Source organism: Pseudoxanthomonas sp. 22568, assembly GCF_052044485.1.
GTDB classification, from domain to species: domain Bacteria; phylum Pseudomonadota; class Gammaproteobacteria; order Xanthomonadales; family Xanthomonadaceae; genus Pseudoxanthomonas_A; species Pseudoxanthomonas_A beigongshangi.
Genome location: NZ_JBQENC010000011.1, coordinates 55431 through 111918 on the forward strand (window position 1 = coordinate 55431; position 56488 = coordinate 111918).

The window sequence follows — 56488 nt, forward strand, 5'->3', positions numbered from 1 at the left end:
TGCGAGTGCTTCATGAGGCGCTCCATTGCAGGACACAGGGACGCCTGCGCCCACCGGATCGCGACGGCCCGGGTGCAAGGACGCAGGGGCGGACGACGCCGGGCAATGCAGCGGGGGGAACCCGGCCGGCGCAGTCTGCGCCGCGCGGCCGGGGGGTTCAATCAACGGCGATTACGTTTTGGACGGCCCGGCTCAGACGATGCCGCCGCCCAGCATCAGGCGGCCGATGGCGACCACGATGACGATGCCGTTGAGGACCAGGCCGGTCTTGGCGCGGCCGCGGTTGCCGGCGGAGGTGAACAGGACGCCGATGGCGGCGATGATCGCGCCCACCGCGGCGAACGGAATCAGGAACCAGTTGCCCCATCCCAGCAGCGGGATCAGGGCGAGCACCATCCAGACCATCGCGACGATGCCCCACAGCAGACTGATCAGACCCATCGATGTCATCTCCGCGCCGGAAAGGGCCGGCGATGCCCCGAGTATGGGTGCGGCGCGACGGCGATCAAGCCGCCAGGCCGTGCATGCCTTCGATTTCGACCCGCAGCTCGCGTCGGCACACGTCGCCCAGCAGCATCAGGTAGGGCACCTCGCCGCCCAGGCGCGCCGCCAGCTGCGCCGCGACCTCTTCGGCGTCTTCGGCATCGCGCACGTAGACCTTCAGCCGCGCCGAGGCATCCAGGTGGGCGGGCAACTGCGGACGCAGTGCGCGCGCCGCGCCGATCAGGCTGTCAAGGTTGGTCAGGGTTTCGTCCAGTTGCGCCTTCAGCGATTCGGCATGCTGCGAGGCGTGGCCGACGATGGCGGCGGTGCCGGACAGGAACAGCGGCAACGCCGGCGCCGAGGTCGGCAGCAGCGCGCGAGCGAAGCTCGGCGATTGCGGGCCGTACTCGCGCGGATAGCGGTAGGCGCTGACCTGGCGCGGATTCTCCAGCGGCGTGCCGGCCACGCGTGCGCTCAGCCAGTACACCTGCAGCACGCGGCGGCCGTCGCGGCTGCCGACGGCGGTGGCCGCCGGCAGGGTGCCGGTGTCGAACGGACCCAGCCCGCGCACGCGGCCGACGCAGAACTGGCGATAGCGCTCGTGATCGCCTTCGCCCAGGATGATCGCGTCCAGGTAATTCCAGATGCGCAGCAGGTGCGGGTAACCGCTGGCCTGCCAGAACCCGGTCAGGCGGCGATAGACGAGTTCACCGGCCAGCAGGATGCCGCCTTCGGGTTCTTCCATTTCCAGCACGCCGAACTGCAGTTCGCCGTCGCTGGCCCAGCTGATGCCGTCATCGGTGACGCCGGACAAGACCGTCGCCGGGGAGCGCCAGACTTCCAGGCAAGCGGTGCCGTGGAGCGGCTGCAGCGGGACGTGCAGGTAGCGCGGATCGGACACCTGCCCGCGGGTGGGCGCGGTGTCGCCGAAACCGAAGATCGCCAGGGTGTCCGGCCGGTCCAGCTCGCGGGCCAGCGCGGCGACGGGGACATGGTCGACCGCCAGCCGTGCGCTGCTGGGCCGGAAGTCGGGGACGACGCTCATCTTTCGGTACGGATACGCATGAACAGGCCGTCATGATACCGCGCGGCCCGGGGATCCCGGGGCACCGGCGCGGATATGCCATATTCAGTCCCTGCGGCGGATGATCCGGCGCAAACCACGGGAGTCGTGCCATGTCCGTCCGTCTTGCCGCCATGCTGGGGTTGGCCATCCTGCTGACCGGATGCGCCGGAACGTCCAAGGTGATGCTGGGAACGGCGCGCGCGCCGATCGACCCGGCCCAGGTCCAGGTCTACAGCACACCGCCTCCGGGTTCGGTGGAAATCGCCCAGCTGGAATCCACCAGCGCGGTCGGTTTCGGCACCCAGGGCCAGACCGACGCCGCGGTCGCCCGGCTCAAGCGCGAGGCCGCGGCGCTGGGCGCCAACGGCGTCGTGCTGATGGGCGTGGGTTCGAGCGGTTCGCCGGTCGGCATGTCGGTCGGTGCCGGCAGCTATGGACGCCACAGCGGTGGCGGCGTCGGCATCGGCATCCCGACCACCCAGAAGCGCGCCGCCGGCGTGGCGATCTACGTGCCGCCGGGGGCTGCGCCGCCACCGGCGACCGTTCCGCCGACCAGTCCGCCCGCGCGCTAGATCCCGCATGCGCCTGCCAGGAAGGCTGGCGTTGCTGGCCGGACTGGCCACGCTCGTCATCGCATCCGCCGGTTTCGCCACCGACAGCGTCTGTTTCGGCACGCCCGGCCATGGTCGCCTGGAGAAGGCGGCACGGATCCCCGTTTCCGGCGCCAACTTCCAGCCTTACAGCGGACTGGGCGTCCGCCTCGGCCGGACCCATGCGCATTCGCGCGTGGTCCGGGTGATCACCCACGCCTACGGTGCGCTGGAAAAATCGATGCCCGATCGCGTGTTCGTCTACGGCGAATCGGGATGGGCGCAGGGCGGACCCTTTCGCCCGCACCGCACCCACCAGAACGGACTGGCGGTTGATTTCATGGTGCCGGTGCTCGACGAATCGGGCCGCTCGGTGCCGCTGCCTTCCCGCGTGGACAACAAGTTCGGCTATGGCATCGAGTTCGATCGCCTGGGCCGTCATGGCAATCTACGCATCGACTACGAAGCCATCGCCGAACACCTGCATGCGGTGCACGCCGCCGCCCGCCGCGAAGGCATCGCGATGGAGCGGGTCATCTTCGATCCGGCGCTGATCCCGGCCCTGTACCGCACCCGCCGCGGCGACTTCATCCGCCGGCAGGTGCGTTTCATGCCGGGGCAGGCCTGGGTCCGCCATGACGAGCATTACCACATCGATTTCGGGATTCCCTGCCGCCCGTTGGGCGAATGACGCATCACCCCGCATGGACGACGTGGACGCTCGGACGGTTCCGATTCCCGTGCTGTCACCCGAAGGCTACGCTCGCCTCTCCGCACGCTGTCCCGCCATGTCGTCCGGGCTGGCATCCTGCATCGCCCCCGGCCCAAGGATTCCGATGAGAAAACTTCTTCCAGCGCTCGCGTTGTGCATGGCGGGCAGCGCCCAGGGCGCGGTCAGCACCGACATCCGCTGTTTCACCTCCGAAGGCGCACGTCCCGTCCGCTTCGAGCTCCGTCTCTATCACGACGCCGCGATCGCCTGGTCGGGCGGCGCGGTGCGCTACGCGGGTTCGCGCGACAGCCTGCCGCTGGTGCGCGAAAGCGAGGAAGTGGAGGAAATGGTGCCTGGCCGCCCGTATCAGTTCACCACCACCTGGCAGGAGATGCTGGAGGGCAAGGTCAACGGTCGCTACGAGATGGTCAGCCAGGGAGCGCAGATCCACTCCATGGCCTACACGAACGCACGCACCGGCAAGCGGACGGAATTTTCCTGGGTACCCGGCATCGAGGTTTCCGGAGACGACGGTTGCCGGTGGTGAGGTGGTGGAGGATGCGTGCGAGGACGGAAGGCCAGCATGGCAAGGCACGGACGTTGGTTCGCACGATGCCGGGATGGGTGTTCATGGCTTGCGTGTTCGCTGCTTCGGCGGGTGGGCGCGGCATGCAGGGCACAGGCATGACGCCGGCGCCTGATCGCGGGTCCGGAGCGGGTCCTGTCGCGGAGATCGCGCGGGTGAAGCGCCTAGATGGCGTGCAGGCGGTGGCCGATGCGCACGGCAGCCTCACCCTGGCATGGATCGAGGGTGCGACCGCGTACGCCGCTCGCCGCGATGCCGCGCGAGGAACGTGGAGCGCGGCGGTTCGCATCGGTCCGGAACCCACGGCTCCCGGGCAGCGTTCCTTCAATCTGCAGGCGGCGGCGGATGCGGCGGGAACGGTGTTCGTGGCCTGGATGCAGGACACCTCGACGGGACGGCACGTCTTCGTCGCGCGGCATCTCGCGGGGCAGGCGGCATGGCAAGCGGTCCAGCGCGTGACCCCTGCGGACAAGGCGTTGCAGGCGGATGTGCACGAACTGGTTTTGCTGGTCGCGCCGGACGGAGATGCGACGGCGATCTGGTCGGAGATCGCGGACACGCAGGCGCGCGCGGTGCGGGCCTTGTCCAGCAGCGTCGCGCCCCAGCGGCGGCATGCGCTCCTGGCCGCGCGTTTCGACGCCGCCCGCGAGCGCTGGAGCGAGGCGATCCCGGTGGACCCGCGCCGGACCGGAGGATACGGGTTTGGCGTCAGCACGCCGCCCGCCGCGGCCATGGACGGCGATGGCAACGTGACCGTGGCCTGGAACGATCAAGTGGTCGACCGTCCTTTCCTGCTGGCCGCGCGGATCCGCAACGAACTGAAGACGAGCCGGTTCGATGTGCGCAACGGGCGCTGGGAGACGCCGCGGGTGCTCGCGCGCTGCGCCAACGCGATCGCCTGCACGCCGTGGTTGCGGAGCGGCGCTGACGGCACGATCTGGGCCGCCTGGAGTGAAGTCACCGCACCGCCGATCGGCCGGGATGTCTTCGTCGCCCGCCGCGCTCCGCAGGACCGGCGATGGTCGCAACCGCTGCGGCTGACGGACTGCCGGCAGGACGGCTGCGGCGGTGAACTGAGCGATCTGGAAATCGCGCCGTCGGGCGGCGTCGCACTCCGCTGGGAACGAGGCGACCGCACGGCGGGCGCGCTGCTGCCCGTACCCGCGGGCACGTGGCATCCGCTGCCGCTCACGCCGTGGCCGGTACGCATCGGCTGGCTGGAGGACGATGCGCGGTTGTTCGTGATCGGCGGATCCGAATTCGACGCGGTGGGTGGATGGAATCCGGTCGGTGCGCTGGCGCACTACGCGGCGGTCGCCGATACGTCGGAGCCGTGGGAATGGCGTGCCGACGCGACGCCTCCGTTCACGCTGCCGGAGGGATTCGTCCAACTCGACCGTCGGCGGATGCGCACCTTCCGTGTCGACGATATCCGGGCGGTGGTGTCGATCGGGCGGGTGGCGCCGCCTCCTGCGCAGCGGCGCGTGCGCGACGATGGGCGCTTCCAGATTGTGCTGGATCGCTATGACCCGGCGGCCGGGCGCTGGCTGGCGCCGACGGTTCTGGACGAAGTCGGAATATCCGGGAATGCGCTGTTTGGAGGCGAGCCGGGCGGTGTGATCCCGCTGGCAACGACGCCGCGGGCCGCCGTCATCCTGTGGTGGCACAAGGACGTCGACGGCCTGGTGCTGAAAAGCGCGGACCACCGCTTCTGAGGTGCGCGCCGGTGCGGACTCAGCGCCCGAATTCCCCGGCGTCGTCGTCTTCATCCCGCAAATCGATCCGCTGGCCACCGTCCAGGGCCACCACCAGCGTCTCGTACTGCCATTCGCCTGCCCGCTTGCTCGCTTCCACGTACAGCGTGGCCGCGCCGCGACTGCCCTTGAGCGGGATGGCGAGGTTCGCCTCGCCGGACGCGGCGCTGCCGTCGATGTTGCCCTGGACGAAATAGCCCGGCGTGATCGGTTCGCCCAGCGCCGCCACCACGGCGGCGTCGGCACGGGCGCGTGAAAGTCCGGTCTGGTACGGCTCGGATGACTTCATCATGCCGAACACGAAACTCATGATCGCCAGGATGAAGGCGGCGATCAGGGCCATCCCCGTCACCACCAGCGTTGGTACGAACCACTTCCAGTTGCGGCTCCACCAGTTCGGCGGCGGGACGGGGATCTGGCTCATGTCGTCACTCCACGGGCTTCAGGCAGCGCTGGAAGAAATCCTCGGCAATCTTCAGCCGGTGCAGGTTGTCCTTGCCGCGCAGGCCGTGCTTGGCGCCCGGATAGGTCATCAGCTCGAACGGCACCGCGCGCTGCTGCAGGGCGCTCATCAGCTTGGTCGAATTGGTGAACAGCACGTTGTCGTCGGCCATGCCGTGGATCAGCAGCAGCCGGGACTTCAGGCCATCCACATGGGTGAACACCGAACCCTCGCGGTAGCCGTCCACGTTCGACTTCGGCAGATCCATGTAGCGCTCGGTGTAGTGGGTGTCGTACAGGCTCCAGTCGGTGACCGGCGCGCCCGCCACGCCGCAGGCATAGGCGTCGGAGGCCTTGGCCAGCAGCATCAGGGTCATGTAGCCGCCGTTGGACCAGCCGTACACGCCGATGCGCGAACCGTCGACCCACGGCTGCGACTTGAGGAAGTCCACGCCTTTGAGCTGATCGACGACCTCCACCGTGCCCTGCTTGCGGAACAGCGCGTTGCCGAACTTCGCGCCGCGCCGTGGCGTGCCGCGGTTGTCGAGCGAGAACACCACGTAGCCATGCTGCGCCATGTACTGGTCGAAGGTCGGCGCCCAGGTGCGGCTGACGGTCTGGCCGGCCGGGCCGCCATAGACGTAGACCACCACCGGATATTTCTTCTTCGGATCGAAGCCGGTCGGCTTGATCAGGCTGTAGTGCAGGGTCTGGCCGTCCTCGGCATCCAGCGTGCCGTATTCGATCGGTCGATGCGCGTCCTTGTACCTGGCGTAGGGATGCTGCGGGTCGGCCAGATCGTTCTTCACCAGCGCGGTCAGCAGGGTGCCGTCGGCGCGGTGCAGTTCCACCTGCGGCGGCGTGGTCGGGTTGGACCAGCTGTCGATGTAGACCTCGGCGTTGTCGCTGAAGGCCACGCCGTGCATGCCCTCGGCGCGGGTGATGCGGACGGGCTTGGCATCACCGGCCAGGCTGACCGAATACAGCTGCCGCTCCAGCGGCGAAGCCTCGGTGGCGGTGAAATAGACCAGGCCCCTGGCCTCGTCCAGCGCCGAGACGTCCTCGACCGTCCAGTCGCCGGAGGTCAGCTGCGCCAGCTGCTTGCCGTCCTTGTCGTGCAGGTACAGGTGCTCGAAACCGCTCTTCTCGGAGGACCACAGGATGCGGCCGTCCTTGAGGAAGCGCAGGTTGTTGTGCAGCGGGATCCAGGTCTTGCTGGTCTCGGTGATCAGGGTGCGCTGCTTGCCGCTGTCCAGATCGGCTTCGATCAGCTCCAGCGTGCGCTGGTCGCGCGACTGCCGCTGGAACGTGGGGTGGCGCGCGTCGCGCCAGTTCACCCGCGCCAGGTAGATGTCCTTCTCCGCGCCCAGATCCAGCCATTTCGGCGCGCCGCCCTTGGGCGAGATCACGCCCAGCTGGATCAGCACGTTCGGATCGCCGGCGGCCGGGTAGCGCTGCTCGACGATGTCGGCGCGATCCGGATACACCTCGAAGCGTTTCTGCACCGGCACCGGGGTTTCATCGATGCGGGCGAAGGCAATCGCCGAATCATCCGGCGCCCACCAGTAGCCGGTATGGCGATCCATTTCCTCGTCGGCGACGAACTCGGCCACGCCGTTGCCGATGGTGTCCGAACCGTCGCGGGTCAGCTGGGTTTCCTTGCCGCTGGCCAGATCGATCACCCACAGGTTGCGTTCACGCACGAAGCTGACGAAGCCGCCCTTGGGCGACACCTTGGGATCGGTGGCGAAGCCGCCGCCGCGGGTCAGCTTGCGTACCGCCTCCGCGCCGGTCTTGCCCAGGTCGTACAGGTACAGCTCGCCGCCCAGCGGGAACAGCAGGCGCTGGCCATCCGGGGAGAACTGGTAGTCGACGATGCCCGACATCGCGGCGATGCGCTGGCGTTCGCGCCGCGCCTTTTCCTCGTCGCTCAGGGTCTCGGTGCCGGGCAGCACCACCTTGGAGTCCACCAGCATCCGGGTCTGCCCGCTGGCGATATCGTATTCCCACAGATCCAGCTGGAAGCGGTTGTCCTGCTTGCCGCGCAGGAAGGTCACCCGCTTGCCGTCCGGCGAGGTCTTGGCCTTCATCAGCGAGGGACCGGACAGCGGAGCATCGCCGGCCAGGGCTTCCAGGGTGAGTTTTTCGGCGTGGGCAACGGGCATGGCGGCGATCTGGCAGGTGGACGCCAGGCAGGCGGCCAGGAAAAGTCCGGTCAACGGGCGGGCGAGCGCTTTCTTCATGACTTCACGGGTCCTTGGTTGAACAGGTGTTTGCGTTCTTCATCGGTGAGCGGCTGGCCGGCATTGGGATTGACCTGCGTGCGCAGCGCGTAGGCGCGCTGGGTGGCAGGGCGTGCGGCGATGCTTTCATGCCAGCGTCTCAGATTCGGGAACGCCTCGAAATCCGGTGGCAGCTTGTCGTAGGCGTGGATCCAGGGATAGCTGGCCATGTCGGCGATGCCGTATTCGTCGCCGGCCAGGTAGGCGCTCTCCGCCAGGCGCTTGTCCATCACGCCGTGCAGGCGCGCCACTTCGCGGCCGTAGCGTTCGATGGCGTACGGAATCGGCTCCGGCGCGTAGACGTTGAAATGGCCCATCTGCCCGGTCATCGGCCCCAGCCCGCCCATCTGCCAGAACAGCCATTCCAACGCCGCGACGCGGCCGCGCGGCGTCGCCGGCAGGAAACGGCCGGTCTTCTCGGCCAGGTACAACAGGATCGCGCCGGATTCGAACACGCTCTGCGGCGCGCCGCCGTCGGCCGGGGCGTGATCGACGATCGCCGGCATCTTGTTGTTGGGGGAAATGGCCAGGAATTCGGGCTTGAACTGATCCCCCGCGCCGATGTTGACCGGCCTGATCGTGTAGGGGAGCCCGGCTTCTTCCAGGAACAGGGTGATCTTGTGGCCGTTGGGGGTGGGCCAGTAGTACAGGTCGATCATCGCGGGGGACCCCGGAGCGTGAAAAGGCCGAGTGTAACGCCGCTCGCGGGTTGGCAGCAGGAGATCGGCCCGGTAACCTGCGCCCTTTCCCAGCACTGCATCCGACCCCCATGTCGCAACCGACCAATGCGCGCCTTGGTTTCCTGCCGAACCTGATTTTCGCCTCCCGCTGGCTGCAGCTGCCGCTGTACCTGGGCCTGATCGCGGCCCAGGCGGTCTACGTGTTCCTGTTCCTGAAGGAGCTGTGGCACCTGATCCACGGCGCCAACACCCTGACCGAGCAAGGCATCATGCTGCTGGTGCTGGGCCTGATCGACGTGGTGATGATCTCCAACCTGCTGGTGATGGTGATCGTCGGCGGCTACGAGACCTTCGTGTCGCGGCTGCGCCTGCACAACCATCCCGACCAGCCGGAGTGGCTGAGCCACGTCAACGCCAGCGTGCTGAAGGTGAAGCTGGCGATGGCGATCATCGGCATCTCCTCCATCCACCTGCTCAAGACCTTCATCGGCGCCGGCGAGCTCGGCCTGCCGCTGTGCGGGTCGCAGGACCACGTCAGTGCGCTCTCCACCGCCGCGAGCGCGTTGAAGGCCGGCTACGACCTGGGCGCGGTGAAGTGCACCTCGGTCACCTCCATCGGCGTGATGTGGCAGACCATCATCCATGGCGCCTTCATCCTGTCGGCGATCGGCATCGCCTACACCGACAAGTTGATGAGTGCCGCTGCCCCCAAGCGCGAGCACGCCGCCGCCCACTGAGCGGCGCGACGGGGTTTCCACCGTGGCGTCCTGTAAAATGCCGCGGTGGATGTCTCTCACCTACTCGATGATCTGAACCCCGCGCAGCGCGAGGCCGTCTCCGCGCCGCCGGGCCATTACCTGGTCCTGGCCGGCGCCGGCTCCGGCAAGACCCGCGTGCTCACCCACCGCATCGCCTGGCTCAACGAAGTCGAGGGCGTGCCGACCCACGGCATCCTGGCGGTGACCTTCACCAACAAGGCGGCCGGCGAGATGCGCGCGCGCGCCGACCTGCAGCTGCGCAACGGCAGCCGCGGCATGTGGATCGGCACCTTCCACGGCCTGGCCCACCGCCTGCTGCGCCTGCACTGGCAGGAAGCGAAGCTGCCGGAAACCTTCCAGGTGCTGGACAGCGACGATCAGATCCGCCTGGTCAAGCGGGTGGTGCAGCAGCTGGAACTGGACGAGGCGCGCTTCCCGCCGCGCCAGATCGCCTGGTGGATCAACGCGCAGAAGGACGAAGGCCGGCGCGCCGAACACCTGCAGCCGGGCGACGACATCTGGGCCGACACGCTGCGCCGGGCCTACGTGCTGTACCAGGAGCGCTGCGATCGCGCCGGCTTGGTCGATTTCGCCGAACTGCTGCTGCGCGCGCACGAACTGCTGCGCGACAACCCGGCGCTGCTGGCGCATTACCGGCACCGCTTCCGCGAGCTGCTGATCGACGAGTTCCAGGACACCAACGCCATCCAGTACGCGTTCGTGCGGGTGCTGGCCGGCGACACCGGCCACGTGTTCGTGGTCGGCGACGACGACCAGGCCATCTACGGCTGGCGCGGCGCCAAGGTCGAGAACGTGCAGCGCTTCCTCAAGGACTTCCCGCAGGCGCGCACCATCCGGCTCGAGCAGAACTACCGCTCCAGCGCCAACATCCTCAATGCCGCCAACGCGGTGATCGCGCACAACCCCGGCCGCATCGGCAAGCAGCTGTGGACCGACAGCGGCGACGGCGAGCCGATCGATCTGTACGCGGCCTACAACGAAATCGACGAAGCCCGCTTCGTGGTCGAGCGCATCCGCCAGTGGGTACGCGATGGCGGCAGCCTCAACGACGCGGCCATCCTCTACCGCAGCAACGCGCAGTCGCGGGCATTCGAAGAGACCCTGCTGTCGGAACAGGTGCCGTACCGGGTATACGGCGGCATGCGCTTCTTCGAGCGCGCCGAGATCAAGGACACCCTGGCCTACCTGCGGTTGATGGCCAACCGTGACGACGATGCGGCCTTCGAGCGGGCGGTCAACACGCCGGCGCGCGGCATCGGCGATCGCACCATGGACGAAGTGCGCCGGCTGGCGCGCGCGGAATCGCTGTCGCTGTGGCAGGCTGCGCGGCAGCAGGTCGGCGGCACCGCGCTGGCGGCGCGGGCGCGCAACGCCCTGGCCGGTTTCCTGGCGCTGGTCGAAGCCTTGGCGGCGGAAACCGGCGAGTTGCCGTTGCAGGACCGCATCGATCACGCGCTGATGCGCTCGGGCCTGCGCGAACACTATGCCGCCGAGAGCCGCGGCCAACTGGATTCGCGCACCGACAACCTGGACGAACTGGTGTCGGTGGCCTCGCGTTTCGTCCGCGTCGACGACGAGGAGACCCAGGGCATGACCGATCTGGTCGCCTTCCTCGCCTACGCCGCACTGGAAGCCGGCGAGGGCCAGGCCCAGGCCGGCGAGGACGGCGTGCAGCTGATGACCCTGCATTCGGCCAAGGGCCTGGAGTTCCCGCTGGTGTTCCTGGCCGGACTGGAAGAGGGCCTGTTCCCCAGCAACAAGTCGCTGGACGAGAGCGGCCGGCTGGAGGAGGAGCGCCGCCTGGCTTACGTCGGCATCACCCGCGCGCGGCAGAAGCTGGTGCTGAGCTTCGCCGAGGCGCGCCGCCTGCACGGCCAGGACATGTACGGCATTCCCTCGCGGTTCCTGCGCGAAATTCCCACCGCGCTGCTGAACGAGGTGCGTCCGCGCGTGCAGGTGTCCCGCCCGGCGGCCAGCTACGGCCCGCGCCGCGATCTGGGCCACGCCGCGGTGGAATCGCCCACGCTCAAGCTCGGCCAGAACGTCGTGCACGCGAAATTCGGGCGCGGTGTGGTAACTGACTACGAGGGCAGCGGCGCGCATGCGCGCGTGCAGGTCCACTTCGACGAGGAAGGCAGCAAATGGCTGGTGCTCGCCTATGCCAATTTGCAGGCGGTGTGACGCCCGCGGATTGATTCCGATCAAGGCATGGCGAGGCATTCCGGCGTGTAATGGTTCCACCCCACGACGACGGAGGTATCCCCATGTATCAGCGCATCCTGATAGCGACCGACGGTTCGGAGCTGGCGATGAAGGGCGTGGAGCAGGGGCTGGTGCTGGCCAGCCAGCTCAAGGCGCAGGTCGCCGTGGTGACCGTCAGCGAACCCATCGTCACCGGCTTTGACGACGCCCTTGGCTGGGGCGCGGCCAACCGCTTCTCCACCGACTACCAGAAAGCCCAGGACGAGGCCGCCCAGCGGATCTTCGACGGGGTCACCGAGCACGCGCGGGCGCGGGGCCTGGCAATCACGCCGGTGCACATCCGCGATCGCTACGCGGCCGAAGGCATCATCGAAGCGGCAACCGAACAGAAGGCGGATCTGATCGTGATGGCCTCGCATGGCCGGCGTGGTCTGGGACGCCTGCTGATCGGCAGCCAGACCCACGAAGTGCTGACCCACAGCCACGTGCCGGTGCTGGTGGTGCGCTGATCCGCAGCGCGCGCGGCCTGTGGCCGCGGGCTTTCCGCTGCCTCGCGACAGGGATGGGCCTTCTCTCCCCGGTCCCTGCGAAATGGAAGGCTCGCGGCCACAGGCCGCGCACATCACATGGATTCCTTCCCCCGCCTGCGGGGGAAGGTGCCCGAAGGGCGGATGGGGGCACGCGCCGGAACTAGGCGTCTTCTTCCCGTCGCAGCCAGGGCATCACGAACCGGTAAACCACCATCCGCGACCGAAACCGCGACTCACCAGCCGTAGATCTTCCAGTACACCGGCGATACCGGGCCTTCGCCCTTGCTCTTGTCCAGCCGGCCGTCGCCGTTTTCGTCGATCAGGTAATAGGCCGGACCCCGCGCCGGGGTGACCTTGACCATGCGCAGCTGGCCGGCCACGCGGTATTCCTCGATCACGTCGCCATTGGTTTCGGTGCGGACCGCGACCTGGGCGTCGGCCAGATCCATGCCGGGATCGTCCTGGGCGCCGCTCATCGACGCGCAACCTGCCAGCAGCAACACGGCAAGCGCGGCGGGTGCCAACGTCATGCGGGACATCGCGGACTCCTCGGGAATGACCGGTTTGGGGATTATGCGCCAATCGTCGCCAAAGCGCCGTGACGCCGCGCCCGCGGCGGGGCGTAGAATCGCCGCATGAAACGACTAGTCCTGATCGACGGATCCAGCTACCTGTTCCGCGCGTTCCATGCGCTGCCGCCCCTGACCAACGCCGCCGGCGAACCGACCGGCGCGCTGTTCGGCGTGGTCAACATGCTGCGCGCCACGCTCAAGGAAATGCCCGACTACGTGGCCTTCGTGCTGGATGCCAGCGGACCGACCTTCCGCGACGTCCTGTATCCCGAGTACAAGGCCAACCGTCCGCCGATGCCCGAGGATCTGCGCGCGCAGGTGGAACCGATGCGCCGGATCGTCGAGGCGCTGGGCTTTCCGCTGCTGTGCGTTGAAGGCGTGGAGGCCGACGACGTGATCGGCACGCTGGCGCTGCAGGGCGCGGCGCAGGGCATCGACGTCACCATTTCCACCAGCGACAAGGATTTCGCCCAGTTGGTGCGACCGGGCGTGGCGCTGGTCAACACCATGAGCGGCAGCCGGATGGATTCGGCCGAGGCGGTGATGGAGAAGTTCGGCGTGCGGCCGGAGCAGATCGTCGACTTCCTTGCCCTGATGGGCGATACCGTGGACAACGTGCCCGGCGTGGAGAAGTGCGGTCCCAAGACCGCCGCCAAGTGGCTGGGCGAATACGGCACGCTCGATGCGATCGTCGCCGGTGCCGACGGCATCAAGGGCAAGATCGGCGAGAACCTGCGCGCGGCGCTGCCGCGGCTGCCGCTGAACCGTGAACTGGTCACCATCAAGACCGATGTGGCGCTGCCCGGCGGGCCGGAGACGCTGGCGCTGCGCAATCGCGATGTCGGCGAACTGCGCGAGCTGTATTCGCGCTACGGTTTCAACCAGGCCTTGAAGGAACTGGACGGCGGCGCCGCCGGCGCGGTCGCGGTCGCGGAGAAGGAACCCGGCCGCGCGCGCGGCACCGGTTTCGTGTCCGGGCCGGCGCCGGATGCCGCGCCGATCGATGCGGCGTGGTCCGCGCCCGGCGAATACGAAACGGTCCTGACCGAGGCCCAGCTCGAGGCCTGGATCGCCCGGCTGGCGGCGGCCGACGAGTTCGCCTTCGACACCGAGACCGACAGTCTGGACGCGATGCAGGCCAACCTGGTCGGAATGAGTTTCGCGGTGGAACCCGGCAAGGCGGCCTACCTGCCGCTGGGGCACGTCTATCCGGGCGCGCCCGCGCAACTGGACCAGGCCGCCACCCTGGCGCGGCTGGCGCCGTTGTTCGCCGATCCCGGCAAGCGCAAGCTCGGCCAGCACGGCAAGTACGATCTGCACGTGCTGCGCCGCCATGGCGTGGAGGTCGGCGGCTATGCCGACGACACCATGCTGGAGAGCTTCGTATACAACTCCGGCAGCAACCGCCACGACATGGACAGCCTGGCCAAGCGCTTCCTCGGCTACGACACCATCAAGTACGAACAGGTCGCGGGCAAGGGCGCCAAGCAGATCCTGTTCTCGCAAGTGGCGCTGGACGACGCCACCCGCTACGCCGCCGAGGACGCCGACGTGACCCTGCGCCTGCACCGGGTGATGGCGCCGAAACTCGCCGCCGAGCCGGGCCTGGAGCGCGTATATCGCGACATCGAGATGCCGCTGGTGCCGGTGCTGGCGCGCATCGAGGCCAATGGCGTGCGCATCGACGGCGACGAACTGCGCCGGCAGAGCGCGGACCTGGCCAAGCGCATGCTGGCCGCCCAGCAGAAGGCCACCGAACTGGCCGGGCGCAGCTTCAACCTGGATTCGCCCAAGCAGCTGCAAGCGCTGCTGTTCGACGAACTCAAGCTGCCGGCGGTGCTGAAGACCCCGACCGGCCAGCCCAGCACCAACGAGGAGGCGCTGGAGGCGATCGCCGACCAGCACGAACTGCCGCGCGTGATCCTCGAGTACCGCGGGCTGGCCAAGCTGCGCAGCACCTACACCGACAAGCTGCCGGAAATGGTCAATCCGGTCACCGGCCGCGTGCACACCAGCTATCACCAGGCCGGTGCGGCCACCGGCCGGCTGTCGTCCACCGATCCCAACCTGCAGAACATCCCGATCCGCACCGAGGACGGCCGTCGCATCCGCAAGGCGTTCGTGGCGCCGCCGGGGCGCAAGCTGATCGCCTGCGATTATTCGCAGATCGAGCTGCGGATCATGGCGCACCTGTCCGAGGATCCGGGCCTGGTGCGCGCGTTCGAATCGGGCGCCGACATCCACAAGGCGACCGCGGCGGAAGTGTTCGGGCGACAGCTGGAGGACGTGACCTCCAACGAGCGCCGCGCGGCCAAGGCGATCAACTTCGGCCTGATGTACGGCATGAGCGCATTCGGCCTGGCTCGCCAGCTCGGCATCGGCCGCGGCGAGGCGCAGGATTACATCGCGCTGTACTTCAGCCGCTATCCGGGCGTGCGCGACTTCATGGAGCGCACCCGCCAGCAGGCGCGCGAGCATGGCTACGTGGAGACCGTGTTCGGCCGCCGGCTGTACCTGGAGTACATCAACAAGGGTACCCAGGGACAGCGTGCAGGCGCCGAGCGCGCGGCTATCAACGCGCCGATGCAGGGCACGGCCGCGGACATTATCAAGCGCGCGATGATCGCGGTGGACGCGTGGCTGGCCGAGCATCGCGAACGCGCGCTGATGATCCTGCAGGTGCACGACGAACTGGTGTTCGAGGCCGATGCCGACTTCGTGCCCACGCTGGTGGCCGAGGCCGGCGCGCGGATGTCGGCGGCGGCGCAACTCATCGTTCCGCTGGTGGTCGACAGCGGGGTCGGCGACGACTGGGATCAGGCCCACTGAGACCGATTTGAACGTCTAAATCCGGAAACCCGTTGACAACCAGAAACTTGCGCGCGGGATGTAGAAACAGGGTGCGATTCAATTTTTGAACTGGACAGTTCAATAAAATGAATGCGGCCTTAATTCCACGGATTCTTAACGGGAATCTTCACGAACCATCCATGTGGGAAATGGTCAGATAACTCGCGACAGATGCAACGTCTGTCGCGGATCTCTCCCATCCCCTGGAGCGATCTCCCCGGAACGGCGACCCCTCCCCAGGTCCCCGTTCCCCTGGCCCCGATGACCTCCCCCTGGTCTTCGGGGCTTTTTATTTGTGCGTCCTTCGAGACCGGGCACGCTAACGTGTCGGCAACCCGAACGGAGCCTGGACATGGATTCCTTCCTGCATCAGACGTTCAACCTCTCGATGCCCTGGTGGGGCTTCATCGCCCGCGCGGTCATCGTCTACTTCGCGCTGCTGGTGATGATCCGGGTATCCGGCAAGCGCACGATGGGACAATTCACCTCGTTCGACATGCTGCTGGTGGTGCTGCTGGGCAACGCGGTCCAGAACGCGCTGCTGGGCGAGGACGCTTCGGTGGGTGGCGGTCTGCTGCTGGCGGGCACGCTGATGGCGATCAACTGGCTGGTGGGCCTGGCGTCGGCGCGCAACCGCCGGTTCGAGGCGCTGGTGGAAGGTTCGCCGGTGCTGCTGGCACGCGAGGGCAAGGTTTACAAGGATGTCCTGCGGCGCGAGCTGATCAGCCGCGAGGATTTCGACAAGGCGATGCGCGAGGCGGGCATCGACGCGATCGACGAGATCCATCTGGCGGTGCTGGAAACCAATGGACACATCACGCTGGTGGCGCGACATGCGTGAGGGGTGACCCGTCATCCGGTTGGCGGAAGCGCCAGTATTCATGCTGGAAGCAGATCCCCGTCAACCGCTTCGCGGGGGACCGCCCCTTTTTTCAAAGGACAAGCCCCCCGGTAGGAGCGGCCTCCGGCCGCGAGCTTTTTAAGCTTCGCAATCCGCGCAAAGGCTCGCGCCGGGGACGGCGCTCCTACCGGATTCGTGCGTCCTTGACGTTCGCTTCGGCGATTCGAGGATGTGCGACCGCGCATCGCGCTGAGCGATTGTGGCGCCGAGTGATAAAAGAGAGGTTTCCGGGGATTTCATCCGACCACCACGGCATATCCGTCGCGTTGGCCACACCCGCCGTTCCTCCCCTTTGACCAGCCATGCGGCTGTTGAAAGGCGCTTGCAGAAGGGGGACCGAAGGCGATTCGCTTAGGGTATGGCAGAGCGACCGCCCCGCCGGCTCACCCCAGTTCATTCAACCAGTCACGCGGGCGCAGGTAGTCGCGCAGGCGCTGCTCGGCGCTGCCGGCTTCGGGTTGGTAGCCGTATTCCCAGCGCACGTAGGGCGGCAGGCTCATCAGGATGGATTCGGCGCGGCCGCCGCTCTGCAGGCCGAACAGGGTGCCGCGGTCGTAGACCAGGTTGAACTCCACATAGCGGCCACGGCGGTACAACTGGAACTCGCGCTCGCGTTCGCCGTGCGGCGTGTCCTTGCGGCGCTCGACAATCGGCAGGTAGGCATCGAGGAAACCGTCGCCGACCGCGCGCAGGTAGGCGAAGTCGCGTTCGAAATCCTGCCCCAGGTCGTCGAAGAACAGGCCGCCGACACCACGGGTCTCGCCGCGGTGCTTGAGGAAGAAGTACTCGTCGCACCAGTGCTTGTGCGCGGCATAGCGCTCGGCGCCGCCGAACGGTTCGCACAGCTCGCGCGCGGTGCGGTGCCAGTGGAGGACGTCCTCGTCGAACGGATAGAACGGGGTCAGGTCGAAACCGCCACCGAACCACCACGCCACCGCCTGCCCGTCGCGCTCGGCGCGGAAGTGGCGAACGTTGGCGTGGGTGGTGGGCAGGAAGGGATTGCGCGGATGGAACACCAGCGAGACGCCGACCGCGCGCCAGGAGGCGCCGGCCAGCTCGGGACGATGCGCGGACGCCGAGGGCGGCAACTTGCTGCCGGAGACGTCCGAAAAGCCGATGCCAGCCTGCTCGAACACGCCGCCGCCGCGCAGCACGCGGGTGCGGCCGCCGCCGCCTTCGGGCCGGTTCCACAAATCTTCCTGGAAGCGGGCCTGGCCGTCGGCCGCCTCGATGGCGGCGCAGATGCGGTCCTGCAGGTCGGTGAGATAGTCGCGGACGGGCATGATGTCGTTCATGCCCGTCATTCTAGCGGCGGGCCGCCACCGCCGTCCTTTTCCGGCGAACGGTGCGGCGGCACCGGGGCGATCGTCAGGGCGTCGCTTCGCTTTCTTCCGGGGCGTCGTCGCCGGCTTCCTGTTCCAGTTCGCGCAAGGCGTCCTGGAGCGCGCGGCCGACGCCCATCTGTTCCCAGTTGGACGTTTCCAGCACATCGCAGGCGACGTGGCGTTCGTCCTTGGCGCACACGGCGCGCATCGACTCGATGACGGCGTCATCGCCGGTTTCCGCATAGGCCCGGATCAGGTTCTCGCAGCCCACGCGCACGCCGGCCGCGCAGATCCGCAGATAGTGCGGCTGGGCGGCGGCCCAATTGCCTTCCAGCGCGCGCTGGTGACCCAGCGCGTTGCAGCCCTGCAGCTTGCCGGCCTTGCAGCAGGCTTCGGCGCCGCCGGCCTGGCTGATGGCGGGGCAATCCTCGACCAGCGGGTGCTCGACGAACTGGCGCGGCGGCGCGCAGCGATCCGCGCCGCCTTCGCCACGCCGGTAGACCGCGTAGCGGTTCCAGCTGTCCAGGCCGAGCAGGCGATCGCCGCCAATCGCCTTGAATACGAAATCGCCGCCCTTGTCGTGGCGGATGCGGATCAGGCCGTTCTCCAGGCGCGCACGCATGACGCTGCCGAAGCCGCCTTCGACCCGGCCGGCATCGCCGAAGCCGAGTTCGGACATCAGTCCGCTCTCCGCCGCGTAGGCACCGCAGGGCAGGGCGGTGGCCGGCGCGGCGCGCAGGTCCGCCGCGGTCAGCGCCGCCAGCGGTGCCGTCTTGCCGCAGGCGTCCTTGTCGCCGCCGCGCTCGCAGGCGAGGGTGAGCGCGGCGCGCGCATCCAGGTAGCGCCCGGCGTTCCACAGTTTCTCCGCCGCTGCGCCGCAGACCTTGGCCGAACCGCTGCGCTGGCACAACGCCAGGCTGCGATCCAGGTGCGGCCCGGAAAGGGGAAGATCGTCGGCGTACATGCCCTTGAAGGCATCGGCGAAGGCGCGCGTCATCGCCTCCTTGACCTTGACCTCGCAGGCGGCTTCGGAGAAGGCCGGATGGCCTTCCACACACTCCGGCGGCGCCTCTTCCGTCCCGGCGTCGCCGCGCGATGCCTGATCGGCGGCTTCCTGGAAGCCTTCAATCAGCGCCACGCAGGCGAACGGCAGGGCTTCCTGTTCGCACCAGCGCGCCAGGGTCGGCTCATCGGCCTCGGTCCGGGCCTCGAAGCAGCCGGCCAGATCCGCGCGGCAGCCGCCGTCGGGCGCTGGCGGAGGCGTCGCGCACTGCGCGGATTGCGCCAGCGTGTAGACCTCGTCCATTTCCGTGCGCAGCGCGCGGCCGCCGTTTTCCGGCGTCCAGGTTTCGGAGTAGGCGCTTTCCAGATCGTAGGCGGTGATGTTGTCGCCGGCCGGGGCGTAGGCCAGCGGACGCGGCGCCTGGTACGACGTGTGCTCGGTCGCGGTGGCCGTCGTCTCGATGCGCAGCTCGCGGCTGCCATCGGCGTTGCGGTAGACGCCGCAGGCGGGCGACGCGGCCAGCGCCAGGGTGGGGAGGCCAATCAGGAGGGCACCGGCGATCCGCGCGGTCAGCATCCATGCTCGTGACATGAACAAACGCTCGTTGTGGGGGGCGCCAGTATATCGGCGCCGCGCGGACTCCGAGCGTCAGTGGAATTCCGCGCGCACGGCGGGCGTGCATAGTTTCCACACGATGGCGCCGTGCAGGATTCCGATCAGCAACGCGGCGGCGTAGATCGCCATCCGCATGGCCGCCTGCAGGTTGGCCAGCAATGGATCCACGTTGCCGGGATCGAACCCGGCCCGTGCGTTCAGATCGCCCATCAGCCAGTCGAAAGCGAAAGCCCCCGCCAGCGTCAGCAGGGCGCCGCCGGCGAGCAGGACGATGAAGCCGAAGCGGCCCCATTCACGGCGCTGCAACAGGCCCCACGAGGCCACCGCCAGCAGCACCGATGACAGCAGCGACGCCAGCAGCAACAGGCCAAGGTGATCGAACACCCACAGCAGCGATGGCGGCAGCGGGAGGCCGGACCCGCCGCCGGCGGTCAGCGCGTCCAGCAGGCCCTGATCCGCCGGGCTGGCGGCGAACATCGCCCACTGCAGGAGTCCGGTCAGCACGCCCACCAGCGCCAGCGCGAGCGAAAGCCACGCGGTGATGGTGACGAACTGGGAACGTGGCGCGGCCGGCATGACGCTTACTTCAGGTTGTTCTCGAACAGCTTCAGCACGCGCTTGTATTCGTCCAGCCAGGAATCGGCGCGGGTGAAGCCGTGGCGCTCCAGCGGATATGGCGCGAGTTCCCAGTTGTCCTTGTGCAGTTCGATCAGTTTCTGGGTCAGCACCACCGAATCGCGGAAGAACACGTTGTCGTCGATCATGCCGTGCGCGATCAACAGGTGATCCTGCAGCCCGGCGGCGTATTCGATCGGCGAGGAGGTGCGGTAGGCCTGCGGATCCAGCTCCGGGGTGTTGAGGATGCCGGAGGTGTATTCGTGGTTGTACTGGGTCCAGTCGACCACCGGACGCAGCGCGGCGCCGGCCTTGAACACGCCCGGCTTGCGGAACAGCGCCATGAAGGTCATGAAGCCGCCGTAGGAACCGCCGTAGATGCCGGCGCGGTCGCGATCGCCCTGGCGGGTCTCGACCAGCCAGTCCAGGCCGTCCAGGTAGTCCTCCAGCTCCGGATGGCCCATGTTGCGATAGATCGCGGTGCGCCAGTCGCGGCCATAACCCTCGCTGGCGCGGTAGTCCAGATCCAGCACGATGTAACCGCGCTGCACCAGCAGGTTGTGGAACATCTGCTCGCGGAAGTAGGTGGGGTAGCGATGGTGCACGTTCTGCAGGTAGCCGGCACCGTGCACGAACATCACGATCGGATAGCGCTTGCCCGGCTCCAGCGTCTTCGGTCCGTAGTACTTGCCCCATACCTGGCCCGCGCCATGCTTCGACGGCACCTGCACGATTTCCGGCTGGATCCATTCGCGCGCCTTGAAGGCCGGCGTGCGGGTGTCGGTGAGCGCGGTCGGCGTGCCGCCGGCCGCGTCGACCACCGACAGCTGGGTCGGCACGTAGGCGCTGGAATGGCTGACCAGCACGCGCCGATCATCGGGCGACAGCGCGAAGCGCTCCACGCCGTCCAGCGCGGTGACCTCGCTGACCTGGTCGCCGGCCAGATCCAACCGGCAGATTTCGTAGTCGGCGGGATTGGCGCGATTGCACAGGAAGAAGAAGGCGCTGCCGTCGGTGGTCGGCACCGGCGAGGTCACTTCCCAGCGGCCGCTGGTGCGCTGGCGCGGCTTGCCGTTGCCCTGGATGGTGTACAGGTGCGAATAACCGGACTGCTCGGACAGCAGCCACAGGCTGCCGTCGGGCAACCAGCCGAATTCGTTGTTGTTCCAGTTGATCCAGGCCGGATCGCTGAGCCGGTGGCGCGGTTGCAGGCGCGCGCCGACCAGGTCCACGGTGGCGATCCAGCGGTCCTTGTTGTCGATCGCGTGCAACTGCACCGCGACCTGGCGGCCGTCGTCGCTCCAGGCGATCGCGGCAGTGGCTTCGCTCTCGACGCGCAGCGGACGGTTGCCCTTGAGCGGATCCTTGCCCGCCGCCTTGCGCATCGCGGCCAGCGGATCCTCGGCGATGCCGGGCAACGCGTCGTAGGCCAGCGGCCGGACGCTACCCGCGGCCACGTCGACCAGCCACAGCGACTGCGGCACCGGATCGTTGCGGCCCACGCGGGTGCGCACGCTCTGGAATTCCTCGTAACCGGACTCGGTGACGTACATCGGCATCTTGCCTTCCTGGCCTTCGTCGGCGCCCTTGGCCTGGGTCACCACCAGCGCCCAGCGGCCATCCGGCGACATCGCGCTGTCGGCGATGGCGACGTCGGCACCGAGGTAGACCGGCGCCGGCGCGCGGCTGCCGTCGGCCTTGCGCCAGGCGTCGTCCTGCTGGCGCAAGGCATCGCGCAACGCGCGATCCCGGGCCAGGGTCTCCAGCGTGCGCAGCTGCTGTTCGCGCAGCGCGTCGGCCTTGGGCGCGCCATTGGGATCCTTTTCCGCGCGCAGCACCAGCGCCTGGGTGGTGCCGCCCTGCGCGGTCCAGCGATACCAGTCGTTGCCGCTGCGCCAGATCACGCCGCCGTCGCGGGCGAAGCGCGCCTGCGCCTCGGTGTCGTTGCTGCGGGTGAGCTGGGTCAGCGCGCCGCTGCGCAGATCGCGCAGGAACACATCGCCGTTGCGTACGAACAGCATGCGCTGCCCGCGCGCGTCGATCTGCGGGTTCGGCGCGTCCAGGCCACCGCGCTCGGCATCGCCGACGCGTTCGGCGGCGCGGCCGCCGGCGACGGCCTGCACGTAGGTGTCGCGGCTCAGGCTGCCCGGCCGCTTGAGGTCGTACTGCACGCGCTGGCCATCCCACGACCACCAGGCGCGTTCGACCGGCGGACCGATCCAGTCCGGATCCGCCATCACCTGTTCGATGGTGAGTGGCGTGGCTTCCTGCGCGGAAAGGGGGCCGGCGAGGGCCAGCGACAGTGGCAGGAGCAGGGCGGGCAGAACGTGGCGCATGGAGTTTCCGTTAGGCCGGTGTGAAAGGGTGCAAGCGTAGCAGCCGCGGATGCCGGCATCGCCCGCCGATGGTCATGCGAGGCCTGAACGTGCAGGGTTTCCCCGCATTCGGGTTTCCTCCACAATCTCCGCCATTCCCTACTTTTCCACGGCAGGACGCGTACGCGCGGATGCAAGCCTTCGTTTACAAAAGCCTGCGCAAGGCGGACACCTATGTGTACCTGGCCGCGCGCGACGACTTCACCCGCCTGCCCGAACCGCTGCGCACCCAACTGGGCGACCTGAGCTTCGTGCTGGAAGTGGCGCTCACCCCCGAACGCAAGTTGGCCCGGGAAGACGCCGGGGTGGTGCGCGGCAACCTCGCCGCGCGCGGATTCCATATCCAGTTCCCGCCGCAGCCGGACAGCGACGAATCCACCGATGCCTGAGTCCGCAAGCCAACAACGCCGGCTGGCCGCGATCGCCGGTCTCCTGGGCGTGGCCCTGGCCGCGCTGGGCTGGGTCGGTGGTCCGCTGGCGGCGTTCGGCGCCTGGCTGGCGCAGCCGGCGCTGGCGCTGGCCTGGTCGTGGCAACGCGGCAGCCGGCCGCTGCCGCTGGCGCGCGACTGGCGCGAATCGCTGCCGGCCCTGCTGATCGCCTGGGGCGGCGCGTTCGTGACCGTGGCGGTGCTGATCGCCTGGCCGCTGTCGGCGCTGGGTGACAGCGGCAGCCTGCAGGCGGCGCTGGGCCTGAGCGCGGTGGTGGGCGTGCTGTTGATCGGCCTGTGGCGGACCTGGCCGCTGTGGCAGGGTATCGAGCGCGAACCGGGCAGCCTGGGCTGGCATTGGCGCGCGCTGGCCGAGCGGGATTTCCATGCCTGGCGCGGGCTGGGCGTGGCCGCGCTGGTGGCGCTGGCGATCGCCGGCGGCCTGGTGCTGGCGTGGCCGGATCTGCTTCCGGCGCAAACGCGGCTGATCGTCGCCCCGATCTATGTGCTGGTGCTGCCGGCGCTGCATTGGGGCATCCAGTCCATCGCCGCCGCGCGCGGCCTGCCGGTGGTGGAAATGAGTGCCGGCCTGCCGCCAATGCAGGAAAGCGCAACGGCGCCCGCACCGGTCCACGAAGCGGATCTGGAACAGGCCCTGTTCGACGCCGCCCGTGGCGGCCGGGTCGATCGCGCGCTCGAACTGCTGGAAGCCGGCGCCGATCCGCATGCGCTGCCGGCGCCGTCCTCGCGCGATCAGCGCAGCCTGCCGGTGCTGGCCGCGGTGCTGCCGGATCTGCGCCTGCTGCGCACCCTGATCGGCCATGGCGTGGATCTCAACCACGCCCACGCCGGCATGACCCCGCTGCTGGCCGCCACCCGCGACAGCTGGCATGGCCGTCCCGACGCGGTGACCACCCTGCTGGCCAACGGCGCCGATCCGCGGGTCGCCGATGGCGACGGCAACACCCCGCTGCATCATGCCGCGCGCAGTTCAGATCCCGGCGTGGTCGCCCTGTTGCGCGATGCCGCCGCCGAGATCGATGCCATCAACCAGGATGGCCTGAGTCCGCTGGGCGTGGCCTGCGTGGCCGGCAACTGGCGCCTGGCCAAGTTCCTGCTCGAGCGTGGCGCGCGTCCCGAACCGGCCGGCGGGCAACCGGTGCTGCTGGCCGCCGCCGCCACCGAGGAAGACGATCCCGCCGGCGTGCAGTTGCTGCTCAAGCACCGCGCCAAGGTCGACACCCGTGACGGCCAGCGCCGCAGCGCGCTGCACGAAGCCGCGCTCGCCGGCCATATCGACATCGTCAACACGCTGCTGGCCGCGGGCGCCGATGTGCATGCCCACGATGCACAGGGGCGCACGCCGTGGCTGGAAGCCGCGCGTGGCGGCCGCATCGCGGTGCTGGAGCGACTGGCCGAAGCAGGCGTGGACGTGACCGTGAGCGACACCGAACAGCGCAACGCGGTTCGCGTGGCCTGCGCCTCCGAGAATGCCTCGCCGGCGTTGATCCGGCGCCTGCTGGACCTGGGCGTGGCGGCGGATCAGCCCGATGCGCAGGGCCGGCGCGCGGTGGATCTGGCCGCCGAGGCGGGCCGCTGGGCGATCGTGTCCGCGCTGGATGCCGCCTATCCGCTGCCGTCGGCGGTAAGTGCCGGCGACGACGACCAGCCGCCGCCGGATCGCGCGCCGATCGCGCTGCTGCGCGATGGGCTGCACGCGGATCGCCCGCGTGGCGAACTGGCGCCACTGGCGCGGCTGGCATCGCGCCAGGAGCTGGGTGCGCTGCTGCACGACCCCGAGATCGCGCTTTCGCCGCAACGCCTGGAATGGCTGCTGGCGCAGGGCGCGGACGCCGATGCGCTGGATCCGGCCGGCGACACGCCGCTGTTCGCGCTGCTGTCGCGTGGCGGCGAGGCCATGGCCTCGGTGCAGATCCTGCTGCGCCGCGCCGCGTCCCCGGCGGGGGCCGGCGGACTGGCGCGCTTCCTCGACGCCTGCGCGCGTGGCGAACAGATCGGGCGCGGGCTGGAGCAGTTCGCCTGCGACCTGCTGGAACGCGGCGCCGATCCCTTCGCGGCCTCGCCGCTAGGAGATCCGCCGCTGGCGCTGGCGGTGCGACTGGGCTGGTCGCGACTGCTGGACCGGCTGCTGGATATCGGCGTGGATCGCGAAGCCCGCGACAGCCACGGCATGACCGCGTTGCACCTGGCCGCGGCGCTGGGCCGCGAACTCGCGTTGCGCCAACTGATCGCCAAGGGCGCATGCCCGGATTCGCGCGCCGCCGATGGCCAGACCCCGCTGGGCGTGGCCCTGGCCAGCGGCCGCCGCGATCTGGCCGACTGGCTGGACTGGCGTGGTTGGGCGTTGCCGCGCCGCGCGCTGCGGCCCGCCGATCTGCCGGCGGCGGCGATGGTCGGCGACGCCGACGCGGTGCGCCGCTTGCTGGATCTGGGATTCGCGGTGGATTCGCCGGACGCGCAGGGCTGCACCGCGCTGCTGCGCGCGGCCGGCGGCGGTCATCGCGCTGCTGTGGAACTGCTGCTGGCGCGCGGCGCGGATCCGCAGAACGCGGCGAACACCGGCGCCACCCCGTTGTCGGCGGCGGTGAGCATGCGCCAGGCCGAGATCGTGGCGCTGCTGCTGCAGGCCGGCGCCGCACTGGAACACCGCCTGCCGGGCGGCGTCACCGTGCTGATGCTGGCGGCCGCGCTGGGACTGCCGGACATCGTCGCGCGCCTGCTGACCGCGGGCGCGAACGTGCATGCCGGCGATGCGCAGGGCCTGACGCCGCTGCATTGCGCCGCCCTGTACGGCTTCACCTCGCGCGACAAGCCACGGCTGGTCGCGCTGTTCGACACCCTGCTGCTGTCCGGCGCCGAACCCGATCAGGTCGCCGCCGGTTCGGTCACACCGCTGCTGCTGTTGCTGGGGGCGCGCGCCGAACCGGGCACCGCCTGCGACGAGGAGGTCGTGCTGGCCGGGGTCGAGCGCCTGCTCGATGAGGAGGTTTCCCTGGAAACCCAGGATCCGCGCGGTTTCGGCCCGCTGCACCTGGCCGCGCTGCATGGCCTGTTGCGGGTGGTGCAGCGCTTGCTGCGCGCGGGTGCGGATCCGGATTTGCGCGACGCCCTGAACCGCACCCCGCGCGAGATCGCGGTGATGCGCGGTTTCGTCGACGTGGCCGGCGAGTTCGTGCCGGTGGCGCCCGGTGCCTCGATGGCGCGTTTCCTGCGCGAACCCGGCGGCTGAAGCCCGTCGTCCTGCCGCTCCCGCGTGTCCCTCAGGTCGCGCGTGGCGCGGCATCCGTGGCGCCGGTATCCTCGTCGCTGGCATCGGCCTCGAACAGTTTCTCCAGATCGCCGACGGCGTCGCGCGCGGTCTGCACGACCGCCGCGTCATCGTCGTAGACCAGGTACTGCGCGCGCAGCAGCTTCTCGTCGTGCTCGCGGAAACGCCGGGCCTGCTGGGCCGCCGCCTCGGGCGAACGCCCCAGCGCCACCAGCGTCTGCTCGGCCATTTCCAGGCTCGTGCCCAGCGTCTCGCGGAATGGTTCGGTGCTCAGATCCATCAGCCGCCACGCGTGCTGGCGGTTGCGCGCGCGCGCCAGCACCTTGGCGTTCGGATACATGCGGCGGATCAGCCGAACCGCCTTGATGTTGGTGTCCGGATCGTCCATCGCGATCACGAACACCTTGACGTGCTGCGCGCCGGCCGAACGCAACAGATCGGGGCGGGTGGGATCGCCGTAGTAGATGCGCGCGCCGCCGAACCGGCGCAGCGTGTCCACCGTCTCCGGGCTGTGTTCGAGGGCGACGAACGGGATCCGCTGCGAAGTGAGCACGCGCGCCACGATCTGGCCGAACCGGCCCATGCCGGCAATCAGAACCTGCGGGGTCTGATCCGGGATGTCGTCGAAGGCGCGCGTGTCCTGCACGGGCCGGGCGATGCCCGAGACCCAGCGCGAGATGCCCATCATCAGCAGCGGGGTCAGCGCCATCGATACACCCACGATGGCGACCAGGCGATCCCGCACGTCGGCGTCCAGCAGCTTCACGCGCGCGGCTTCGTTGAACACCACGAACGCGAACTCGCCGCCCAGCCACAGCGCGCCGCCCAGCATCAGCGCGCCGCGCACGCCCAGCCGGCCAGGCCACAGGCCGAGCAGGAAGAGGATGCCGAACTTCACCAGCAACAGCACCAGCACGCCGGCGCTGATGATCTGCGGTTCGGCGACCACCCGATCCAGATCGATGTCCATGCCCACGGCGATGAAGAACAGGCCCAGCAGCAGGCCCTTGAAGGGTTCGATCTGCGATTCCAGCTCGTGCCGGAATTCCGAATCCGACAGCAGCACGCCGGCCAGGAATGCGCCCAGGCCCGCGCTCAGCCCGGCCAGCTGCATGAACCAGGCCGTGCCCAGCACCACCAGCAGCGCGCTGGCGGTGAACACTTCCGGCATCCGCGTGCGTGCCACCACCCGGAACATGTGCCGCAGGAGCAGTCGCCCGCCGAAAATGACGATCGCCATCGCACCGATGGCCTGGAACACCATGGTCCAGGTCAGGGTCTCGTTCTTGGCTCCGCCCAGCAGCGGAATCGCCGCCAGCAACGGAATCGCCACCAGATCCTGAAACAACAGGATGGCGAAGCCGAGCCGGCCGTGCTCGCTGGTCAGTTCCTTGCGCTCGGACAGCAACTGCAGGCTGACCGCGGTCGAGGACAGCGCCAGTCCCAGGCCGATCACCAGCGAGGTTTTCCAATGGTGCTCGGCCAGCAGGGCGATGCCGCCCAGCGCCAGCGCGGTGAGCAGGACCTGCAGGCCACCGGCGCCGAACACAGGCTTGCGCATCACCCGCAGGCGCGACGGCGACAATTCCAGGCCGATGACGAACAGCATCATCACCACGCCGATTTCCGCCGCGTCCAGGACCCGGTCCGCATCGCGCACCAGCGCCATGCCGTCCGGCCCCAGCACCACGCCGGCGACCAGGTAGGCCAGCACCGCGCCGATGCCCAGCCGCTTGAACACCGGTACCGCGATGACCGCGGCCAGCAGAAACACCAATGTCAGTTCCAGGCCGCTACCGTGCATGCATTCACCTCGGGGTCGAAGGACATTATGCAGGCAGCCCCCGCGACCCGGGCCGGCCGCGGCGATTGAAGCCGGTCACCACCCGCGCTAGGCTCGGCAGCGGTTCATCCAGGGAGTGGGAGATGAAGGGGATTTGGGGACTCGCGCTGTGGCTGCTGGCCGCCCTGGCCCAGGCACAGACACAGACCGCGGAGCTGCGGATGCCGGTGAACGGGGAAATCGGCATCGACCCGGCAGGCGCCGTATTCGACTATCGCATCGACTCCGAACTGACGCCCGAGGTCAAGGCGCTGGTGGAGCGTTCGGTCCGGCAATGGAAGTTCGAACCGGTATTGCGTGGCGGTGTCGCCACCCACGCCAAGGCGCGCATGCACCTGACCCTGATCGCGCACCAGGTGGACGGCGGATTCCAGCTGGAGGTGGAGGAGGCCCGCTTCTCGGGCTATCGCAAGACGGCGCTGATGAATCCGCCACGCTATCCGCCGGAAGCCGCCCGGGCCGGCATCAGCGGCGACGTGCTGGTGGCGGTGCGGGTCGACGCCCAGGGCAAGGTTGTTGAGGCCGCCGCGGTGCAGAGCGCGTGGCCGTACGAGAAGATCAGCGAAAGCGCGATGCGTTATTGGGGCAAGGTACTGGAAAAGGCATCCGTTGATGCCGCCCGCAAGTGGCGGTTCGAACCGAACGATCCCGCGCAATCCGAACCGGCCGATACCACGCTGGTGGTGCCGATCAGTTTTCGGGTGAACGCGCCCCTGGCCACGGCGGGATGGCGCCAGGAATCGGCCGGACCCGCCAGGCCCATTCCCTGGCTGGAGCCGGCACAGCAGGCCTTCGACGCGACCGGCTTGAAGCAGGGCGAAGCCTTGGCGCTGGACTACTCGGTGAAACTGAAAACGCCCGTGGTGGGGACCGCGCTCTAGGCGGGATCCGCATTTCGTGGTCGTCGAACCGGAGAATGGTTGATGAAAAGGATTCTGGGTTTGGCCCTGTGGGCCATGGCAACGACCGTCCTGGCCCAGGATGCGGGGCTGCGGCTGCCGGTAAACGGGGAAATCGGTATCGACCCGACCGGTGCCGTGTTCGATTACCGGATCGACACCGAGCTGACGCCGGAGGTCAAGTCGCTGGTCGAGCGCTCGGTGCGGCAATGGAAGTTCGAGCCTGTGCTGCGTGACGGCAAGGCGACCCATGCGAAGGCCCGCGTTCACCTGACACTGATCGCCCGAGAGGTGACCGAGGGCTTCCAATTGCAAGTGGAGGACGTCCGCTTCTCGGGGTATCGGGACGCGGTCTCGATGAAGCCGCCGCGCTATCCCAAGCAGGCGGCGATCAATGGCGTGGGCGGCGACGTACTGGTGGCGGTCAGGGTCGATGCTTCGGGCAAGGTGATTGACGCCGTGGCCGTGCAGACCTCCTGGCCGTACAAGAAAGTTGCCGCCAAGGCGGCCGAAAAGTGGGGAGCGCTGCTGGAAACCGCGTCGGTGGAAGCCGCGCGCGACTGGACGTTCGAACCCGTCGATACGGCCTTGCACGAGCAAGGGGACACCACCCTGATCGTGCCGATCAGCTACCGGATGAATGTGGACCGCCCTCCACGGGAGGGCTGGCACTACGAATCGGCAGGGCCAGCCCGACCGATCCCCTGGCTCGCGCCTTCCCGCCAGGCGTTTGATGCGTCCGGCTTGAAGGACGGCGAAGTCCTGGCGCTGGACTACTCGGTGAAACTGAAAACGCCCGTGGTGGGAACCGCGCTCTGATCGCGTTTTCCAGGACAGGCATGGACATGGATGGGATGGGGGAAGAAGGATGAAGCGATGGGGTTTTCCGCGGCGACGTGGCCGGATACTGACAGCGGCCTTGTTGATGGCCTGCACCTGCGTCGCATCGGCGGCCCATCCCGGGGAGCAGGAATTGTTGATGTTCCAGACCCGGGCCGCGGTGAGCATCGACGCGATGGGGCGTCCCACGGATATCCAGCTTCCGGAGCAGCTACCGGAGGTGGTGGCGTCCTTTGTCCGCAACCAGATCACGCAGTGGCGATTCGTCCCGCCCGATGTCGATGGACAGCCGCGCGCAGGCAAGACCTACCTGACCCTGGGCGTATGCGCCGCACCGGTGTCTGAAGGCTATCAACTGGCGATCGACTACAAGGGCGCCGGGCCGGGCGCGTGGCGACCGGATGGGAGGTCGCCGCCGCCGCAATACCCGGTCGAAGCGGTGAAGCAACAGGCCGGCGGCAGTGGGCTGGTGCAGTTCGTGGTGGAACCCGACGGTAGTGCCACGCTGGAAACGGTCGAGTTCAAGCCGGCACGCAGCCGGCGCCTGTTCCAGCAGGCCATCGAGGATTGGGTGGAGCAGCTGCGTTTCATGCCGGAAGAAGTGGACGGAAAGCCGGTCCGGACGCGAATGAGGATGCCCTTGCACTTCGAACGCCGCTTGCGCGGGACAGTGGCGGCGAACGCGAAGGTCGACAAGCCCGAATGCATGGCCCTGATGAAACAGGGCGATGATCAGCGTCCGGTGGCATTGGATTCGCCTTTCAGGCGACTGGAAGGAGGAGGCTGATTCGTCATGGGGGATATGCAGGCGTCGGTGTCGGACGAATAGCGGAGGAGCAATGTCATGATCATGGAAATGCGCGGAATGGGCCGATGGCTGGCGATCGCATTGCTGCTCGGTATCGCCTGCACGGCGGTTGCCGGCATCAAGGAAGTCCGCGCGCAGGTCGAGGCCAGCATGCTGGTGACCGGCGCGGTCATCATCGAGCCGGACGGCACGGTGGCGAAACTGGATCTCGATCAGCGCGAGAAACTGCCACCGGCCGTAGCCGGCCTGATCGACAAGGCTGCTGCGAGCTGGAAGTTCGAACCGATCCTGGTCGATGGCGTCGGGCGCCGCGGCAAGGCGCGGATGAGCTTGCGGGTGGTGGCCAACAAGCTGCCGAATGGCGACTTCCAGGTGGCGCTGCGCGGCGGCCATTTCGGCGACGAGGCGATCAGTCCGGAAGAGCGCCAGAAGCGCAATGACTCCGTGCGGAGCGTCAAGCTCTTGCCGCCCGCCTATCCGGGAGGCGTGGCGCGCGCGGGCGCACAGGGCACCGTGTATCTGGTGGTCAAGGTGGCGCGCGATGGCACGGTTGCGGATGTGATCGCCGAACAGGTCAATCTGGGCTTTGTCGGCAACGAGCGATTGATGCAGCAGGCCCGTGACGCGTTCTCCGAATCGGCCCTGGCGGTGGCGAAGAAATGGATCTTCCGGCCGCCAACGGAAGGCGCGGAGGCGGCGGCGCCGTTCTGGCTGGTGCGGGTGCCCGTGGATTACAAGATGCCCGAGAAGAAAGCGCCGGGCTACGGCCGGTGGGAGGTCTATGTTCCGGGCCCCCGCCAGAGTGCGCCGTGGATGCAATCGGAGCATGGCGGGGACGACGCTCCGGACGCCATGGTGGCCGGCGGCGTCTACGAGATCGGCAAGGGCCGGCGCCTGCTCACGCCGCTGTCGGGCTGAGTATTGCCTGGCCCTGGACGCGGAGACGCTCCGTTAGCCGAGGCGTTCGCGCAATTTCCCGTGGCCTGCGGGAATGTCAATGTTAATTGAAGGCGGTTTCCTCGCCCGCTAGGCTCGATGGCGGATCATTCGAGGAACTTGCGATGAAAGGAACATTGGCAATCGCACGCGCTTGCCTGTGCGTCGCGGCGCTGCTGATCAGCGGCGCCGCCAGTGCGGAGTTGAGCATCAAGGAGATCAGGAAGCAGACCGAGGCCAGCATGCTGGTGACCGGCTGGGTGATCATTGAAGCCGATGGCGCGGTTGGCCGGCTCGATATCGATCAGCGGGAGAAGTTGCCGGCAGCGGTCGCGGAGTTGATCGACAAAGCCTCGGGCGGATGGAAGTTCGAACCCATCGTGATTGACGGCAATCCTCAGCGTGGCAAGGCGAGGATGAGTTTGCGCGTGGTGGCCAACCGGCTTGAGGATGGCAACTACCGGGTTACGCTGACCGGTGGCCATTTCGGCGACGAAGCGGATCCGGAAAAGCTCCGGCAGCGCGCCGACTCGGTTCGCAGCATCCAGATGACGCCGCCACGTTTTCCGGAGAATGCCGTGCGCATGGGCGCGCGCGGCAGCGTGTACCTGGTGATCAAGGTGGAGCGGGACGGTTCGGTCGGCGAAGTGCTTGCCGAGCAGGTCAACCTGGGCACCGTCGGCAACGAGCGCCAGATGCGGCAGATGCGCAAATGGCTTTCGGAAGCGGCGCTGACGGCGGCCAGGCGCTGGCGATTCCAGCCGCCCACAGAAGGCGACACCGCCAATGCCCCGTTCTGGCAGGTGCGCGTACCGGTGGACTTCCTCTTCTGGGGCGAAAAGCTACCCGGCTACGGCGAATGGCGTGCCTACATTCCCGGGCCTCGCCAGAGCGCGCCCTGGATGGAGCAGGACGATGCGTGCGCCCCGGATGCGCTGGTGGCCGGCGAAGTCTACGAGGTCGGCAAGGGTCGCCGCCTACTGACGCCGCTGTCCGGTTGAGCGCCAGGGCTTCCTCCGGTTTCCTGTTCTACAGAAACGCCCCGCTGCGCGGGGCGTTTCTGTAGGCGTGATGACATCCGGAGGAACGGTTCCGGACGCGACCGTCACTTGAGCGGCAGTGCGATCGGTCGCAACGGCGCCGCATCGCCACCCCGGATCTTCAGCGGGCCGCCGATGAAGGCGAACTCGTAGACCTTGTCACGCGAGAGTTCGTCCAGGGCGATCAGCTCGATGATCGGCACGCCCTGTTCGGCCAGCAGGTAGGTGTGCAGCGGAACGTAGGCGTCGGGTTCCTGCGAGGGAAAAGTCTCGAAGCTCAGGTTGTCGGCGCCGACCACCATCGCTCCGCCGTCCTCGACCAGGTAGCGCGCCGCGTCCAGGCTCATGCCTGGAGGATTGGCCATGTAGGCATCCGGCTGGTCGAACAGGCGCATCCGGCCGGTGCGGATCAGCACGACGTCGCCGCGCTGCAGTTTCACCTTCTGCTTCGCCAGCGCCGCCTGCAGGTCGGCGCGGGTGATGCGGTACTGATCCGCCAGCATTTCCACGCCCTTGGCCGCGGCGACGTCGATCAGCACGCCGCGGGCGATCAGGTTCGGGAACTTCTCGATGCCGGCCTTGCGCCAGCCGCGATCGCCCAGGTGTTCGTCGGCACTGAAGCCATTCCAGATCCGCCCGTGCAGGCCGAAATGGTTGAGCGCGTCGATGTGGGTGCCGGTGTGGCTGTACATCGAGAACGCGGTGCCGGTGTAGCTGGTGCTGGCGTTGAGCGGGTCGCCCACGCCCATCGGATCGTCGACGGCGGTGCCGCGCGGCGTATGGGTCATCCAGAACTGGTAGTGCGGATCGCCCGCGCCCTGCCAGCTGGGCATGCCGATGTAGTAATCGGTGGCCAGGTCATAGGCGCGACGGCCATCGACGCGCGACAGGATCGCGGCGCGGGACTCGGGCGTGATCAGGTTGAGCCGGCCGATTTCGTCACCGGGACCCCAGGGGCTGGTGCCGACCTCGCCGGCATGGCCGTTCGCGGCGGCGGACAGGGAAGCGGCCAGCAGCGCGGACAGGGCCAGATGACGCAGGGGACGGGGAAGGGAAGCACTCATGTTGCGGGAATCCTTGTGGAGCGGGCGCCTGGAACAGGCGGCCCGGGGATTCCCAGCTTGAGCGCGTGGCCGGCGGCGAAAAATGCCTCGCGGGTGCGGACAGTTTTCGCTGCCGGTTACGAATCGGTTTCCAGCAGGGGCGGCAGCGCCTGGGCGAGGAAATCGACGAAGACCTGCACCTTGGGCGGCAGGTGCCGCGTGGTGGGATAGATCGCATACACCTGCCGGGGCGGATAACCGCAGGCCGGCAGGATGCGCCGCAGACGGCCGGAGGCGATGGCCGGCGCGGCCAGGAACGAAGGCAGCGCGCCGATGCCGAGGCCGACGCACAGCAGATCGCGCAGCATCAGGCTGTTGTTGACGACGGTGCGCGCCGGCGGCAGCGCCACCCGCGTCATTCCTTCGGGGCCCTGCAATTGCCAACTGTCGGGCGTGTCGGCCAAGGCGTAGGCGAGCACATCGTGCTGGAGCAGCTCGGACGGCGTGCCCGGCACGCCGCGCCGCTGCAGATAGTCCGGCGAAGCGCACAGCATCTGCTGGATCGTGCCGAGCCGGCGCGCGATCAACGAGGAATCCTCCAGCGTGCTGCGCACGCGCAGGGACACGTCGAAGCCGGTGCCGATCACGTCGAGCACGCGATCGTCCAGCGCCAGATCCAGCTTCAGCCGCGGATGCCGGGCCAGGAAATCCCCGAGCAGCGGCGACAGCACGGCCAGGCCGAACGAGGTTGGTGCGTTGACCCGCAAGCGGCCCTCGACCTGGCCGGCCTGCGCGCGCAGCGCGTGCTCGACTCGATCCATTTCGTCCAGCAGCCGGCTGCATTCGGCGAAGTAGGCCTGCCCGGCGTCGGTCAGGCTCATCCGGCGGGTGGTCCGCTGCAGCAACACCGCGCCCAGGTGTTCCTCCAGTTGCCGGATCTGCTTGCTCAGGCCGGCCGCGGACGCGCCCAGATCCTCGGCCGCGCGGGCGAAGCCGCCCAGTTCGACAACCCGCCGGAAGGCGCGCATCGCGTTGAGTTGATCCATGGCGGTATCGGAGGAAAGCGAAGCCGGAAATGGAAACGCCGGCGTGGGCCGGCGTTTCCGTCTTGCGGTTGGTTCAGCGCTTCATCGAAGCGAAGAACTCGTCGTTGGACTTGGTGTTCTTCATCTTGTCCAGCAGGAACTCCATCGCGGCGATTTCGTCCATCGGATGGAGCAGCTTGCGCAGGATCCAGATCTTCTGCAGCAGTTCCGGCTCGATCAGCAGGTCCTCGCGGCGGGTGCCGGAGCGGTTGATGTCGATGGCCGGGTAGACGCGCTTCTCGGTGATGCGGCGGTTCAGGTGCACTTCGCTGTTGCCGGTGCCCTTGAACTCTTCGTAGATCACCTCGTCCATCTTGCTGCCGGTTTCGACCAGCGCGGTGGCGATGATGGTCAGCGAGCCGCCTTCCTCGACGTTGCGCGCGGCGCCGAAGAAGCGCTTCGGACGATGCAGGGCGTTGGCGTCCACGCCACCGGTCAGCACCTTGCCGGAGCTGGGCACGACGTTGTTGTAGGCGCGGGCCAGGCGGGTGATCGAGTCGAGCATGATCACCACGTCCTTCTTGTGCTCGACCAGGCGCTTGGCGCGCTCGATCACCATCTCGGCGACCTGCACGTGGCGGGCGGCGGGCTCGTCGAAGGTCGACGACACCACTTCACCGCGCACGGTGCGCTGCATCTCGGTGACTTCTTCCGGACGCTCGTCCACCAGCAGCACGATCAGGTGCACGTCCGGGTGGTTGGTGGTGATGGCGGTGGCGATCTGCTGCATCATGATCGTCTTGCCGGCCTTGGGCGGCGACACGATCAGCGCGCGCTGGCCCTTGCCCTGCGGCGCCATCAGGTCGAGGATGCGGCCGGCGATGTCTTCCGACGAACCGTTGCCACGCTCCAGGGTGAAGCGGCGACGCGGGAACAGCGGGGTCAGGTTCTCGAACAGCACCTTGTTCTTCGACGCTTCCAGCGGCTCGCCGTTGATGGTGTCGATGGTCGACAGCGCGAAGTAGCGCTCGCCGTCCTTCGGGAAGCGGATGCGGCCGGACAGGTGGTCGCCGGTGCGCAGGTTGAAGCGGCGGATCTGGCTGGGGCTGATGTAGACGTCGTCCGGGCCGGCCAGGTAGCTGGCCTCGGCCGCGCGCAGGAAGCCGAAGCCGTCCGGCAGGATTTCCAGCACGCCGTCGGCGGCCACGCCTTCGCCGTGGCGGGTCAGCACCTTCAGCAGGGCGAAGATGACGTCCTGCTTGCGGGCGCGGGCCACGCCTTCCTGGATGTTCAGCTGCTCGGCGATTTCCAGCAGCTTGGGCGCCGGCATACGCTTGAGGTCGCCCAGCGAGTACTGCGGGAAGCCGTCCGGGACGCTCGGCATCTGGCGCGGGACGTAATTCTCGTTGCCGCCGTTGCCGTCGCCGGGCATGCCGTCGTTGTAGCGGTCGCGGCCGCGCTCGCGGTCACGGCGGTTGCGGAAGCGGTCGCGGCGGTTGTTGTTGTTGTTGAAGCGGTTGCCGTCGCGCTGGTCGCGCGGCTCGCCATCCCCCTGGCCCTGCTGCTGGCCGCCGCCGGTGTCGGCGGCGCCTTCCGGCTGGGCGGGCGCGGCGGCGCGCGGCGCTTCGACGGCAGGAGCCGGAGCGGGCGGCGGGGGCGCGGGGGCCGGCGCTTCGGCCGGAGGAGCCGCGCTGGCGGCTTCGGGGGCGGATTTGGCGACGCGCGGCTTACGCACGCGCTTCTCGGCGGGGGCGCCGGTTTCGTTGCTGCTGTCGGACAAAGTGCGATTCCTCGCTATGGCGAGCGCCGGCTCGAACGCGCGGCGGCGGGTGAAGGAGTGTGGGTGACTCAGAAGGGTGCGGCGCAGAAAAGGCGCCGGATGTGCGGACACTAGCACCGCGCTGCGGCGACGGCAAGCGCCGGGCCGCAGCGGGTTCGCACGGGTTCAGCCGGGGCGCCCGGCCGGACCGGCTCAGGCGGTCTGGGCGCCGAGCGTCTTGTCGATCATCTGGGTCAGCTGACCCTTGCCGACCGCGCCGACCTGGGTCGCCTGGACCTGGCCGTCCTTGAACAGCAGCAGCAGCGGGATGTTGCGGACGTGGTACTTGATGGCGGTGGCGCGGTTCTCGTCCACGTTGAGCTTGACCACCTTCAGGCGGCCGTCATAAGTCTCGGCCAGTTCGTCCAGGACCGGGGCGATCATCTTGCACGGACCGCACCATTCGGCCCAGAAATCGACCAGGACCGGTTCACCGGATTGCAGAACGGCGGCCTCGAAATCGGCGTCGCCGACATGGGTTACTTTTTCGCTCACTGGGTTCTCCTGCGGAGCCGCGGCGGGCCGCGGACGGATGGGAGGCCGGGGACGGCCACCTCTTTGGGGTAAACTGGGGCGTTCCGCGGCCAGATCAAGTCATTCCTGGCGGCCGCGCGATCCGGCTTTGGGGGCGCAGTTTGCGACGCCGCCGACGGCGATGCAAGCACGAGCAGTCCCTATATCAGTCGCGCCAACGGAACACTGCGGCGCAAAGAAGAAAGCATGAGCGACAAACCTTTAACCGACATTACTTTTACCTCGTTCGACCTGCATCCGGCCCTCCTGGCCGGGTTGGAGAACGCCGGTTTTTCACGCTGCACCCCCATTCAGGCGCTCACCCTGCCGGTGGCGCTGGCCGGACGCGATGTCGCCGGCCAGGCCCAGACCGGCACCGGCAAGACCCTGGCGTTCCTGGTGGCGGTGATGAATCGCCTGCTGTCGCGGCCGGCCCTGGCCGAGCGCAAGCCGGAAGACCCGCGCGCGCTGATCCTGGCGCCGACCCGCGAGCTGGCCATCCAGATCCACAAGGACGCGGTGAAGTTCGGCGCCGACCTGGGCCTGCGCTTCGCGCTGGTGTACGGCGGCGTGGACTACGACAAGCAGCGTGAGCTGCTGCAGCAGGGCGTGGACGTGATCATCGCCACCCCCGGCCGCCTGATCGACTACGTCAAGCAGCACAAGGTCGTCTCCCTGCACGCCTGCGAGGTCTGCGTGCTGGACGAGGCCGACCGCATGTTTGACCTGGGCTTCATCAAGGACATCCGGTTCCTGCTGCGGCGGATGCCGATCCGCACCGAGCGCCAGACCCTGCTGTTCAGCGCCACCCTCAGCCATCGCGTGCTGGAGCTGGCCTACGAGCACATGAACGAGCCCGAGAAGCTGGTGGTGGAGGCCGAGACGGTCACCGCCGCGCGGGTGCGCCAGCGCATGTACTTCCCGGCCGACGAGGAGAAGATCCCGCTGCTGCTGGGCCTGCTGTCGCGCAGCGAAGGCGCGCGCACCATGGTGTTCGTCAACACCAAGGCGTTCGTCGAGCGGGTCGCGCGCGCGCTGGAGCGCGCCGGCTACCGGGTCGGCGTGCTGTCCGGCGACGTCCCGCAGAAGAAGCGCGAGACCTTGCTCAACCGCTTCCAGAAGGGCCAGCTGGAAATCCTGGTCGCCACCGACGTGGCCGCGCGTGGCCTGCACATCGACGGCGTCTCGCACGTCTACAACTACGACCTGCCGTTCGATGCCGAGGACTACGTCCACCGCATCGGCCGCACCGCCCGCCTGGGCGCGGAAGGCGACGCGATCAGCTTCGCCTGCGAGCGCTACGCGATGTCTCTGCCCGATATCGAGGCGTACATCGAGCAGAAGATTCCGGTCGAAGCGGTCTCCGCCGAACTGCTGACCGCGCTGCCGCGTCCCGAACGCGCGCCGGTGGAAGGCGGCGAGGGCGAGGAAGGCGAGAGCATCGGCCAGATCTTCCGCGAGGCGCGCGAACAGCGCAGCGCCGAGGAACAGCGCCGTGGCGGTGGTGGCCGCCGCAGCGGTGGCGGCAGTGGCAGTGGCGGTGGGCGTGGCCGGGGTGAACGCCGCGAAGGCGGGCAGGGCGAACGCAAGCCGCGCAGCCCGCGTCCGCCGCGTGCGGACAACCCGGCCGCCACGCCGGCACCCGCCGAGCGCCCGCTGCGTCCCGAGGGCGAGCGCGCCCCGCATCCGGAGCGCGCCGAGGGCGAACGCGGTCCGCGCAAGCGCCGCCGCCGCCGTCATGGCCGTCCGGTGGAGAACGCCGACGCCGGCATCGCCGCGTCCACGTCCGCGCCTGCCGCTGGCAAGCCCGCCGCGAACGCGCCCGTCGCCGGCAAGCACGACAAGCCGTCGTTCTTCAGCCGCCTGGGCCGCAAGTTGAAGTCGCTGGTCGGCGGCTGACGCCGACCCGGTGCCCGGCATCGCCTCCGCGTCGATGCCGGCGCCACGCGGGCATCGCTTCCGCGTTGGGCGCTCCGGCATAATCGCCGCATGAGCGTGCTTCGATTCGAAAACGTCAGCAAGCAGTATCCCGGCGGGCACACCGCCCTGTCGGAGGTCAGCTTCGAAGTGGCCGAGGGCGAGATGCTGTTCGTCACCGGCCATTCCGGCGCCGGCAAGAGCACGCTGCTCAAGCTGATCCACCTGAGCGAACGGCCGAGCCGCGGCGCGGTGGTGTTCGCCGGCCGCAACCTGCTGAAGGTGCGCGGCGGACGCATACCGCTGCATCGCCGCGAGGTCGGCGCGGTCCACCAGGACCATCGCCTGCTGACCGATCGCACGATCATGGAGAACGTCTCGCTGCCGCTGATCCTGCGCGGCGAGCGGCGCGCCGACGTGCAGAAGCGGGTCCGCGAAGTGCTCGCCCGGCTCGGCCTGGGCCATCGCGAGAAGGCGCTGCCGACCCAGCTGTCGGCCGGTGAACAACAGCGCGTGGGCATTGCCCGGGCGATCGTCGCCGAGCCCAAGCTGCTGGTAGCCGACGAACCGACCGGCAATCTCGATCCGACCCTGGCCGCGGAAATCATGGAACTGTTCGCCTCCATGCCCGAACGCGGCACCAGCGTGCTGGTGGTGAGCCACGATCTGGCCCTGCTCAAGCGCATGCGCAAGCGCGTGCTGGTGCTGGACCACGGCCAGCTGGTCGACGACATCTCGCCCGCGGATCTGGCCGAATGAACGACAGCAACCGCTTCTCGCGTCCGCGCTCGGGCTTCGGCATCTGGCTGGACCAGCATCTCTACAGCTTCGTCTCCAGCCTGGGCCGGCTGGTGCGGCGGCCGTGGGCCACCCTGCTCACCATCGGGGTGATGGCGGTGGCGTTCGTGCTGCCACTGGGCCTGTGGCTGGCGTTGACCAATGTCGAGCAGTTCGCCGGCGATGTCAGTGAATCGCGCGGCATCGACGTTTTCCTCAAGCTCGACGTGCCGGAGCCGCGCGCGCGGGTGCTGGCGGTCCAGCTGGGCGGCCGCGCCGACGTGGCCAAGGTGGAATTGCGCACGCCCGAGCAGGGGCTGGCCGAGTTTCGCGAGCGCAGCGGCCTGGGCGCCAGCCTGGACGCGCTGGAGGGCAATCCGCTGCCGACCCTGCTGCAGGTGACCCCGCGCGGCGACGAGACCGGGCTGGTGGCGATGCTCGAACGCCTGCCCGAAGCCGATCTGATCCAGCACGACGCGCAATGGCGCGACCGCCTGCGCGGCTGGCTCGGTTTCGGCGAACGCCTGGTCTGGGTGCTGGCCGCGCTGTTCGGTATCGGCGCGCTGCTGGTGGTCGGCAATACGGTCCGGCTGGACATCCAGTCGCGGCGCGAGGAAATCGGCGTGCTGCAGCTGCTGGGCGCCAGCGACGGCTTCATCCGCCGTCCCTTCATCTACCTGGGCGCCTGGTACGGGCTGGTCGCCGGCGCCCTGGCGCTGGGCCTGCTGGTGGCCGCCGGCGCCGCCCTGCAGCCTTCGCTGACCGCGCTGGCGCAGAGCTACGGCAGCCGCTTCGCCCTGGCCGGACTGGATCCGTTGCGCGCCGTCGCCGTGCTGGCCGGGGCAACAGTGATCGGCTGGCTGGGCGCATGGCTGGTGACCGGACACTTCTTGCGGCAGACTCGCCCGACCACCACCTGACCCGCCCGCATGTCCGACGCGCTCCGGCACCTCATCAGCGACGCCCCCCGGGTGATGGTGGTCGACGGTTCCAAGCTGGTGCGCAAGCTCATCGCCGACGTGCTCGAACGGGACCTGCCCGGCGTCAACGTGATCGGCTGCGCCAGCCTCGCCGAGGCACGCAGGGCGCTGGCCGAGGGCGAGATCCACCTGGTCACCACCGCGCTTGCGCTGCGTGACGGTGACGGCATGGAAATCGCGCGCAGCGTGCGCGAAGCGTCCGGCCAGGCCTACGTGCCGGTGATCGTGGTGTCCGGCGACGCCCAGCAGCACCTGGAAGAACGCCGCTTCAACGAATACGTCACCGACTATTTCGACAAGTCGCTGGGACACGAGGCGCTGGCCGCCTTCATCCGCGGCTACGTGCAGCCCGAGCCGATTCCCGGTGCGACCATCCTGTACGTGGAAGACAGCCGGGTGGTCGCGGAGACCACCAAGCGCATGCTGGAACGGCAATCGCTCAACGTGGTGCACGTGCTGCGCGCCGAGGATGCCTTCGCCCTGCTCACCGCCGAATCGCTCGGCCTTTCGACCCACCGCTTCGACCTGGTACTGACCGACGTGACCCTGAAGGGCGAACTCAGCGGCCGCGACGTGGTGCAGCGGATCCGCATCGACTTCGCCTACGGCAAGCGCCGCCTGCCCATCCTGGTGATGACCGGCGACAGCAATCGCGACAACCAGGCCGTGCTGCTGCAGGCCGGTGCGAATGATCTGGTGCTCAAACCGATCGAGGAACGTCTGCTGGTCACCAAGGTGTTGTTCCAGCTGCGGTTGGCGCGGATGGAAGGGCGTTGAATTGCCGGGAATGGAGAATCGGGAGTAGGGAATCGTAAAAGCGAAGAAAGCGGATTGGCCGGATGGCGGCTAAGCTTGTCCCGATTCCCGATTCCCGATTCCCGATTCCCGATTCCCGATTCCCGATTCCCGATTCCCGATATGTCCGACCCCGACCGCATCAAGCTCGAACCCTCCTGGAAACAGCATGTCGGCGACTGGTTGCTGCGGCCGGAGATGCAGGCGCTGTCGGAGTTCCTGCGCCAGCGCAAGGCGGCCGGGGCGCGCATCTATCCGCCGGGTCCGCAGATTTTCTCCGCGTTCGAGGCGACGCCGTTCGACGCCGCCAAGGTGGTGATCCTGGGCCAGGATCCGTATCACGGGCCGGGGCAGGCGCATGGGTTGTGCTTCTCGGTGCGTCCGGGCGTGCCGGTGCCACCGTCGCTGGTCAACATCTACAAGGAAATCCAGAGCGATCTGGGCATCGCGCCACCGGATCACGGCTGCCTGCTGCCGTGGGCGCGGCAGGGCGTGCTGCTGCTCAACGCGGTGCTGACGGTGGAGGAGTCACGCGCGGGCGCCCATCAGGGCAAGGGCTGGGAAGGCTTCACCGATCACGTCATCGAGACCCTGGCGCGCGAGCGCGAAGGCCTGGTGTTCCTGCTGTGGGGCAGCTATGCGCAGGCCAAGGGCAAGGTCATCGACGCGCGCCGGCACCGCGTGCTGCGCGCGCCGCATCCCTCGCCGCTGTCGGCGCACCGGGGCTTCCTTGGCTGCGGCCACTTCTCCGCGGCCAACCGTTACCTGCAGGAGCGCGGCCAGGCCCCGATCGACTGGCGCCTGCCCCCGCTCGCGCAGCTCCCCCCGGATCCCCTGCTGGCGTAGAGCGGAGCTTGCTCCGCTGGCGGGATATCTGGATGTTCGCGTTGCCCAGGGCGTCGCGCAGCGGAGCAAGCTCCGCTCTACGTCAGCGCTTTTTCTTGCGTCGCGGCTGCGACGGGGTGACCGGCGGGGCGGGTACCGGAGCCGGGGTGACGTTCTGGATCTCGGCCTGCAGCTCTTCCATCATCGGGACCATCTTCTGCTGGATGGCGCCCATCAGGTTCTGCATCAGCGCGGGCGTCTTGTCGAGCAGGCTGCGGCCGGCCGGGCTCTCGTAGAACTTGGTGATCGCGCGCACGTCCTCGCGGGTGAAGGTCTTCTTGTAGACATCCACGTACAGCGGCCGCATTTCCTGCCAGGACAGTGCCTTGCGCATGATCTCGTTGGTCTTGGCCATGATCCGGTCGGCTTCGGCGCGCTGCTCCGCGGTCAGCTCCTTGCCGGCCATCAGCTGGTCGAATTGCTGCCGCTGCATGGTTTCCATCTGCGGGATGATCGCGTTGAGCATGCTCTCGGCACGCGAGGCCTGCAGCAGTTTCTCGATGTCCGCATCCGAAGGTTCCGCCGCCCAGGCGGTGCCGGCCCCCAGCGCCAGCCCCGCGATCATGACCAGGCGCGAAAACAGCGGCATCTTCTTCATCGGGCGTCCATACGGAAAACAGAGGGTCTGCATGGTGCCGAGGCGGAAGTAAACGAGGCGTTAAATCACGTGCGCCGGCCGGCCCGCTGTCATGCGGGCGGTACGCGACCTCCACTACAATCCGCGCATGGGGAGCGGACGACTCGACATCACGCCCACGCTGGCGATTCCGGACGACGAACTGGTGGAACGGTTCGTGCGCGCCAGCGGCGCGGGCGGGCAGAACGTCAACAAGGTGGCCACCGCGGTCGAACTGCGGTTCGACGTGGCGCGGTCGCCGTCGTTGCCCGAACCCCTGCGCGAACGCCTGCTGGCCCGCCGCGACCGGCGCCTGACCGACGAGGGCGTGCTGGTCATCGACGCCCAGCGTTTCCGCACCCAGGATCGCAACCGGCAGGACGCCCGCGAGCGCCTGGCCGCGTTCATCGCCGCGGCGATGCACGTGCCCCGGCCCCGCATCGCCACCAAGCCATCGCGCGCGGCCAAGGCCCGGCGCCTGGACGCCAAGCGCGAGCGCAGCGAAGTCAAGCGCGGCCGTTCGCAGAAGAGCCATTGGGAGTAATCGATTGAGCGACGCCCAGGACGTCATCCCCGCCATTCCGCCGAACATGCCGCAGGTGCCGCCCAACCGGTTCACCCGCTGGATGGGGCGCACCTTCCTGCGCACCTTCGGCTGGAAGGTGGTGGGTACGTTGCCGGACATCCCCAAGCTGGTCCTGATCGTGGCGCCGCATTCGTCCAACTGGGACGGCATCTGGGGTATGGCGGCGAAGATCGCGATGGGCTTCAAGGTGCGCGTGCTGGGCAAGGCGCAGCTGTTCTGGTGGCCGCTCTCGCCGCTGTTGCGCAAGCTCGGCGTGGTACCGGTGGATCGCAGTTCGCCGCAGGGCACGGTGGAGCAGGCGGTGCGGATGATCCGTGAGTCGGAGCGGATGTGGTTCGCGCTGACTCCCGAGGGCACCCGCAAGCGGGTGGAGAAGTGGAAGGGCGGCTTCCTGAAGATCGCCCATCAGGCGCAGGTGCCGATCCTGATGGCCTATTTCCATTACCCCGAAAAAACCATCGGCATTGGCGATGTCTATTACCCCACCGGCGATGCCGAGGTCGACATGGCCGCGATCCGCGCCTGGTACCGGCCCTGGCAGGGGAAGAACCGCGGGACGGTGTGATGGCCCGCGGATGACGCGTCCGCCGGAATGAACCCGAAAGAAAACCCGCCGTGAGGCGGGTTTTCCTTGTTGCGATCCGGAACCGGTGGCTGGCTTACAGCGCCGATCCGCCCAGCTTCCAGGTGAACTGCAGGTAGTAGCTGCGGCCGAACGAATCGAACCACGAGGTGTCGTAGTACGGATAGTTCGCCCAGGTGGCGTCGCGCGGTGGCATCTTGTCGAACAGGTTGTTGATCGACAGCGAGATGCGCAGGTGATCGGTCACGTCGTAGCGCGCGCCGGCATTGAAGCGCCAGGTCGATTCTGTCCAGGCATCGTTGTTGTAGTTGGCCACGCGGCCCACGTAGTTGCCGAACAGGCTGGCCCCGAACGCGCCCTTGTCCCAGCTCACGCCGACGTTGCCCTTGTTGCGCGGCAGCGTGGTGTCCGCGAAGCTCACGTCCAGCATGTCCTCGGTCGGATCGCCCGGATACAGCTGGCGGGTGTGGCGATGGGTCCAGTTGTAGTTGGCGCGGAACACGAAGTCGCCGGCGCTGGCGGTCAACAGGCGGTAGTTGGCGGTCACGTCGACGCCCGAGGTTTCCTCCTTGGCGATGTTGATCGGGCTGAAGTGCACGCTGGTGATGAAGCCGTCCTGGTCGCGGATGACGCGCGAGAGCGCGTCCACGCAGGTGGGCGAATTGATGTCGACCGACGCGCCGGAGTCGGTCACGCCCAGGCGGCAGTCGGCCTCGGTCGAGCGCAGCAGTTCGCGGCTCTGCGTCTGCACCTGGTTGGACACCTCGATCTTGTAGTAGTCCACGGCCAGGTCGAAGTAGGACACCGGCGACCACACGAAGCCGGCGGTGAACGACTTGCTGGTTTCCACGTCCAGGTCCATGTTGCCGGTGTAGACGTCGAAGGTGTTGATGTCCCAGGTGCCGTCGTCGTAGCAGTCGCCGTCGCTGAAGCCAGGCTCGTCGGTCCGGCACTGGAAGTAGTCGGTCGACAGGGTGCGGTAGTAGTCATCGCCGGCGAACAGGTAGTGCATGTCCGGCGCCCGGAAGCCCGTGCCGTAGGAGCCGCGCACCAGCAGCGTGTCGAACGGGCGCCATTCCAGGCCGGCGCTGTAGGTGAACTTGCCCGGATTCTTGTTGCCGTATTCGTAGCGGTCATAGCGGCCGGCCAGGCTGGCCTGCAGCGAGGACAGCAGCGGCAGGCGGAATTCGCCCGCCACGCTCCAGCGATCGCGGTCGCCCTCGCCGTCGCCGTAGCGCGGGCCGTAGTAGGCGTCGGCGGTCAGCGCGTAAGGATCGGGATTGATCTCGTACGACTGCCGGCCGTACTCGATCGCGGCGGCGAAACCGACGTCGCCAGCCGGCAGGGTGAACAGCGACGGCGTGTCCAGGGTGAAGCTGAGGTTGTCGTTTTCGGCCTTCGGACGGAAGGTGGACATCGCCGCGATGCTGGCGAACTCGGCCTGGGTGAGCGGGGTGAACAGGCGCGCCGGATCCGGGCTGTAGATTGCGTAGCCGTCGGCGTCGTAACCCTGGCGTTCGCCCAGGAACAGGCGGTTGGCCGCCTCGGCCCAGATGCGCGGCATGCCCACGTCGGCCTTGTACTGCGAATGGTTGTACGCCGCTTCCCAGTTCCAGGCCTCGCCGAAAGCGCCTTGCAGGCCGGTGGTCACCGCGAGGGTTTTCTGGGTGGTGGTGTTCATGCGGTTGCGCAGGCCGCCGATTTCCTCCGGGGTGAACTGGCGCGACCAGGTCTCGTAGTGGCCGGTGACGGCGTTGTAGAACACCTTGTCGTTGTTGTCGGTCGAAGCCGGGTCGTGGAACTCCCAACCCATGACATCGCTCACCACGTCGTTGCCATTGGTGCCGGTCAGCAGCTTGACCTCCTGGCGGCCCAACTGGACATCGGCAAACCAGGACAGCGTGTCGGAGAAGCGATACTCGAACGAACCGTAAGCGTTGTAGCCCTTGCGCTCGTTCTGGATGGTGCGATACGCGATGGCGCGCTCGCTGCCGCAGTACGGCTGGCCGAAACGGTCCTCGGCCAGCACGGTGGTGCCCTGGTTGAGGCCGGCCATCGCCGCGCAACCGTCCGCCGGGGCGATGTTGACGTCGTCGTCCCAGTCATAGAGCTGCGCGGTCAGGCGCGGCAACCGGCGGCGCGAGGTCGGCGCATCCAGGGTCGAATCCTGGACGCTGCGCTCGTAGCCCCAGAGCGGGCGCTTGTTGAGGAACTCCACGCCGACGATGCCGCTGAACTCGCCGCGCTCGAAACCGGTGGTCAGGGTCAGCTTGTGCGACTCGCCGCCGCCGCGGCTGGTGTCGCCGTAGCGGTAGTCGATGGTGGTGCCGTCTGTGGACTTCTTGAGGATGAAGTTGATCACGCCGGCCATCGCGTCGGAGCCGTACACCGCCGAGGCGCTGCCGGTCAGCACTTCGATGCGATCGATCATGCCGAGCGGGATGTTGCCGATGTCGGTGAAGTTGCTGCGGCCGTTGAGAGGCAGCGGAAAGTCGGCGATGCGGCGGCCGTTGATCAGCACCAGGGTATGGTTCGGGCCAAGGCCGCGCAGGTCGACCGCCTGCGCGCCGGGAGTGGACTGGGCGCTGGTGGTGTTCTGCTGGCCCTGCACGCTGCCGCTGTTCTGGCTGAGCGAGCGCAGCACGTCCGGCACGGAGGTGAAGCCGGCGGACTGGATCTGCTCGGCGGTGACCACGGTGATCGGGGCCGGACCCTCGATCTGCGCGCGCGGGATGCGCGAACCGGTGACCTGCACGTTCTCGAGTTGGGTGACGGGCTCCTCGGCGGCCTCAGCGGACTGGCCGGTGGGAGCCGGAGTAGGGCGGGCGGCGGGCGCCGGGCGCGGCGGGGCATCCTGGCGGACGATCACCACCGCGCCGGAGGCGGCGTCGCGGCGGGCGACGTGGCCGCTGCCGCTGAGCACGCGATCCAGCGCCTGGTCGGCCGGGAGATTGCCTTGCACGCCCTGGGTGCGCAGGCCCTTGAGCTGGTCGGCGCGGTACACGAACTGGGTGCCGGATTGGCGCGCCAGCGTATCCAGCGCCGCCACCAGATCCCCGGCGGGGATGTTGACCTGCGCGGGTTTGGAATTCTGCGCCTGCGCACTCAGTGCGGCTGAACAGGCCAGGCTCAACAACAGGACACGCAACGACGACCGCATTGGATGGCTCTCCCCATGGGCGCACGGGAAGGCGCCCTTGGCTATCAGGACGAACGAGCCGGGGAAATCCCCCGCCCCCCGGACGGGTCAGAGGCTGTGCAGGACGATGCGGTCCGTACCGGTCTCGGCGCGGACCGGGAAGCCCTGCTCCAGCAGCCGCACGAACGCGTCCACGTTCGACCAGCGGAAATTGCCGCCGACCCGCAGCGCGCCGACGGCGGGATCACCCATCACGATCTTGCGCGCGTTGTAGCGGTTGAACTCGGACGCGGCCTCGGCCAGCGAGGTATCGCGGAAGGTCACGAAGCCGCTGCGCCAGTCGACCAGGCGTTCGGCGTCGGCGACCGAGCCGGTGCGCACCACCACGCCGTTGCGGCTGGCGATGGCCAGGCTGCCGGCCGGCAACAGGGTGGTCGGCTGCAGGTGGCCTTCGGCATCGGGCGAGGCTTCCAGCCGCACCGTGCCCTCGGTGACCACCACACGCAGATCGGGACCGTCCCGCCGCACCGCGAAGCGCGTGCCCACCGCCACCACCTGGCGCGGCCCGGCGCTGACCACGAACGGTCGGTGCGGATCCTTGGCGGCCTCGAAGAACGCCTCGCCGCGCTGCAGGTCGATATGCCGTTCGCGCCGCGACAGGCTGACCGCGATGCGGCTGTCGCTGCTGAGCGTGGCGCCGGAGCCATCACTCAACGGTACCCGGTTCAAGTCGCCCAGCGCGGTGGCGTAGGAGGCCTGCTCGATGACCCCGTAGAAATAGTGGTGCGCGCCCAGTCCCGCGCCAGCCAGCGCCAGCACGCCGGTGAAGGTGGCGGCCAGCAGGCGCGGCCAGCTCGCCGTGCGCTCCGGTCTGCGCGGCGCGAACACCAGCCGGGCGAGATCCGGCGGTCCGCCCGCCGAAGCCGGCGGCGCACGCGCCGGCGCAGGGCGGTCCAGCGGCGAAGCACCCCATTGTCCGCGCGGCGGCGCGGCACCCGGTGCCTGTCCGGCGCCCAGGGCGGCCAGCCGGCCGCTTTCATTCCAGGCAGATTCCAGGCGCAGGAACGCGACCCGGTGCGCGGTGGATTCGGCCAGCCACGCGTCCAGTCCGGCCTGGTCGGTTCCGGCCCACCCGTCGCTTTCGCGTCGCGCGAGCCAGGCCGCCGCGGCCTGTTCAATCTGTCTGCTGCTGGCCATGTCCCGGTTCCCTTCCTGCGTCCTGCAAGGCCTGCCGCGCGCGGGCGCGCGTTCCGCCACCGCCGTAGAAATGTTCGGCGATCAGGCGGATTCCCTTGGCGACATGCTTTTCCACGGTCTTCTCGCTGATGCCCAGGCGCGAGGCCACCTCTTTCTGTGGCAGTTCCTCGACCCGGCGCAGCCAGATGACCTCCCGGCACCGGTCCGGCAGGCGGTCGAAAGCGTCGGCCAGGCGCTTGAGCACCTGCCGGCCGCCACACCACCGTTCGGGCGATACCTCGTCTATCAAGACGTTTATCGAGTCGAAATCACCCACTGTCTCGATCGACACCACCCGGCTGCGGCGCAGCCGGTCGGTCATCAGGTGGCGCGCGGTGGCGAACAGGAACGACTTGGGCGCGGTCGGCACCGACTTGCCGGCGGCCTCGTAGACCCGCACGTACACTTCCTGGCGCAGGTCGTGGATCTCTTCCCGATGCGGCCAGCAGCGGCGCAGGAAATGCACCAGCGCCTCCTCGTGCACGAGGATTTCGCGGGCGAACCAGGCGTCGGTGGATTCGGTCATGCCACGACATTACCCCAATCCGCGCGGGCCAACGACGGCCATCGATGCTGCACAGCAGCGACGAACGGGGGAGGGGAAGCGCGTATCCGTTCGTCTTCAATGCAGGTGCCCCCTGGAGTTCCGTGATGCCGTCGACGTCGTCCCGCCGCCTGTTCCTGCAACGCTGCGCGCTGCTGATCCTGACGCTGGCCGCCGCTGTCGGCACGGCGACCGCCGGGGATGCGCCCGCCACGGACGCGTCGCGCCGCGACGGCTATCGCTACTTTGAAATCGGCGACCTCACCGCCACGCGACCCGGCGCGACCGAGGCCGGGCTGATGCTGGTCGGCGGCGGCGATTGGCCCTACGACGCCTTCCGCTGGATGATCGAAAAGGCCGGGCATGGCCGCATCGTGATCCTGCGCGCCTCCGGCACCGTCGAGGCGCAGGACGAATTCTTCAAGGACATCGGCGGCATCACCGCCGCGCAGACGCTGGTGTTCGACGATCGCCGCGCCGCCAGCGATCCGGAAGTGCTGCGCATCGTGCGCGAGGCCGACGGCATCTTCCTGGCAGGCGGGGACCAGTCCAACTACGTGCGCTTCTGGAAAGGCACGCCGCTGAACGAGGCGCTGGACGCCCACGTGCGCGCCGGCAAGCCCATCGGCGGCACCAGCGCGGGCCTGGCGATCCTGGGGGCGTTCGCCTATGGCGCGATGGACGGCGGCAGCATCGTCTCGCCGACCGCGATGACCGACCCCGCGGGGTCGGAAGTCACCCTGGTGGATGATTTCCTGCACATGCCCTACCTGCAGAACGTGATCACCGACAGCCACTTCGGCGAACGGGATCGGCTGGGCCGCCTGATCGCCTTCGTCGCCCGGCTGTCGGTCGAACAGAAGCGCACGGACCTGGCCGGTATCGGCATCGACGAATACACCGCGCTGTGCATCGACGCCGGCGGCATCGCCCGCGTCCACAGTGGCGACGGCGGCCATGTCTGGCTGGTGCGCCCGCAGCGCCAGGCCGACGTGTTCGCCGCCGGCAAGCCGCTGACCTTCCGCGACGTGCCGGTCATCGGCCTGGATACCGGCAGCACGCTGCGGTTTCCGGACTTCAGCGTCGAGCATCCGGCGTTCGAGCGCCGCATCGATGTGGTGAACGGCGTCCTGGGCGACGCCGCGCGCACCGCCTCGCTAGAATCAACCCCCTGAACCACTGCCATTCCGGAATGACTGCCATGACGAACCTGTTGCGTGCGTGCTGCCTTGCGTTGTTGGGAATGGCGGGCACCGCCATCGCCGCGGATGCGGATCGGCCGGTGCTGGTCATCCACGGCGGCGCGGGCGTGGAGCGTGGCGATCTCGCTCCCGAGGAGATCGCCGCCGCGCGCAAATCAATGGAAGAGGCGCTGCGCGCCGGCCACGCCCAGCTTGCCGCCGGCAAGCCGGCGCTGGACGCGGTGGCCGCCGCGATCACCGTGATGGAGGACGCGCCCAGCTTCAACGCCGGACGCGGCGCGGTGTTCACCCATGACGGCAAGAACGAACTGGACGCCTCGATCATGGACGGCGCCAGCGGCAAGGCCGGCGCGGTGGCCGGCGTGCACCGGGTCAAGAATCCGATCCAGCTGGCGCGGCTGGTGATGGACAAGTCCAGGCACGTGATGATGGTCGGCGACGGCGCCGAAGCCTTCGCCACCGAGCAGGGCGTGACCCTGGTGGATCCGTCCTACTTCCGCACCGAGAAGCGCTGGCAGCAGTTGCAGAAGGCGCTGAAGGAAGAAGCCTCCGGCCAGGCGCATGCGGATCTGGAAACCGCCAAGCACTTCGGCACCGTGGGCGCGTTGGCGCTGGACGCGCAGGGTCATCTGGCGGCCGGCACCTCCACCGGCGGCATGACCAACAAGCGCTACGGCCGGGTCGGCGATTCGCCGATCATCGGCGCCGGCACTTACGCCGACGCGCGCTGCGCGGTATCGGGCACCGGCTGGGGTGAGTACTACATCCGCGCGGTCGCCGCGCACGACATCTGCGCGCGCGTGCGCTACGGCGGCCAGGACATCGCCAGCGCCGCCAGGGCGGTGATCAACGACGAGATTCCCAAGGCCGGCGGCGACGGTGGCGCGATTGCGCTGGCCGCCGACGGCAGCATCGCCTTCCCGTTCAACACCGAGGGCATGTACCGCGGCTGGATCGGCGCCGACGGCGTGCCGCACGTGGCGATCTTCGCCGACGACCCGCTGCCGATGCCGAAGAAGTAAGCCCGCCGAAATCCCGAACCTGTGGGAGCGACGTAAGTCGCGAATCAGATGCCCGGTAGCGCATGGCGCGAAAAGCTCGCGACTCACGTCGCTCCTGCAGGCGCAAGCGCTGAATCAGCCCTGCGACCACACCGCCAGTTCGTAGCCGTCGCGATCCAGGAAGTGGAAGCGGCGGCCGCCGGGGAAGGCGAAGATGGGCTGGCTGATGCGTCCGCCGGCAGACTCGACCGCGGTCTGGCTGGCTTCCAGGTCATCCGACTGGATCACGATCAGCGCGCCGCCCGGGCGCGGCTCGCCATGCGCGAAGCCGCCGGTCAGCCGGCCATCGCGGAACTCGCAGTAGTCCGGGCCGTAATCCTGGAAGGTCCAGCCGAACGCCTTGCCGTAGAACGCCTTGGCAGTGGCGATCGAAGCGACGTTGAACTCGACGTAGTCGATGCGATGGTGGTGGGATTCGCTCATGGCGCGGCTCGTGTGGAGGGCGGGCGCGCAGTATCGCGCGATGGCCGGACGGCGTCTTGGAAAAAACGGCCAGCTCAGCCGTGCCGCTGCGCCAGCAAGTCGGTGGGTGTCAGTCCGGTGAGCAGGCGGGTGTCGCGGACCAGGTGCGAAGCATCGCCGTAACCGGCGTCCAGCGCGCGTCGCAGCAACGGCAGATCCGCCGGCGTACGCAGGAAGCGTTGCAGGCGCAGGATCCGCGCCAGCGTCTTGGGGCCGTAGCCGAAGGCATCGTGGCAGCGCCGCCGCAGGGTGCGTTCGCCGATGCCCAGTTCGCGCGCGAGCCTTGCCGGCGACGCGGCATCGGAATGAGCCAGGCGAGTGAACAGCGCGCGCATGGCGGGATCCGCAGTCGGCAGGCCCTGCCGGGCGACCGCGTGTTGCAGGGACCGCAGGCGATCCGCGGGATCGGCGGCATCGAAGGCCAGCCCATCGGTCAGCCGGCGCGCCCGCCGTCCCCACAGATCGCGCAGCGCGACCCGCTGGCCGGTGATGTTCCGCAATGGCAGGCCAAGGAACGCCTGCGCCGCGCCCGGCGCGAACCGGATCGCGGTCAGCAACGCGCCGGGCGCGATGGATGCCGTTTGCGCGATCGGATCCGGCCCGGCCACGAACACCTCGTCATCCGCCCAGATCAGATCGACGCAGCCGTCGGGGATGACCAGCACCTCCGCTGCCGGCCGCGACGGCGCCTGGTAGGTCCAGGCGCAGGCCAGGCCCGCGCGCAGCGGCGCGGCCGGCGCGACCTCGCGGTAGGCGGAAGGAGGAAGGTCGGAGGTGGCGTCGCGTGGCATGGTGTGCGCCACAGGTTACGCGCTTCCATCGTCAGCCTTCATCCCCGGAATCGGCGCGCCGCAGTTCCAGCCAGTGGTTGAGCGCGAACACGAAGTACGGATCCAGCACGCCCGCGGGTCCCTTCGGTCCGGACCAGGCCATCGCCTCGCCCGCGAGCGCGTCGCCGCGCAGTCGCAGATCCACGCGCAGCGCATGCCGGCGCCGCCGCGCGTCGGCGGTCGGCACCTGGCTGAGCGTGTAGCCGCGCAGGCGTCCGTCTTCGACTTCCACCTTGTCGAGCAGGCTCCACAGCTGATCGCCCAGCCGGAACAGCGCACGGCCATCTTCCAGTACGCGTAGCCGCGCGGGCACCGGCCCCTCATAGGTATGCAAGGTGCCCGACCAGTCGCCGCGCCATTCGGACGGCGCGGTGCCGATCGGCGCCGGCCGCGGTGCGGAAGTGGTGGCGGGGCCGGCGGCGGCGGCGGCCTGCGCGCGCCAGCCCGGCAGCAATTGCTGGAAGATCCGTTCGCGCACCTGCGCCACTGGTGCGCCGGACACGTTGCCCAGCACCGCCACCACCAGGCCTTCGGACGGCACCATCGTCAACGAAGCGGAGACGCCGGACATCGAACCGCCATGTTCGTACCAGCGATAGCCGCCGTCGTCGATTACCTCCAGCCCGATGCCGTAGCGGGCATGCGGATCGGTGCGGAACGCGTTCTCGACCATCGCGGCGCGGTGCCGGGCATCGAGGATTTCGCGTTGCCCCGGCAGCGGCCGGCCGAGGAAGAACAGCCCGAACCGGGCCAGATCCGGTGCGCTGGCGTACATCGCCGCGGCGCCGGGCTCCGCGAAGCCGTAGAACGGAATCGGTTCGCGCTTGCCGCCATAGCGCGCCGCCGCGTGCCGCTCCAGGCCGGGTCCGATGTCGATGGAGGAATGCCGCATGCCGAGTGGTTCGAACACCCGTGTTCGCAGTGCATCGCCATAGGACTGGCCGGTGACCCGTTCGACGACATGGCCAAGCAGGCCATAGCCGAAATTGTTGTACTCGTGAACCTCGCCAGCGCGACGGTACAGATGCCCATAACGCTGGATGGATTGCGCCATCGGCGGAATCAGCGCGCGCTCGGATTCGCCGTAGAAGAATTGCTCGGCCGTGCCCAGCCCGGACGTGTGGTTGGCGACGTGGCGGATGGTCGCCGCGTCGGCGTCGTCGACCCACGAATGCAGCCCGGCCTCGCCCAGATGCCGGTTGACGGGATCGTCCAGGGCGATGCGGCCTTCCTGCACCAGCGTCATCAGCGCGACCGCGGTGAAGGTCTTGGTCACCGATGCCAGCGAATACATCGTGTCGGCATCGGCGGCGATGCCGCGTTCGCGATCGGCCACCCCAAAGCCTTCGGTCCACAGCAGGCGGCCGTCCTTCGCCACCGCCACGGACATCGCCGGCACGTCGCGTTCCTGCATGCGCGTGCGGATGTATTCGCGCACCGGCGCAAAGTCCGGCTCGGCGGCGTGGGCGGACAGCAGGGACAGGCACGGCAGGGGCAGGCACAGCAATAGCAACAACGCCGCGCAAGTTTGGCGGACACGTGAAAAACAGGGGAAAGACAGCAACATCGACAGACTCCGGGAGCAATCCAGTGAACCAGCGCACGTTCGTCGTGCGCGGTGTTCCGAAGTTGTCGGCGGATACTGTCCGGAGCGGACAGGGTAGGCGAACGCGTGCGCGGCTTCAAACGCGCGGCGCGCTCAGCGTTCGGAATGCCCGCTGTCGTCGTAGTCGCGGCGGGTGAACAGATCCGGATGGATCAGCTCGATGAAGGCGCGCGCCTGCGGTGACAGGAACTTGCCCTTGCGCACGATCACGCCGTAGCTGCGCGCAGGAAACCAGTCGCTGAGCGAACGCGTTGCCAGTCTGCCGCGATCGGCGTCGGTCAGGCAGATCGAACTGACGATCGACACGCCCATGCCCATTGCCACGTATTGCTTGATCACTTCCCAGCCGCCGACTTCCAGCGCCACCGTGTAGGGCACGCGGTGCTGCTGGAACACCAGGTCCACCAGCCGGTAGGTAATCTGGCGCTTGGGCGGAAGGATCAGTCCGTAGGGCGAAATGTCGGCGAGTTCGAGTCGCGGCTTGTTCGCCAGCGGATGATCCGGCGGAGTGATCAGCAGCGGTTCGAACCGGTAGATCGGTGCGTAGCTGAGATCGGCGGGCACATCCATCATCGAGCCGACCGCCAGATCCACCGCGTCTGAGCGCAGCAGATCGGTGCCGTCGGCGGTGATCGCGTTATGCAGGGTCAGGCGCACGTCCGGGTGCTGCTGGCGGAACAGTTCGACGATGCGCGGCAGCAGGTACAGGATGGTGGAGCTGTTGGCGGCGATGTTCAGTTCGCCGGCGTCCAGCCCGGCGACCTTGTCGTGGAAGGTCGCCTCCAGACCGTCGATGCCCTCGACCAGCGGCTGGGCCAGCTCGTACAGCAGTTGCCCCTCGCGGCTGGGACTCAGGCGCCGGCCGCTGCGCTCGAACAGCACCACCCCCAAGTCTCGCTCCAGCGCCTGCAATTGCAGGGTGATGGCCGGCTGGCTGACGAACAGCGCCTCGGCCGCCCGCGATACCGAGCCCAGCCGGACGGTCTGGCAGAACGCCCGCAGGGGCTTCAGCCGGTCCGACTTGTAGGCAAATCGCAGCGTGGGCGGGCGTTTTTCAGGCATTTTGGCTGAAATATAAGTTCAGCTTATTAAGTGCATTGACAAAACTGTTTTGTCAAATAGTTTGCTGCGGCGCACGGTGGACCTCCAAGCAGCAGGAGTCCCGAAATGTCCGCCGCCGTTGCCCTGAGCCAATCCGAACCCGCGTCCCGCCCCACGCCCGGCATCAGCCTGACCGTCCGCCATCACGAGCAGGCCGCGCTGTTGCCGCCCGCCGCCCTGGCACTGCTCGTCTCGCTGCACCGTGCGATCGAGCCCGGCCGGCAAGCCCGGCTGGCGGCGCGCCGCCAGCGGCAGGCGTTCTTCGATGCCGGCGGCCTGCCGGACTTCCGCGACGACACCCGCGCCATCCGCGAGGGCGACTGGCGGGTCGCGCCGCCGCCGGCGGCACTGCTGGATCGCCGGGTCGAGATCACCGGGCCGGTGGATCCCAAGATGGTGATCAACGCGCTGAACTCCGGCGCGAAGGTCTACATGGCCGACTTCGAGGATTCGACCGCGCCGACCTGGCACAACCTGCTGATCGGCCAGCAGGCCCTGATCGGCGCGGTGCGCGGCGACCTGACCCACACCGCACCCAACGGCAAGCGGTACGCGTTGAAGCCGTTCGATGAGCAGGCCGTGCTGCTGGTGCGCCCGCGCGGCTGGCACCTAGACGAGAAGCACGTGCTGATCGATGGCCAGCCGATCGCCGGCGGTCTGTTCGATCTGGCCGTGTATGCCTTCCACAACGCGCGCGCGCTGGCCGAGCGCGATCGCGGCCCGTATTTCTACCTGCCCAAGCTGCAGAGCATGGAGGAGGCCGCGCTGTGGGAGACCGCGCTGTCGCACATCGAGGCCGCGCTGGGCCTGCCGCAAGGTCAGATGAAGGTCACCGTGCTGATCGAGACGCTGCCGGCGGTGTTCGAAATGCACGAGATCCTGCACGCGCTGCGGGATCGCATCGTCGGCCTGAACTGCGGCCGCTGGGACTACATCTTTTCCTACATCAAGACTTTCCGCCGCCATCGCGACCGGGTGCTGCCCGAGCGCGGCCAGGTGACCATGACCCAGCCGTTCCTGAAGGCCTATTCGGAACTGCTGATCCAGACCTGCCACCGCCGCGGCGCGCATGCGATGGGCGGCATGGCCGCGCAGATTCCGATCGGCAACGACGAGGCGGCCAACGAACAGGCGCTGGCGCGGGTGCGCGCGGACAAGCTGCGCGAGGTCACCGCCGGCCACGACGGCACCTGGGTGGCGCATCCGGCGCTGATCCCGATCGCGCGCGCCATCTTCGACGAACACATGCCCACGCCGAACCAACATGGCGTGCTGCGCGAGGACGTGCGGGTGAGCCGCGACGATCTGATCCGCCCGAGCACCG

At 68.5% G+C, this 56488-nt stretch carries 50 protein-coding genes (2 of these 50 only partly in view); 26 read left to right on the forward strand and 24 right to left on the reverse strand.

Annotated features, from left to right (window positions below; genetic code table 11):
- The 3 genes from ACTJI2_RS14440 to ACTJI2_RS14450 all read right to left on the reverse strand — a co-directional run.
- Positions 1 to 14, reverse strand: partial view of a post-PEP-CTERM-1 domain-containing protein gene (locus ACTJI2_RS14440; protein WP_183639640.1) — the start only. 442 nt of this gene lie to the left of the window's left edge; the window shows 14 of its 456 coding nt (coding positions 1–14); it begins with the start codon at positions 12 to 14; its stop codon lies off the left edge, out of view.
- A 178-nt stretch (positions 15 to 192) separates the two neighbouring features.
- Entirely contained in the window at positions 193 to 441 is a 249-nt protein-coding gene (locus ACTJI2_RS14445; RefSeq protein WP_183639639.1) for a hypothetical protein, read from the reverse strand.
- A gap of 64 nt (positions 442 to 505) precedes the next feature.
- The gene (locus ACTJI2_RS14450; RefSeq protein ID WP_318288003.1) at positions 506 to 1528 is read right to left on the reverse strand and encodes a pteridine-dependent deoxygenase; all 1023 of its coding nucleotides are present in this window, start codon (positions 1526 to 1528) and stop codon (positions 506 to 508) included.
- 131 nt (positions 1529 to 1659) lie between these two features.
- On the opposite strand from ACTJI2_RS14450, the gene ACTJI2_RS14455 reads away from it, so the two are divergent.
- The 4 genes from ACTJI2_RS14455 to ACTJI2_RS14470 all read left to right on the forward strand — a co-directional run bounded on the left by ACTJI2_RS14455 (position 1660) and on the right by ACTJI2_RS14470 (position 5152).
- Positions 1660 to 2121: a hypothetical protein gene (locus ACTJI2_RS14455; RefSeq protein ID WP_183639638.1), complete on the forward strand. Its 462-nt coding sequence runs from the start codon at positions 1660 to 1662 to the stop codon at positions 2119 to 2121.
- Positions 2122 to 2128: 7 nt separating this feature from the next.
- Positions 2129 to 2830, forward strand: coding sequence for a penicillin-insensitive murein endopeptidase (locus ACTJI2_RS14460; protein ID WP_318288002.1), 702 nt, complete (start codon positions 2129 to 2131; stop codon positions 2828 to 2830).
- Between the two features lie 145 nt (positions 2831 to 2975).
- Complete coding sequence (locus tag ACTJI2_RS14465; protein ID WP_183639637.1) at positions 2976 to 3398, forward strand: hypothetical protein; 423 nt, start codon at positions 2976 to 2978, stop codon at positions 3396 to 3398.
- 194 nt (positions 3399 to 3592) lie between these two features.
- Positions 3593 to 5152: a hypothetical protein gene (locus ACTJI2_RS14470; RefSeq protein ID WP_440842547.1), complete on the forward strand. Its 1560-nt coding sequence runs from the start codon at positions 3593 to 3595 to the stop codon at positions 5150 to 5152.
- Positions 5153 to 5171: 19 nt separating this feature from the next.
- On the opposite strand, the gene ACTJI2_RS14475 is transcribed toward ACTJI2_RS14470, so the two are convergent.
- The 3 genes from ACTJI2_RS14475 to ACTJI2_RS14485 form a co-directional block, all read right to left on the reverse strand.
- Positions 5172 to 5615, reverse strand: a complete 444-nt coding sequence (locus ACTJI2_RS14475) for a cytochrome c oxidase assembly factor Coa1 family protein (RefSeq protein WP_318288000.1) — start codon at positions 5613 to 5615, stop codon at positions 5172 to 5174.
- Between the two features lie 4 nt (positions 5616 to 5619).
- A complete protein-coding gene (locus ACTJI2_RS14480) occupies positions 5620 to 7797 on the reverse strand; it encodes a S9 family peptidase (RefSeq protein ID WP_440842578.1) in 2178 nt (725 codons plus the stop codon).
- A 74-nt stretch (positions 7798 to 7871) separates the two neighbouring features.
- Complete coding sequence (locus tag ACTJI2_RS14485) at positions 7872 to 8573, reverse strand: glutathione binding-like protein (protein WP_192198369.1); 702 nt, start codon at positions 8571 to 8573, stop codon at positions 7872 to 7874.
- A gap of 110 nt (positions 8574 to 8683) precedes the next feature.
- On the opposite strand from ACTJI2_RS14485, the gene ACTJI2_RS14490 reads away from it, so the two are divergent.
- From ACTJI2_RS14490 to ACTJI2_RS14500, 3 genes are all read left to right on the forward strand, one after another.
- A complete protein-coding gene (locus ACTJI2_RS14490; protein ID WP_183639632.1) occupies positions 8684 to 9331 on the forward strand; it encodes a TIGR00645 family protein in 648 nt (215 codons plus the stop codon).
- A 45-nt stretch (positions 9332 to 9376) separates the two neighbouring features.
- Positions 9377 to 11554 (forward strand): DNA helicase II, encoded by a 2178-nt coding sequence (gene uvrD / locus ACTJI2_RS14495; protein ID WP_192198371.1) that lies wholly within the window; start codon positions 9377 to 9379, stop codon positions 11552 to 11554.
- Positions 11555 to 11637: 83 nt separating this feature from the next.
- A complete protein-coding gene (locus ACTJI2_RS14500) occupies positions 11638 to 12084 on the forward strand; it encodes a universal stress protein (RefSeq protein ID WP_183639630.1) in 447 nt (148 codons plus the stop codon).
- Positions 12085 to 12338: 254 nt separating this feature from the next.
- On the opposite strand, the gene ACTJI2_RS14505 is transcribed toward ACTJI2_RS14500, so the two are convergent.
- The gene (locus tag ACTJI2_RS14505) at positions 12339 to 12644 is read right to left on the reverse strand and encodes a DUF2782 domain-containing protein (protein WP_318287999.1); all 306 of its coding nucleotides are present in this window, start codon (positions 12642 to 12644) and stop codon (positions 12339 to 12341) included.
- Positions 12645 to 12740: 96 nt separating this feature from the next.
- Here ACTJI2_RS14505 and polA point away from each other — a divergent pair, with 96 nt between their 5' ends.
- Both polA and ACTJI2_RS14515 read left to right on the forward strand, forming a co-directional pair.
- Entirely contained in the window at positions 12741 to 15506 is a 2766-nt protein-coding gene (gene polA / locus ACTJI2_RS14510; RefSeq protein ID WP_318287998.1) for a DNA polymerase I, read from the forward strand.
- Positions 15507 to 15891: 385 nt separating this feature from the next.
- Positions 15892 to 16368 carry a DUF421 domain-containing protein gene (locus tag ACTJI2_RS14515; protein ID WP_318289404.1) on the forward strand — a complete coding sequence of 159 codons (477 nt, stop codon included), beginning with the start codon at positions 15892 to 15894 and terminating at the stop codon, positions 16366 to 16368.
- A 443-nt stretch (positions 16369 to 16811) separates the two neighbouring features.
- Here ACTJI2_RS14515 and hemF read toward each other — a convergent pair whose 3' ends face one another.
- The 4 genes from hemF to ACTJI2_RS14535 form a co-directional block, all read right to left on the reverse strand.
- Entirely contained in the window at positions 16812 to 17723 is a 912-nt protein-coding gene (hemF, locus tag ACTJI2_RS14520) for an oxygen-dependent coproporphyrinogen oxidase (RefSeq protein WP_183639627.1), read from the reverse strand.
- A gap of 73 nt (positions 17724 to 17796) precedes the next feature.
- The gene (locus tag ACTJI2_RS14525; protein ID WP_318287997.1) at positions 17797 to 19347 is read right to left on the reverse strand and encodes a hypothetical protein; all 1551 of its coding nucleotides are present in this window, start codon (positions 19345 to 19347) and stop codon (positions 17797 to 17799) included.
- A gap of 57 nt (positions 19348 to 19404) precedes the next feature.
- A complete protein-coding gene (locus ACTJI2_RS14530) occupies positions 19405 to 19947 on the reverse strand; it encodes a hypothetical protein (RefSeq protein WP_318287996.1) in 543 nt (180 codons plus the stop codon).
- A 5-nt stretch (positions 19948 to 19952) separates the two neighbouring features.
- On the reverse strand, positions 19953 to 22310 hold the full coding sequence (locus tag ACTJI2_RS14535) for a prolyl oligopeptidase family serine peptidase (RefSeq protein WP_440842579.1): 2358 nt from the start codon (positions 22308 to 22310) through the stop codon (positions 19953 to 19955).
- 182 nt (positions 22311 to 22492) lie between these two features.
- On the opposite strand from ACTJI2_RS14535, the gene ACTJI2_RS14540 reads away from it, so the two are divergent.
- On the forward strand, positions 22493 to 22750 hold the full coding sequence (locus ACTJI2_RS14540) for a YcgL domain-containing protein (protein ID WP_183639624.1): 258 nt from the start codon (positions 22493 to 22495) through the stop codon (positions 22748 to 22750).
- A complete protein-coding gene (locus ACTJI2_RS14545) occupies positions 22743 to 26039 on the forward strand; it encodes an ankyrin repeat domain-containing protein (protein ID WP_440842548.1) in 3297 nt (1098 codons plus the stop codon). Before ACTJI2_RS14540 ends, ACTJI2_RS14545 begins: the two co-directional genes overlap by 8 nt.
- Positions 26040 to 26070: 31 nt before the next feature.
- Here the strand turns inward: ACTJI2_RS14545 and ACTJI2_RS14550 are convergent, their stop codons facing one another.
- Entirely contained in the window at positions 26071 to 27882 is a 1812-nt protein-coding gene (locus tag ACTJI2_RS14550) for a monovalent cation:proton antiporter-2 (CPA2) family protein (RefSeq protein WP_183639622.1), read from the reverse strand.
- A gap of 122 nt (positions 27883 to 28004) precedes the next feature.
- On the opposite strand from ACTJI2_RS14550, the gene ACTJI2_RS14555 reads away from it, so the two are divergent.
- The 5 genes from ACTJI2_RS14555 (at position 28005) to ACTJI2_RS14575 (ending at position 32405) form a co-directional block, all read left to right on the forward strand.
- Positions 28005 to 28802, forward strand: a complete 798-nt coding sequence (locus ACTJI2_RS14555; protein WP_440842549.1) for an energy transducer TonB — start codon at positions 28005 to 28007, stop codon at positions 28800 to 28802.
- A gap of 42 nt (positions 28803 to 28844) precedes the next feature.
- Positions 28845 to 29639 carry an energy transducer TonB gene (locus tag ACTJI2_RS14560; RefSeq protein WP_192199455.1) on the forward strand — a complete coding sequence of 265 codons (795 nt, stop codon included), beginning with the start codon at positions 28845 to 28847 and terminating at the stop codon, positions 29637 to 29639.
- Between the two features lie 160 nt (positions 29640 to 29799).
- Positions 29800 to 30447 carry a TonB family protein gene (locus ACTJI2_RS14565; RefSeq protein ID WP_440842550.1) on the forward strand — a complete coding sequence of 216 codons (648 nt, stop codon included), beginning with the start codon at positions 29800 to 29802 and terminating at the stop codon, positions 30445 to 30447.
- Positions 30448 to 30504: 57 nt separating this feature from the next.
- Positions 30505 to 31386, forward strand: coding sequence for an energy transducer TonB (locus tag ACTJI2_RS14570; protein WP_440842551.1), 882 nt, complete (start codon positions 30505 to 30507; stop codon positions 31384 to 31386).
- A gap of 143 nt (positions 31387 to 31529) precedes the next feature.
- Positions 31530 to 32405 (forward strand): energy transducer TonB, encoded by an 876-nt coding sequence (locus ACTJI2_RS14575; protein ID WP_440842552.1) that lies wholly within the window; start codon positions 31530 to 31532, stop codon positions 32403 to 32405.
- A 104-nt stretch (positions 32406 to 32509) separates the two neighbouring features.
- Here ACTJI2_RS14575 and ACTJI2_RS14580 read toward each other — a convergent pair whose 3' ends face one another.
- The 4 genes from ACTJI2_RS14580 to trxA all read right to left on the reverse strand — a co-directional run bounded on the left by ACTJI2_RS14580 (position 32510) and on the right by trxA (position 36826).
- Positions 32510 to 33508 (reverse strand): cyclase family protein, encoded by a 999-nt coding sequence (locus tag ACTJI2_RS14580; protein WP_440842553.1) that lies wholly within the window; start codon positions 33506 to 33508, stop codon positions 32510 to 32512.
- 116 nt (positions 33509 to 33624) lie between these two features.
- Positions 33625 to 34533, reverse strand: coding sequence for a LysR family transcriptional regulator (locus ACTJI2_RS14585; protein ID WP_318287991.1), 909 nt, complete (start codon positions 34531 to 34533; stop codon positions 33625 to 33627).
- A 73-nt stretch (positions 34534 to 34606) separates the two neighbouring features.
- On the reverse strand, positions 34607 to 36292 hold the full coding sequence (rho, locus tag ACTJI2_RS14590) for a transcription termination factor Rho (protein ID WP_183639615.1): 1686 nt from the start codon (positions 36290 to 36292) through the stop codon (positions 34607 to 34609).
- Between the two features lie 192 nt (positions 36293 to 36484).
- The gene (gene trxA, locus ACTJI2_RS14595) at positions 36485 to 36826 is read right to left on the reverse strand and encodes a thioredoxin TrxA (RefSeq protein WP_141455103.1); all 342 of its coding nucleotides are present in this window, start codon (positions 36824 to 36826) and stop codon (positions 36485 to 36487) included.
- A gap of 225 nt (positions 36827 to 37051) precedes the next feature.
- Between trxA and rhlB the strand changes: the two genes are divergently transcribed.
- From rhlB to ung, 5 genes are all read left to right on the forward strand, one after another.
- Positions 37052 to 38743 (forward strand): ATP-dependent RNA helicase RhlB, encoded by a 1692-nt coding sequence (gene rhlB, locus ACTJI2_RS14600; RefSeq protein ID WP_218533420.1) that lies wholly within the window; start codon positions 37052 to 37054, stop codon positions 38741 to 38743.
- Between the two features lie 90 nt (positions 38744 to 38833).
- Positions 38834 to 39520 (forward strand): cell division ATP-binding protein FtsE, encoded by a 687-nt coding sequence (gene ftsE, locus ACTJI2_RS14605; protein WP_141455105.1) that lies wholly within the window; start codon positions 38834 to 38836, stop codon positions 39518 to 39520.
- Positions 39517 to 40458, forward strand: a complete 942-nt coding sequence (gene ftsX / locus ACTJI2_RS14610; protein ID WP_192199462.1) for a permease-like cell division protein FtsX — start codon at positions 39517 to 39519, stop codon at positions 40456 to 40458. Before ftsE ends, ftsX begins: the two co-directional genes overlap by 4 nt.
- Positions 40459 to 40467: 9 nt before the next feature.
- On the forward strand, positions 40468 to 41295 hold the full coding sequence (locus ACTJI2_RS14615; protein ID WP_183639612.1) for a response regulator: 828 nt from the start codon (positions 40468 to 40470) through the stop codon (positions 41293 to 41295).
- 141 nt (positions 41296 to 41436) lie between these two features.
- Entirely contained in the window at positions 41437 to 42159 is a 723-nt protein-coding gene (ung, locus tag ACTJI2_RS14620; protein ID WP_192199463.1) for a uracil-DNA glycosylase, read from the forward strand.
- Between the two features lie 82 nt (positions 42160 to 42241).
- On the opposite strand, the gene ACTJI2_RS14625 is transcribed toward ung, so the two are convergent.
- A complete protein-coding gene (locus tag ACTJI2_RS14625) occupies positions 42242 to 42796 on the reverse strand; it encodes a DUF2059 domain-containing protein (RefSeq protein WP_183639610.1) in 555 nt (184 codons plus the stop codon).
- 127 nt (positions 42797 to 42923) lie between these two features.
- Here ACTJI2_RS14625 and arfB point away from each other — a divergent pair, with 127 nt between their 5' ends.
- Complete coding sequence (gene arfB, locus ACTJI2_RS14630; RefSeq protein ID WP_183639609.1) at positions 42924 to 43358, forward strand: alternative ribosome rescue aminoacyl-tRNA hydrolase ArfB; 435 nt, start codon at positions 42924 to 42926, stop codon at positions 43356 to 43358.
- Positions 43359 to 43404: 46 nt separating this feature from the next.
- Entirely contained in the window at positions 43405 to 43965 is a 561-nt protein-coding gene (locus ACTJI2_RS14635; RefSeq protein WP_203323790.1) for a lysophospholipid acyltransferase family protein, read from the forward strand.
- Positions 43966 to 44059: 94 nt separating this feature from the next.
- Here ACTJI2_RS14635 and ACTJI2_RS14640 read toward each other — a convergent pair whose 3' ends face one another.
- The 3 genes from ACTJI2_RS14640 to ACTJI2_RS14650 form a co-directional block, all read right to left on the reverse strand.
- Positions 44060 to 47143, reverse strand: coding sequence for a TonB-dependent receptor (locus ACTJI2_RS14640; protein ID WP_318287987.1), 3084 nt, complete (start codon positions 47141 to 47143; stop codon positions 44060 to 44062).
- A gap of 87 nt (positions 47144 to 47230) precedes the next feature.
- A complete protein-coding gene (locus tag ACTJI2_RS14645) occupies positions 47231 to 48319 on the reverse strand; it encodes a FecR family protein (protein WP_183639607.1) in 1089 nt (362 codons plus the stop codon).
- The gene (locus ACTJI2_RS14650; protein ID WP_183639606.1) at positions 48297 to 48884 is read right to left on the reverse strand and encodes an RNA polymerase sigma factor; all 588 of its coding nucleotides are present in this window, start codon (positions 48882 to 48884) and stop codon (positions 48297 to 48299) included. Before ACTJI2_RS14650 ends, ACTJI2_RS14645 begins: the two co-directional genes overlap by 23 nt.
- Before the next feature lie 125 nt (positions 48885 to 49009).
- Between ACTJI2_RS14650 and ACTJI2_RS14655 the strand changes: the two genes are divergently transcribed.
- Positions 49010 to 50077, forward strand: coding sequence for a cyanophycinase (locus ACTJI2_RS14655; protein ID WP_440842554.1), 1068 nt, complete (start codon positions 49010 to 49012; stop codon positions 50075 to 50077).
- A 26-nt stretch (positions 50078 to 50103) separates the two neighbouring features.
- Positions 50104 to 51126: an isoaspartyl peptidase/L-asparaginase family protein gene (locus ACTJI2_RS14660; protein WP_225562543.1), complete on the forward strand. Its 1023-nt coding sequence runs from the start codon at positions 50104 to 50106 to the stop codon at positions 51124 to 51126.
- 114 nt (positions 51127 to 51240) lie between these two features.
- Here the strand turns inward: ACTJI2_RS14660 and ACTJI2_RS14665 are convergent, their stop codons facing one another.
- The 4 genes from ACTJI2_RS14665 to ACTJI2_RS14680 form a co-directional block, all read right to left on the reverse strand.
- The gene (locus ACTJI2_RS14665) at positions 51241 to 51588 is read right to left on the reverse strand and encodes a VOC family protein (protein ID WP_192199466.1); all 348 of its coding nucleotides are present in this window, start codon (positions 51586 to 51588) and stop codon (positions 51241 to 51243) included.
- Positions 51589 to 51662: 74 nt separating this feature from the next.
- Positions 51663 to 52418 carry a helix-turn-helix domain-containing protein gene (locus tag ACTJI2_RS14670; protein WP_440842555.1) on the reverse strand — a complete coding sequence of 252 codons (756 nt, stop codon included), beginning with the start codon at positions 52416 to 52418 and terminating at the stop codon, positions 51663 to 51665.
- 31 nt (positions 52419 to 52449) lie between these two features.
- Positions 52450 to 54024 (reverse strand): serine hydrolase domain-containing protein, encoded by a 1575-nt coding sequence (locus tag ACTJI2_RS14675; RefSeq protein ID WP_440842556.1) that lies wholly within the window; start codon positions 54022 to 54024, stop codon positions 52450 to 52452.
- A 132-nt stretch (positions 54025 to 54156) separates the two neighbouring features.
- Positions 54157 to 55125, reverse strand: a complete 969-nt coding sequence (locus ACTJI2_RS14680; RefSeq protein WP_183639600.1) for a LysR family transcriptional regulator — start codon at positions 55123 to 55125, stop codon at positions 54157 to 54159.
- 105 nt (positions 55126 to 55230) lie between these two features.
- Here ACTJI2_RS14680 and aceB point away from each other — a divergent pair, with 105 nt between their 5' ends.
- Positions 55231 to 56488 carry the 5' portion of a malate synthase A gene (gene aceB / locus ACTJI2_RS14685; RefSeq protein WP_318287983.1) on the forward strand. Its footprint extends 368 nt past the window's final position, so 1258 of the gene's 1626 nt are visible here — the first part of the coding sequence; it begins with the start codon at positions 55231 to 55233; the stop codon falls past the right edge of the window.

Excerpts from the sequence above, each read along its gene's own strand:
- ACTJI2_RS14445 (WP_183639639.1), bottom strand. The coding sequence starts at position 441 with ATGGGTCTGATCAGTCTGCTGTGGGGCATCGTCGCGATGGTCTGGATG.
- ACTJI2_RS14450 (WP_318288003.1), bottom strand. The coding sequence starts at position 1,528 with ATGAGCGTCGTCCCCGACTTCCGGCCCAGCAGCGCACGGCTGGCGGTC.
- ACTJI2_RS14455 (WP_183639638.1), top strand. The coding sequence starts at position 1,660 with ATGTCCGTCCGTCTTGCCGCCATGCTGGGGTTGGCCATCCTGCTGACC.
- ACTJI2_RS14460 (WP_318288002.1), top strand. The coding sequence starts at position 2,129 with ATGCGCCTGCCAGGAAGGCTGGCGTTGCTGGCCGGACTGGCCACGCTC.
- ACTJI2_RS14465 (WP_183639637.1), top strand. The coding sequence starts at position 2,976 with ATGAGAAAACTTCTTCCAGCGCTCGCGTTGTGCATGGCGGGCAGCGCC.
- ACTJI2_RS14475 (WP_318288000.1), bottom strand. The coding sequence starts at position 5,615 with ATGAGCCAGATCCCCGTCCCGCCGCCGAACTGGTGGAGCCGCAACTGG.
- ACTJI2_RS14480 (WP_440842578.1), bottom strand. The coding sequence starts at position 7,797 with ATGCCCGTTGCCCACGCCGAAAAACTCACCCTGGAAGCCCTGGCCGGC.
- ACTJI2_RS14485 (WP_192198369.1), bottom strand. The coding sequence starts at position 8,573 with ATGATCGACCTGTACTACTGGCCCACCCCCAACGGCCACAAGATCACC.
- ACTJI2_RS14490 (WP_183639632.1), top strand. The coding sequence starts at position 8,684 with ATGTCGCAACCGACCAATGCGCGCCTTGGTTTCCTGCCGAACCTGATT.
- ACTJI2_RS14500 (WP_183639630.1), top strand. The coding sequence starts at position 11,638 with ATGTATCAGCGCATCCTGATAGCGACCGACGGTTCGGAGCTGGCGATG.
- ACTJI2_RS14505 (WP_318287999.1), bottom strand. The coding sequence starts at position 12,644 with ATGTCCCGCATGACGTTGGCACCCGCCGCGCTTGCCGTGTTGCTGCTG.
- polA (WP_318287998.1), top strand. The coding sequence starts at position 12,741 with ATGAAACGACTAGTCCTGATCGACGGATCCAGCTACCTGTTCCGCGCG.
- hemF (WP_183639627.1), bottom strand. The coding sequence starts at position 17,723 with ATGAACGACATCATGCCCGTCCGCGACTATCTCACCGACCTGCAGGAC.
- ACTJI2_RS14525 (WP_318287997.1), bottom strand. The coding sequence starts at position 19,347 with ATGTCACGAGCATGGATGCTGACCGCGCGGATCGCCGGTGCCCTCCTG.
- ACTJI2_RS14530 (WP_318287996.1), bottom strand. The coding sequence starts at position 19,947 with ATGCCGGCCGCGCCACGTTCCCAGTTCGTCACCATCACCGCGTGGCTT.
- ACTJI2_RS14540 (WP_183639624.1), top strand. The coding sequence starts at position 22,493 with ATGCAAGCCTTCGTTTACAAAAGCCTGCGCAAGGCGGACACCTATGTG.
- ACTJI2_RS14545 (WP_440842548.1), top strand. The coding sequence starts at position 22,743 with ATGCCTGAGTCCGCAAGCCAACAACGCCGGCTGGCCGCGATCGCCGGT.
- ACTJI2_RS14550 (WP_183639622.1), bottom strand. The coding sequence starts at position 27,882 with ATGCACGGTAGCGGCCTGGAACTGACATTGGTGTTTCTGCTGGCCGCG.
- ACTJI2_RS14555 (WP_440842549.1), top strand. The coding sequence starts at position 28,005 with ATGAAGGGGATTTGGGGACTCGCGCTGTGGCTGCTGGCCGCCCTGGCC.
- ACTJI2_RS14560 (WP_192199455.1), top strand. The coding sequence starts at position 28,845 with ATGAAAAGGATTCTGGGTTTGGCCCTGTGGGCCATGGCAACGACCGTC.
- ACTJI2_RS14565 (WP_440842550.1), top strand. The coding sequence starts at position 29,800 with ATGTTCCAGACCCGGGCCGCGGTGAGCATCGACGCGATGGGGCGTCCC.
- ACTJI2_RS14570 (WP_440842551.1), top strand. The coding sequence starts at position 30,505 with ATGATCATGGAAATGCGCGGAATGGGCCGATGGCTGGCGATCGCATTG.
- ACTJI2_RS14575 (WP_440842552.1), top strand. The coding sequence starts at position 31,530 with ATGAAAGGAACATTGGCAATCGCACGCGCTTGCCTGTGCGTCGCGGCG.
- ACTJI2_RS14580 (WP_440842553.1), bottom strand. The coding sequence starts at position 33,508 with ATGAGTGCTTCCCTTCCCCGTCCCCTGCGTCATCTGGCCCTGTCCGCG.
- ACTJI2_RS14585 (WP_318287991.1), bottom strand. The coding sequence starts at position 34,533 with ATGGATCAACTCAACGCGATGCGCGCCTTCCGGCGGGTTGTCGAACTG.
- rhlB (WP_218533420.1), top strand. The coding sequence starts at position 37,052 with ATGAGCGACAAACCTTTAACCGACATTACTTTTACCTCGTTCGACCTG.
- ftsE (WP_141455105.1), top strand. The coding sequence starts at position 38,834 with ATGAGCGTGCTTCGATTCGAAAACGTCAGCAAGCAGTATCCCGGCGGG.
- ftsX (WP_192199462.1), top strand. The coding sequence starts at position 39,517 with ATGAACGACAGCAACCGCTTCTCGCGTCCGCGCTCGGGCTTCGGCATC.
- ACTJI2_RS14615 (WP_183639612.1), top strand. The coding sequence starts at position 40,468 with ATGTCCGACGCGCTCCGGCACCTCATCAGCGACGCCCCCCGGGTGATG.
- ung (WP_192199463.1), top strand. The coding sequence starts at position 41,437 with ATGTCCGACCCCGACCGCATCAAGCTCGAACCCTCCTGGAAACAGCAT.
- ACTJI2_RS14625 (WP_183639610.1), bottom strand. The coding sequence starts at position 42,796 with ATGAAGAAGATGCCGCTGTTTTCGCGCCTGGTCATGATCGCGGGGCTG.
- arfB (WP_183639609.1), top strand. The coding sequence starts at position 42,924 with ATGGGGAGCGGACGACTCGACATCACGCCCACGCTGGCGATTCCGGAC.
- ACTJI2_RS14635 (WP_203323790.1), top strand. The coding sequence starts at position 43,405 with ATGCCGCAGGTGCCGCCCAACCGGTTCACCCGCTGGATGGGGCGCACC.
- ACTJI2_RS14640 (WP_318287987.1), bottom strand. The coding sequence starts at position 47,143 with ATGCGGTCGTCGTTGCGTGTCCTGTTGTTGAGCCTGGCCTGTTCAGCC.
- ACTJI2_RS14645 (WP_183639607.1), bottom strand. The coding sequence starts at position 48,319 with ATGGCCAGCAGCAGACAGATTGAACAGGCCGCGGCGGCCTGGCTCGCG.
- ACTJI2_RS14650 (WP_183639606.1), bottom strand. The coding sequence starts at position 48,884 with ATGACCGAATCCACCGACGCCTGGTTCGCCCGCGAAATCCTCGTGCAC.
- ACTJI2_RS14655 (WP_440842554.1), top strand. The coding sequence starts at position 49,010 with ATGCCGTCGACGTCGTCCCGCCGCCTGTTCCTGCAACGCTGCGCGCTG.
- ACTJI2_RS14660 (WP_225562543.1), top strand. The coding sequence starts at position 50,104 with ATGACGAACCTGTTGCGTGCGTGCTGCCTTGCGTTGTTGGGAATGGCG.
- ACTJI2_RS14665 (WP_192199466.1), bottom strand. The coding sequence starts at position 51,588 with ATGAGCGAATCCCACCACCATCGCATCGACTACGTCGAGTTCAACGTC.
- ACTJI2_RS14670 (WP_440842555.1), bottom strand. The coding sequence starts at position 52,418 with ATGCCACGCGACGCCACCTCCGACCTTCCTCCTTCCGCCTACCGCGAG.
- ACTJI2_RS14675 (WP_440842556.1), bottom strand. The coding sequence starts at position 54,024 with ATGTTGCTGTCTTTCCCCTGTTTTTCACGTGTCCGCCAAACTTGCGCG.
- ACTJI2_RS14680 (WP_183639600.1), bottom strand. The coding sequence starts at position 55,125 with ATGCCTGAAAAACGCCCGCCCACGCTGCGATTTGCCTACAAGTCGGAC.